Consider the following 55295-nt stretch of genomic DNA (forward strand, 5'->3'; position numbering starts at 1 on the left):
TGCGCCGCCGACAGCTCTTCGCGCAGCATGTCGGCCAGGGTGCGGCGCGGCTGCCCGTGTTCATCGGTGTCAGCGTGCAGGCCTTGCAGGTCGTAGCCGGCCACCGGGGGAAAGTCCGCCGGCAACTGGCTGCGGGCGGCGGCCAGCATGGCCAGGTCGGTCGGGGCGTGGGTGAGCAGGACGATCTGCGGACGGGCGGCTGAGGTCGCTGAAGTGGCGGATTCAGACATCGCTGCGCTCCGGTTCGGGATGGACGTCGCCGCTGCCCAGGCGATGGAAGACCAGGTCGCTGACTTCGCGTCCGCCTTCGAGGTGTTCCACCACCACGCGCTCGATGGCGCGGGCGTCTTCACAGCGATACCAGACGCCTTCGGGATAGACCACCACCACCGGCGCCTGGGCCTTGCAGGCCACCATGCAATGGGTGCGGGTGCGCTTGACGCGCAAGTCGGGACGGGCGTCGATCTGCTCGCCCAGGACGCCGAACATGGCTTCGGCCAGGACACCGTTCTCGGTGCAGCGCGGGCCCACGCACATGAGCACGTGGCGGTGATGAGTTCTCATTGCTTCACTTTCAGAGGCGCCGCGACGCTATCGGCGTTGGCCGGACAGCCAACGCCAGACGGTTCAACCGAACCGGCGGTAGAAGAAACCAGTCAGGCCGCCCAGGGCCAGCCAGAACACGGCATTGGCCATGGCAGTGGCGCGGATGAAGGCTTGCGCCAGCTCTTCCGGCGCGGCACTGCCATGCAGCTCGGGTTGCGGCGCGCCGACCAGGTGCGGCACCACCAGCAGCAGTACCGCCAGGACCTTCCACCACCAGCCACGGCCGAACACGAACAGCCCCAGGCTGGCAGCGGTCATGACCGCCGTCATCACCCACCACAACTGACGGGCGTGCAAGGGCGCGGCCAGGGTGCCCGGCACTTCCGGCGGCAGGCCCAGCGAGGGTGCGACGAAGAACACGCCATAGCCGGCCAGGCCCCACAGCAGGCCGCTGCGCCAGCCGACGCGGCGACCGCTGATGGCAAAGGCGGCCACCAGCATCAGGGCGAAGCCGACTGCCATGCTGACATTGGCCAGCATGGTATAGCCGGTGCGTTCGGCGCCGTCAGCCGGCTCCCAGGCGTTGGGGTCGTGCTCGTGTGCATCGCCGTGACTATGGGCCGGGGTACCGGCCGCGTGCTCATGCGCCGGGGCGGCGTCATGATCATGGTCATGGGTAGTGGCGGCGGCCGGAGCAGCCTCTTCGGCCGCTTTTTCATACTGCTCGGCCTGGAGGATGATCTTTTCCACCTGGAATTGCTGCACACCCGACAACAGCACGCCCGACAAGGCGCCTGCCACCACCACGGCCGACGCCATGCGCCGGAAGACGGTCCAGTTCATTGCAAGCTCCTCAATGGCAGGGGAAGCCGGCCGAATGGCGCCCGTCGTGGGCGGCATTGTGCAGCTCGACCTTGGAGGCGAAGCCGGCACCGTAGATCAGGGCCACGCCCAGCACAAAGGCCAGCAGCGACGGAGCGATGCGATCGCGCCAGACATGGCTGCCGGCGTGGGAGGATGAAGTGGTGCTGCTGGCATTGAGACCGGAGGTGGTGGACATGCACGTTCCTTGGCTGGATGGATGGATGGAACGGAGAAAGCCACACGTGAAGCACCCATGCACGATCCGGTCGTCCACGGACGACGCTGGCCAGGGCCTGCTCGGAAACATGATGGAAGCTGTCCGCATGATCGCCCTCCGCGAATCATTGAAGAATTTGCTACTGGCCGGTCTCCGGGCTGGCGGGATGAAGTCTCAAGGTCTGAGGCTTCGCGGACAGGCGCCTTCCCATGCTCAGGCACAGTGGCGTAGTGCGTGTCCTTCCTCGCTTACCGTTGCGGGGGCAGCGCCGGCATTGGCCGCACGTGGTCGCGTGGGCCGCACCGGCTTCCCGTTTGAATCCCTGGCGCGGCTGCGCGCGGGATACCAGAAGCAATGCTAGGGGCGAAGTATAAAGGCGGGGGGCCGGTTGGGCAACACGGCGCTCAGCGGGCCGGCTCGGTCGTGGCTGGCGGCGGGGTGGCCAGTTTGTAGTAGAGATGGAGGTCGCCGCCCATGCCGAACGGGATACGTCCCACGAAGACCGCACGGAGTTGCCTGCCGCCCCGTTCTCCGCGCAGTTCCATCAGGCAGAGGTAGCGCTGGCCCAGGTGGCTCAGCAGGGCGAAGGAGGCCTCCTGCGGCCGCTGCAGGGTGGACGGTACCTCAGCGCCGAGGGCGATAGCGCGGTCGATGTAGCCGCGATGGGAATTGACGAAGAGGTAATCACCGGCGCCGGGGTTGCCGCTGGCATAGCCGATGCGCCAGCGGGAGTTGTCGCCATCGGGCAGGTAGAGGCGGTAGGGCGACAGCGGGCCCTGCTCCAGCATCTGCACCCGGCCGGCGATAGGGTCGACGCCGACCCGGCCGTGGCCGATGCGGTCGACGCTCAGACAGGTATCCAGCACCACATCCGGCAAGGACGGGGCGGCCGGACTGGCCACCATGCAGATGAACAGCAGGGCCAGTGGTACCGAACGCCGCAGCGGCACGCACCAGCGACAGACAGCGTTAAGGCAGCAGGTGCAGCGGGTGCAGCAGGTCAAGAACTGGCTCCAAGATCGTGCAACAGGACGGCACTGGCACACCCAGCCCCGGATTCGCCGCCATCGTTGCAGATGTGAATTTTCTTTCATATCAGAAAATTCTGAATGAACATGAGGAAAGCCTGCCTGACCAGATGGATGCCACGCCTAACGCCCAGAACGCGGCTCCTGGATGATGCCCTCGAACAGTTTCAGGGCCACGAAATGCCATTGCGCCGACTCGACATCGTAGAGCGCGACCTGATTGACCGGCTGCCCTGGTCGCGCCGTGCCCGGGATGCGCCGGATGGCCTGCAGCGCCTGGCGGTGACGCTCGACGTCGCTGGCGGCCAGCATGCGGGCGTGCGATTCGGCATGGGCGAACAGACCAGCCTGCTCCCACAGGCGTTCATGGCATTCCAGCACAGGCAGCTCGATGCGCAGATGGATGGCATCGATCAGGGGCGATATCACTGCACTGTGCGCCGAGGACAGGCGCAACAGCCCGCCATCGCGACGCACCACCAACTGACCGTCGTGGGCGCCCCAAGCCACGTGCAGGCAGTAAGGCAAGCGTTCCGGCTGGTAGATCAGGAGTTCGTCAGGGGTGAAGGCGGAGGCTGCCATGACCTCGTAACGGTCGGGCGCCAGGGCATGCCAGGCGGCGTCGATACAGGCCTCGAAGGGAGAAAGGTAGACCACCATGGCGTTGGTGCCGGGGCCGTTGCCATTGTCGCGGGTGCGCTCGCACATCACCTGGCACAAGCCATCGGCACTGGCCAGGCCGGTGGCGCGGATCAGCACGTAAAGGGGTGTAAGGGTCTGAAGCAGGTGCCGGCGGTGACTGCGACGGCGGCCAGGGTGGCCCGGGTGACCGGGGGCAATGGGTAGCTGATAATCGTCGGACAAGGCCTGCACTCCTCTGTGAAAACGGGGGGTGGTCAGCCGGAAAACCGGGATGGATGCCTGTGGGAAGTGTTACCAGGGATGCTGCAAGCTGCCCTGCCCGATCCGTCCGTACCTGCTGCCAAAACGGCATGTTTTCACAGTTGTAAGGCACTTGACATGGGAATTGTCTGAATGACGCAAGGTTTCGATGCAAGCCGTTCGCGGTCACCGTGATTCAGAATTCACGCTGACCAGCTGCAGGCCCTTGCAGACGATTTTTTACTTCAGTTTTTACATTATCAAGCTGAATAGCCATGCGCAGTTCGGCCTCCGCGAGGTCCGTCTTCCTGCGCACTCTTCTGCCCGGAGGACGAAAAATGCAGGCGCGGCCGGATCCGGCGGCGCCTGCGGTGTACTCATGAGGCCAGCATGACGCTGACCAGCGCTACATCCCAGCCCTACATCCGTATCGGCTTGTCGGACGGACGCGGGTTCAGTGGCGGGTCTTCCACCGGGACCGGATCGTCGTCCGGCAGCTCCGGCGGGGGCAGATGCGGGTCGTGCGCGGGCGGGGTTTCCTGGGGCGTATGCAGGGCGATATTCAATGGGCCTCCTTGGACGATGTCGATGGCACGCTGCTCGGCGCAGCGCGAGCTCCTGGCGAAATCAGCGCTGTGCAGTGGGGTTCTGGTGAGGAATCGGGTCCTGCGGCGGCGTCGGGTCCAGTGGCGGGACTTCCACCGGGGGAGTGTCCTGGGGCTTGTGCATGTGATTCTCCTTGGGAACAACGGGGGATGGGTCGGCACCGGGTGCCGGCTGTTCGGGTAGCACGCCATCGTCGGCGTTGGACCATGGGTCCTCGGTGCCGTCGGGCTCTACCTGGCCAGGATGCGGCGCGGTCGAAGACAGCGCAGGATCTTCAGGCTTGACACCCGCCACGCTACCGGGCGGCCTGAGCAAGGCCGCTTCAGGCGCGGCCAACGGGCGGGAATGAGACTGTTCCATGCGATCCTCCTTGCCGGGCTGGAATGGAATAATGGAATGCCTCATCTTACGAAGCCCACGCCCCGCTCTCAGCCAGACATCGGCCGATTCCCCTGTAGGAAGGACGGAAAACATCCGACAACGGCAAATAAAAAACCGCCATCCCGGATGAGGATGGCGGCGCTGAGACGGCCTGAGGGTGCTGCGCCCGGACGATTCAATCCTCCTTGAGGGCGCGGCTGACGATTTCCTGGGCTTCGGCAAAGATCTTGTCCAGGTGGGTCTGGTCGCGGAAGCTCTCGCCGTAGATCTTGTAGATGTTCTCGGTGCCGGACGGACGGGCAGCAAACCAGCCGTTGTCGGTGACGATCTTCAGGCCACCGAAGGCCTTGCCGTTGGCCGGCGCCGTGGTCATGACTTCGCGGATCGGTTCGCCGGCCAGTTCGGTGGAACTGACATCGGCCGGCGACAGGCGCGACAGCCGCGCCTTCTGCTCGGGCGTGGCAGCGGCTTCCTTGCGGCCGTTCAGCGGCGCGCCCAGCTGGCGGGTCAGGTCGGCGTAGATCTGGCCCGGGTCGTTGCCGGTGCGGGCCGTCATCTCGGCGGCCAGCAAGGCGGCGGTGATACCGTCCTTGTCGGTGCTCCAGGGCTGGCCGTCGAAGCGCACGAAGGAGGCGCCGGCGCTTTCCTCACACCCGAAGGCCAGGCTGCCGTCATACAGCCCATCCACGAACCACTTGAAACCGACCGGCATTTCCAGCAGCTTGCGCCCCAGGTGATCGGCCACGCGATTGATCATCTGGCTGGACACCAGCGTCTTGCCGACGGCAGCATCGGCACGCCATGCCGGGCGATGACGGAACAGGTAGTACACCGCCACCGAGAGATAGTCATTGGCCGGCAGCAGGCCCCTGCTCTTGGCGACGATGCCATGACGGTCATGGTCGGTATCGCAGGCCATGGCCACATCGAAGCGATCCTTCAAGGCAATCAGTTCGCTCATGGCGTAGGGCGAGGACGGGTCCATGCGGATCTGCGCGTCCCAGTCCAGCGGCACGAAGCGGAAGCTGGCATCGACATCGGTATTGACCACTTCCAGGTTGAGCTTGTAGCGATCGGCAATGGCCGACCAGTAGTGCAGACCGGCGCCGCCCAGCGGATCGACGCCGATCTTGACGTTGGCACCGGCGATGGCGGCCAGGTCGATGATATTGGGCAGGTCGCCGACGTAGTTGTCGAGGTAGTCGTAGCGGCGTGTGGTATCAACCTTCAAGGCCTTTTCGAAACTGACGCGCTGCACGCCCTTGAGCTGCTGCTCCAGATAGGCATTGGCGCGCTTCTCGATCCAGCCGGTGACATCAGAGTCGGAGGGGCCGCCATTGGGCATGTTGTACTTGAAGCCGCCGTTATCGGGCGGATTGTGGGACGGCGTGACCACGATGCCGTCAGCCAGCTTGTCGCGGTGCACGCGGTTGTGCGTGAGGATGGCATGCGAGACGGCCGGGGTGGGCGCGTAGGGGCTGCCCTCGGCCAGCATGGTCACCACTTCGTTGGCCGCCAGCACCTCCAGCGCGCTGTGCCAGGCCGGTTCGGACAAGGCATGGGTATCGATGCCGAGGAATAGCGGCCCCTTGAAGCCCTGCTCCTTGCGGTAATCGCAGATGGCCTGGGTGATGGCCAGCACGTGCCACTCATTGAAGCTGTGGGCATTGGCGTTGCCGCGATGACCGGAAGTACCAAAGGCGACCCGGTGCGCCGGCACGGACACATCCGGACGCAGGCTGTAATAGTTCGACAGCAGCACCGGCAGGTTGACCAGGGCGGAAGGAGCGGCACGTTTGCCGGCGAGGGGATTGACGCTACTCATGGTGTCTTTTATGGATGAATGGATAGCAGGAGAAACCCGGAAAACCGGGGAACGCGAAGCAGCGCCAGACAACAGCGCGCGCCCGCGAAACTTATTCTTTTTTCAACATCAGAAATATTGTAACGCTTTGCTGCCGCATTGCAGCATTTCCGTGAAGGTCGACGTGACGATTTGGTAACGATGTGATCAATGGAGCGCTTGCAGCGACTTCCAGCGATTTGCGCCGCTTGCTACGGATCATCTCTGGATGATTCCCGCAAACAACGCAAAATGCGCCCGGGCATAGGCACGGACGCATTCGCTGACGGCGCTGAGGCCGGCAAGCTGAAGGCGGACGTCACATCCGCCCTGCCCGCCCACCCCGTCAGGCTCGCCGGAAGGCGCGTACGATCACCAGCAGCACGATCGCACCCAGGGTCGCGGTGATGATCGAGGCCAGGATACCCCCGCCCACGGCGATGCCCAGCAGACCTGCCAGCCAGCCGCCGATGACGGCACCGACGATACCGATCAGGATGTCGGCCAGCAGACCGAAGCCGCCGCCCTTGACCAGCACACCGGCCAGCCAGCCGGCCACAGCACCAATGATCAGCCATGCGATGAGTCCGTGTTCCATGATGTTCCCTTTCCTAGCGTTCTGTCTTTCTTGGGTTGGTCGCGGAGTGCGCCGGCCCGCAGGCCATTGGCAACGCTCCTTCCTCTTCTCTGCGGGCGCTCGGCACAACAGATGAGGTCATCTTAGGAACATCGCTTGCCGCCAGGTATCGGACAGCGGCCCATTTCCTTGTAGGACAAGCCCGCCCGTGGCCGCTCATCTTCATCGACCCGGAATTCCCGGGGTGAGCGGCCTCCTGTTTTCCTACACGGCAAAAGGCGGCACTCCTATAGAGAGGAAGCGCGAGTTTTTTTAAGCTTGCCTCGCAGTAGAGCAGTGCAGCAAAAGCAGTGCAACAAGTACCAGGCACCGCCAGCACCAGACTTCTACGCCTTACTTACGTTGAACAACGTCGATCAAGAGCCGCCATCATGCCGACCCACGAGCCCAGCGCCCAGCAGCCCACCGCCTTCGCCAATCCCTATGCGCTGAGCGCATTCGGCACGCCGCCGCAGCGTGATGCCGACTTTGCCGACCACTATGCGCGCTATGCCCGCGAATCGGCCCAGTTGATGCAGCAGATCTCGCTGAAGGCGCCGCAACTGGCGGCTGTGCTTGAGCAACTCAACGAGGGTAGTACCCAGCACTTGCAGCATCGCATCGAACTCGACGCCGTGCCGTCGCAAACGGGCCTGAGCCACACCAGCCGCCCCGGCGGCAGCCTGCTCGACACCACTGCCAGCCTGCTCAGTCATGCCTTTCCCGGTGTGGCGCCGTTTTTCCACGGCTGCCGTGCCTTCCTTCATCTGAAGATGATCAAAAACAATCGACAGGCTTGAAGCGCATCCGCGCCCAATAGCCTGCACCGCGTCTGAGGGTGCCACGTCCTCCAACCCATCTACCTGGACCTATCATGAAAAAAATCACCAAAGCCGTCTTCCCCGTCGCCGGTCTGGGCAGCCGCTTCCTGCCTGCCACCAAGGCACAGCCCAAGGAAATGCTGCCCATCGTCGATAAGCCACTGATCCAGTACGCCGTCGAGGAAGCGGTCGAAGCCGGTATCACCGAGATGATCTTCATCACCGGCCGCAACAAGCGCGCCATCGAAGACCACTTCGACAAGGCCTATGAACTGGAGACCGAGCTGGAAGCCGCCGGCAAGGTCAAGCTGCTGGAAACCATCCGCAACGTCATTCCCAAGCACATCAACTGCGTCTATGTGCGCCAGGCCGAACCGCTGGGCCTGGGCCATGCCGTTCTGCTGGCCAAGCCGCTGGTGGGCGACGAGCCCTTCGCCGTGCTGCTGGCCGACGATTTCATGGATGCCGCCCCGGGCCAGAAGAATGTGATGGCACAGATGACCGCCCTCTACGAGCGCGAAGGCAAGAGCCTGCTGGCCGTGCAGGACGTGCCGCGTCCGGAAACCCGCCAGTACGGCATCGTCAGCGGCAGCGCCCATGGCGAACGCACCGAACTGCTGACCGGCATCGTCGAAAAGCCGGCGCCGGAAGATGCGCCCTCCACCCTGGCAGTGGTCGGCCGCTATGTCCTGACCCCGGCCATCTTCGAGCGCCTGGAAAACATCGGCACCGGCGCCGGTGGTGAAATCCAGCTCACCGATGCCATCTCCGCCCTGCTGCAACAGGAACAGATCCTGGCCTATCGCTACGAAGGCCAGCGCTTCGATTGCGGCTCCAAGTTGGGTTACCTGAAGGCCGCCGTGGCCATGGGCTTCAAGCACAAGGAAGTGGGTAGCGGCTTTGCCCAGTACCTGCAGGAATTTGCCGCCCAGCACGATCTGGCGCAGGCGGCCCAGCCCAAGGGACCGGCCACCGTCACCCCATTGAAGCCGACAGCGGCCAGCCCATCAGCCCCCGCCCCGGCCAGTACCGAAAAGCAGCCAGCCGTAGCCCGTAGTGTCATGTAAGTCCCCGGTAGAGACCGTTGTTGATTGCAGTCCAGCCTCTGGCCGGACTGCTTTTTTTTCGTCCCTATGCTTCCCTACGCTTCGTATAAATTGTTTTGACCTTTGTCACAGAGTTTTAACCTGGACTTGTTAGCATCGCCGCCATGCATCTGCAGAAATTCATCTCGCCAGCAACGACATGAATTGCGGCATCCCCGGCCAGGCAGCGTATGCTGTGGCCTCCGCACACCACTTGTAAACGTTTGCAGGCTGATAATGCAGCATGAAATCGTTGCCAGGCGCCTGGAGCGATTGCGGCAAAGGCGCAAAAAATATATATTGTTTATATCAATTTATCACAGGAGCGTTCATGGCCACCCGAGTTCAAGCCGCAGCAGCATCGACCGAAAAGAAGAAACCTGTCGCCAAGGCGGCAGCCCCCAAGCCCCCAGTCAAGAAGCCCGCAGTGCGCCCGGCCGCGCGTCCCGCGCCCAAGGCAGCCGTTGTGGCCAAGCCGGCCCCGGAAGCGGTGAAGACTGAAAAGAAGGCAGAGAAGGTCGTCAAGCCGGTGAAGGTGGAGAAGGCCGAAAAGATCGAGAAGGTGGAGAAGGTCGCCAAGCCCAAGAAGGTCAAGCAGGTGCGTGACAGCTTCACCATGCCCGAGAACGAATACGCGGTCCTGGCCCAGGTCAAGAAGTCCTGCCTGAAGGCTGGCGTGGAGATCAAGAAGAGCGACCTGCTGCGCATCGGCGTGTCCCTGATCAAGAACCTCAAGATCGCCGAACTGAAGGACATCCTCAGCAGCCTGACCCCGCTGAAGGTTGGCCGCCCCAAGAAGTAAATCCTCCCGGGCAAGCCTGCCCTGCCGGCTTGCCCAGCGGTTCCCGCAAAAACAATGCCGCCCGGTTTCGATCGGGCGGCATTGTTTTTTGGTGTCAGGCGAGCCGGCTAATTCCTGTCCCCCATGCTGCGGATCACCCGCCAGCGGCCCTGATGGACCTGATACAGCGTAAACACCGGGTCCCGCAGGTTGCCCTCGGCATCGAAGGCGATCTGGCCGGTGATGCCCCGGTAGCGAATGCGGTGCAGTTCGGCCGTGACCTTGGCCGGCGCGACCGAATCGGCCTCGCGCATGGCGGCGGCGATCACCCGCACGGCATCGTAGGCGAAGGGTGCGTAGAGATAGATGTCATCCTTGTAGCGGGCTTTCCAGGCGCTTTCGAAATGGCTCCACTGCGGCCCTTTGTAGGACGGCAGGCCCGGTTCCACCACGCTGGTCTCCTCCCCGGCCGCGCCGGCCAGGCGCAGGAAGGTCGGCCCCACCAGGCCGCCGATGCCCACCAGGCGCGCGCGTATCTGCAGCCGACGCAGGTCCTGCACCAGTTGCGCGGCCTGCGCATCCAGGCCGGCGAAGAAGACCACGTCGGGGTCGCTGGCGCGGATGCTGCGCAGGATGCTGTTGAAGTCCGAGGTCTTGCTGCTGACCTGATAGCGGCCCGCCACCCGCCCCTGCTGGGCGGTCACGGCGTTGACGAATTCCTGGGCATAGGTGGCGCCAAAGAGCGTGCTGTCATCGATGACGGCGATGCTGCGCGCCTTCAGGTCGTGCATGACGTACTGGGCCGTGTGGCGTGCGCCGTCGCCATCATGCGGCACGATGCGAAAGGCCGAGGCGTAGCCCTGGCGGGTATAGTCGGGCGCGGTCACGGCGGGCGCCAAATGGGGAATCCCGGCAGCGGCATAGATGCGCGAGGCCGGTATGCCCACGCCGCTGTTCCAGTGCCCCACCACCGCCGCTACCCCGGTCTTGACGAAATACTGGGCCACCAGTTCGCCGGTCCGTGGATCGGCGCGGTCGTCCTGTGGCAGCAGCTTGAACAGCACCGGCTCGCCACCGATGACGGGCTTGCCATTGTTGATGTCTTCCACCGCCAGCTGCGCGGCCCGCTCCAGACTCATACCGGTACTGCCGGAGGGGCCCGACATGGGCGCCGCCAGGCCGATCAGCACGGTGCGCGGGGTGGCTGCTGCCGCGCCGGATTGCATCGCCCATCCAGCGCCCAGAAGGACGGCGGAGAGCAGAATTGTTCTACGCATTACCTTGTTCATCCTTGTTGCTTGCGTGTGTTTTGCGTATGTCTTGCGTGTGTTTTGCTTGTGCCTTGCCTGCCGCCATTGCTAGCAGGTTTCGCGCCACCTCAGAAATTGAACTCCCAGTGGCAGGCCTGCCCGACCTCGATGCTGCCGCCAATGCCACCGATGACGATGGCGTTCTGGCCGAAGGTGAGGCCGCCGTCCACGCGGGGATTGGCGCGGTAGGCTGCCAGCGTGTCCAGCGGCTCGTCGGGCCATTGCGCGTCGCGCAGGCCGGTGTGCTGGTCGATGCCGGGGATCGGGCAACGGGCGCAGGGCTTGACCAGCTTCAGTTGCACCGCCTGCTCGCCCTCGCCAAAGCGCAGGGTATCGATGAAATCTTCCTCGTAAGGCTCCAGCCCGCTGATCACCAGGTTCGGCCGGAAACGGTCCATCGGCAGGCTTGGCGCCCCCTTGGCGGCCAGCCTGGCATTGAGGTCGTCCAGCGAGGCCTGACCGATCACCAGCAGCGGATAGCCGTCCGAGAACTGCGTCGTGGCCTGGTGTGCGCCGGTCCAGCGCTGGCTGCAGGCGCGCGTGACAGCCGGGTCGAAGCGCACCAGGCGCACCTCCTCGCCGAGGTAATGGGAGCACCAGTGACGGGCCGGCTCGCCCTGATCCAGGGCATCCAGATGGCTGTTCCAGACCTGCACCGCCAGGGTGGCCCCGTCCTCGCCGGCAGCGGCCAGCCGCAAGGGTGGCATGCCGGGGGCACGCAGCACCAGTGCATCGCCCTCGAAGGCCGGCGTGATGCAGGCCATGCGCGGATGGCTGCGCTGGGTCAGAAAACGGCCCTGGCGGTCCACCAGCATCCAGTGGCGGTCCAGGGCCAGGCCCAGGGCGCCGATATCGGCACGCGTGACCGACAGGCCACCGCAGGATTTGACGGGATAGAAGCTGATGGCGCTGAGGGTGCTAATGGCGCTGATGGCGCTGGATGTCGACATGGTGATACTGGCCCAGGGAGCGGCGTCTGGCAGGCGCCGATAAAGAATGCAGATGAAGTTTCGGCAAGACATTACCACAAGCTCGGCATTGGCTTGTGGCGGGAGCAACACGTCCCCCCCGCTCATGCGACAATGCACGCCTATTCACGAAGCTTTTCCTCACGGGAGTGCCATGCTGGTTGCCAAATTCTTCCATCTGCTGGGACTGACCATCTGGGTCGGCGGCATGTTCTTCGCTCACATGGCGCTGCGCCCCGCGCTGGCGGTGCTGCACCCGGAGCAGCGACTGACGCTGATGTCGGCGGTGCTGGGCGGCTTCTTCATCTGGGTATGGGTGGCCATCGCGCTGGTGCTGGGCAGCGGGCTGCACATGATGGCGGTGATGGGTGGCGCTCACTTGCCGCCGTATGTCCATGCCATGAGCGGCATCGGCGCGGTGATGATGTTGATCTTCGCGCATATCTTCTTCGCCCCCTTCCGCCGCCTGAAACTGTCTGCCGCACAGCAGGACTGGGACCGCGCCTCGCGCGCGCTGCGCCAGATCCGCATGCTGGTGGGCATCAACCTGTGCCTGGGTCTGCTGACCATCGCCATCGGCGCACTGGGGCCGCTGGCTGCCTGACGCGGCGGGGTCCGCGCAAGATCACTATCCAAAAAGGGGGAGACACCCGTGCTGAACGAATCGCAACGCCAGCAAGCCGCTGATCTGCTGTGGGACTGCTGGGCGCACAACCGCCGCATCCCGCACCTGCCGACCGAACTGGAACCGGTTGATCGCCAGGAAGCCTACGATATCCAGCGCCGCCTGGAAGCCCGCAGCTTCGCGCCGCTGGCCGGCTGGAAGATCGCCGCCACCGGTCCGGGTGGCCAGCAACTGCTCCAGGTCGACGCACCGCTGGCGGGCCGTCTGCTGGCAGAGCGCCTGCATCGCAGCGGGGCGCGCATCACCCTGGGCGACAACCTGATGAGCGTGCTGGAAGTGGAAGTAGCCTTCCGTATGCGCGCGAGCCTGCCGCCGCGCGCCACGTCCTATACGCAGGAGGAAGTGCTGGATGCGGTGGGCTCCATTCACCCTGCCATCGAAATCCCCGATACCCGCTACGAACACTTCCGCCAGGTCGGCGCCGCGCAACTGATCGCCGACAACAGTTGCGCCGACCATTTCGTGCTGGGCGCACCGGCCGATGTGGACTGGCGCACCCTGGACCTGGCCGCCCTGGCCACCTCGGCCACCGTCGAAGGTGGTGGGCAACAGAGCAGCGGCAGCGGTGCCCAGGTGCTGGGCGATCCACGCATTGCGCTCACCTGGCTGGCCAATGAGCTGCGCGCGCATGGCCTGACGCTGGGCGCCGGTCACGTGGTGGCCAGCGGTTCCACCATCGTCCCCATGGCGGTGCGGGCCGGCCAGACGGTGCACGCCGAACTGGGCGTGCTGGGGACGGTGCTGGTGCATCTGGACTGAATCCGGGGATGAGCAATGCAAAAGGGATGAGCCCGGGCTCATCCCTTTTTTCATTCCGGCACGGCATCAAGCTGGCTTAGTTGGCTTGATTGGCTTAGTTGGCCTTCTCGACGCCCGGCTTGACTTCCTCGTAGCGGCGCGCCAGCTCCTGGCGCAGCGACTTGCGGATCACGGCGGCATCGAAGCGGCGCTTTTCTTCCTGCGAGAACGGGCGCAGCGGCGGGACCGGGATCGGCTTGCGCTGGTCGTCCACCGCCACCATCGTAAAGAAGCAGCTGTTGACGTGGCGGGTTTCCTGGGTGCGGATATTCTCGGCCACCACCTTGATGCCGATTTCCATGGAGGACTTGCCAGTGTGGTTGACGCTGGCCAGGAAGGTCACCAGTTCGCCCACGTGGATGGGCTGGCGGAACATCACCTGGTCCACCGACAGCGTCACCACATACTGGCCGGCGTAGCGGCTGCCGCAGGCATAGGCAACCTGGTCGAGCAGCTTGAGGATGGTTCCCCCGTGCACGTTGCCGGCGAAATTGGCCATGTCCGGGGTCATCAGGACCGTCATGGTGAGTTGGTGAGATGGCAGATCCATGGTGCGAGGCTCTCTCTGTAGTGGTGGCGATGGGTTGATCATGGGATGGCGCGGTGTCCCGCCACGGGCACTCCCCCGAGTGCACAGGCGACCGGCGCGGCCGGCTTTCGTGGAGGAAAGCCGACTGCGGCCGACATTATCGGCCAGCCAGCCCTGCCATGGCAAAAAAACTCGCGTCCACGGTCAGGGCCGCTCCCGCTCAGGCCCGGACTACAGGCTCGGCTGCGGCGAAATGCTCCTCGCAATTGCGCAGGAACTGGCGTACCGAGGCGCTGATGGCCTCCGGCGACCAGCCAGCCACGTGCGGCGTCAATACCACGTTGGGCAGGCCGATCAGGGCTGCCGGCGGTTTCGGTTCGCCTTCGTAGACGTCCAGGCCGGCACCGGCCACGCGGCCGGCGGCCAGCGCCGCGGCCAGGGCTTCGGTATCGACCACGCTGCCGCGACCGATATTGACCAGGTAACCGTGGGAGCCAAGTTCTTCCAGCACCCGCGCATTGATCAGGTGCCGGGTCTGGGCGCCGCCGGGGGCGGCCACGATCAGGCAGTCGGCCCAGCCTGCCAGTTGGGCGACATCGGGGAAGTAGTGGTAGTCGACATCATCGCGCTTCTTGCGGTTGCAATAGGCAATGTCGGCGTCGAAGGCGGCGGCGCGGCGGGCGATCTTCTTGCCGATATTGCCCATGCCGACGATGCCCACACGCTTGCCGGCCAGTTGCGGCTGCAGCGGGATGGTTTCGCGCCAGCCACCGTCGCGGGTGTAGCGGTCCAGTACCGGGATGTTGCGCACGACGGCCAGCAGCAGCCCCATGGCGTGATCGGCCACGCAATCCTCGTTGGTACCGGCACCGGAGGCAATCTCGATGCCATGGGCCTGGGCGTGGGCGGCGTCGATGTTCTCCACCCCGGCGCCCAGTGCGCAGACCAGTTGCAGGTGCGGCAAGGCGCGCATTTCATCGGCGGTCAGGCCGGTGGTGCCATTGGTGAGCACCACGGCGACCTTGCGGGCCGGGCCTGCAATCATCTCGTCACGGCGCTGGCGGTCCGGCGCGTAGAGGATGTCATAGTGGGCCGCGATGGTGGCGGTGCTTTCTTCGGAAAGATGGATCAGGACGAGTAAGGGCGGTTTCATGAAAGGCCTGGCGATGCGGATGAAGGAAAATGCAGTGCCCGCCATTCTATTGCGAATTGCGCAATCAGTCCGGCAGCGGTCAAACCGCCTTCATGCGAATTCCATGCCACCAGCGCAAACAGGCCCGGCGCGCCATGCGGCGCCCGGGCCTGTCGGGGACGCGGCGGCGCAGGGCCGGCGCGAGGTCTTGCTTAGTGCGACGTACTCAATGCCGCGCCTGTTCTTTTTCCAGCATCTCGTGCGCTACCTGGCGCGCGCCCTGCTCGGCCGCCTTCTCGTCGGCGAACGTCTGGTCAGGCAGCACGCGCTGGACCGGGAATACCGGATTGCGGTGCATGGGGTTGATGGAATGGCCGAAGATGGCGACCTGCGCCACCCATTCGTCGCCGCCGATCACGCGTACCCCTGCGTACTCGACTTCGTAGTCGCCCACTTGTTCGGTTGGCATGATGTGTCTCCTCTTGTCCGCTTGCGTCCGCTTCTGTCCGGCCCTCAGGCCGCACCGTCGCCGGCACGCTGGTCCAGATGGGTGATGGCATAGCCCTTTTCGCCGATCTGCATGAAGGCGTCCTCGGCCTCCAGAGTGAAATGCCGCTTGCCGTCGCGTTCAAAGTCCACGTTCTGCTCGTGGATCTGCCAATCGGTATTGGTGACTTCTTCCGGTAGGGCTTTTTCGTGCGGCAGGACGAGGTAGGAAAACAGACCTTCGCCGTCCGGGCGCTTGTAGACATCGACTTTCATCGGGGGGCCTCCTGGTCGGGTTGAACGAGGGCGCTGCACGGTGGGTTACCGGGTGCGCCTGCTTGGTGCGACTGGACGGCAGCACATTGGTTCGATGAATGGGCATGCCATAGCCACAAAGCGTGTTGCGCTGTCAGCCTGATCCCACAGGCCGGACCGCCCTGCAGAGGTGCTGCATCGTGATTCATTCAAGATAGCACCGCCCCTGTGACGATGCCAGGAAGAAATCGCGCCCCTGCCCGCTCAGTCGAGCTGGCGCCGCAACCACGCCAGCGCACCCGCAAGGCTGCGGAAATCAGCCAGGGAGCGGCACTGCAGTTGCGGATGACGCTCGCGCAGCATGCGTGAAAGCGCTGCACCCGGCCCCAGTTCCAGGGCCACGGTGACGCCACGTTCGACGCAGGCGTCCATGCATGCCGCCCACTGGATGGGCTCGGTCAGCTGACGCAGCAGCAGGTCCTGTGCCTGTCGGGCATCGGCGACAGCCTGCCCCGTGACGCCGGCCAGCAAGGTGGATTCAGGGTCGTGCCTGACCATGGCGGCCAGACTTGCTGCCAGCGGCGCCACCGCTGCCTGCATCAACGGCGTATGCGAGGCCAGCCCGACCGGCAGGGCCGAGCTGCGTGCTCCCATTGCGGCGAGCTCGACAGCAGCTGTCTGCAGCGCCGTGTCGCTCCCCCCGGCAATGAGCGTATCGTCGCCGGTAATGATGGCCACGTGCGCGCCATGCCGTTCCAGCGTGCTCTGCGCCGAAGCCAGCGCAATACCGCCCACTGCCATCAGGCCCTGTGCCGGTTGTGCGCTGGCAGCCTGCGTCATGCACGCGGCCCGCTGTGCCGCCAGCACGACCGTGGCCGAGGCCGGGATCACGCCGGCAATCGCCTGGGCCGATAGCTCGCCCACGCTGTAGCCGGCCACCACCGCCGGAGGCCCGGCCAATGCCGCCAGCGGTTCGCGCAAGGCTTGCCAGGCCGCCAGCTGGGCGGCGACGATCAGGGGCTGGGCATTGCGGTTGGCGTAGAGCTGGGCCGGGTCCGCCAGTACCTGTTGCAGCGGCGCCTGCAACAGGCCGGCGAGATCACATTGGGCCAGGAATAGCGCGGCCTGCGCATCCTCATTCAGCAGATCGAACATGGCGGGATGCTGCGCGCCCTGCCCCGGACAGAGAATCGCCAGCCGCATGCTCATCCGCGCTCACCGTCCAGCAGACCGACCTGATGCAGCAGACAGGCCGCCGCCAGCAGATCGGCCGCACCGCCCGGTGACAGGCGCTGCGCCACGAAGGCGTGGTGGCAATCCAGCGCTTGCTGCTGCCATCCCGCCCGGGCCGACCCGCCGGCGGCCAGGAAAGCGGCGCTGCGCGCACGCACCAGCGCCGCGCCGGCCGCACCGCCACGGTGATAGACGTTGGTATCGCTGAGCTGGGCCATCAGGGCGAACAGGGCATCGATGCTGGCGCAGGTCCAGTCGCGCCCCTGGGCCAGGGTGGCCTGCAACTGCGGCAAGGCCACCTCGAAGACCGCTGGAAAGCCCAGCGCACCCTCTTCCCGCGCACCGCCCACCGCATACTGTGCGGCGACCTGCTGGCCATGGCTGGACGGCGCGTGAGGCTGCTCGCCCGCGCCGGCGATACTATGGCGCGCCAGCGCGTCGCCCCACTGGATCAGCAGGGTGGCTCGAATGACTTGCGGCTGCAGCGGCATCCTCCTTGCCCGACAGCAGGCCGCGGCCGCGCACAGCATGCCCAGCGCGAAAATGGCACCGCGATGCGTGTTGATGCCGCCCGTGGCGCGCAGCATGCGTTGCTCGGCGCTGATGGCCAGCGTCTGCAGGCGCTGGAAAGGCGCGGCCTCCAGACCGGCAACGGCGATCTGGTAAAAGTAATGACGCAACGAGAACAGGCTGCGCAGGAAGGTCAGCGCATTCATGTCGGTGTGGCTGCCATTGTCCACCCGCGAGACCAGGCCGGGCTTGGGATAGAGCACCAGCTCGTGATGCAGGCTGCGCACTGCCAGCCGTGCCAGCACGCGGCAGAAGGCCAGGTTGTCGCGCTCGGTCCGGCGCTTTTGCAGATGATGGACGGCCGCATCCAGGGTGGCCGGATGTGCCATCAGGCGGCGCATGGCTGCACCTCCTGCGGCAGAGCGGCCATCAGGCTGCCGACCCGCTCCAGCGCGACGCGGTTGGCACGCTTGACCAGCACCTGGCCCAGGTCTCCCGCGCCCAGTACCGCCACCTGCCGCCACTCCTTCCACGACACCGCAGCGCCATCGGGGAAGACGATCTCGCCATCCAGCGGCAGGAACATCGCCTGCCAGGCCAGCAGGCGCACACCGCCCTCCAGCTGGCTGCGGCTGCGCGGGCAGAACAGCAGGTCGATATCGGAACTGGCGCGCAGGTAGGGCTCGGCCGTCACCGCCTGCCAGGCTAGCGAACCGAACACGGAAAGGGCGATGCCGGCGCGCTCCATGTGTTGCTGCAATTCGGCCAGCCCCGCCGGCCAGGACGAGGGCAGACCGCCCAGGCGGGCCGCCACGATGTCGCGCAGCAGGAACGGGGCGCGACTGGCCGCCACTTCCTGCGGCGTCACGCGCAGCGCAATGCGGGGCTTGTTGCCCTGCGCATCCGGCGGCAGCGCGATACCAACGCAGAGCTCATCGGCACGCGCATCGACATCGGTGCGGCGCACCACCACCGGCCAGCGCATGCGCTGCCAGTGCGCCAGGCTGGCGCGCTGGCGCTCGTCCACGCTGTCTTGCTGCAGGCGCTGCCAGGCGGCGTCGTGCAGCCAGAGCAGGTGGTGCCGCCCGGGATGTTGCGACGGTCTCATCCGTTCAACGGCACATCATTGGCCACGGCCTGGATGACGCGCTGCGCCCACTTGCGTCCGCCCCGCTCCAACCCCACGGCGGCACGGTTGTCGACGCTGTCATCATTCGCCAGCGCAGCGCTCAGGGCCTGTGCCAGGTCGTCGTGCCAGATGTCGGCCACGCCGCCCATGCGCAGATAGTTTTCCGGTCCGGGGGCAAACACCGGGTTGCTCCTGGCCAGTTCGGTCAGGCGCTCTTCCGGGACCTTGGTGATGCGCGCCATGGCCGGCAGGCCCATGACGCGGATGGTGGCATCGGGCAGCGCATAGCAGGCGTCGGCAATCAGGCCGCTGGTGATGAAGCCGCCCGACAGGGCCTGGTCATAGACCAGGCCGATCACGCGGTGGCCCTGGCGGCGCGCCAGTTCCACGCACTTGCCCAGATGCGCCATGTAGCTGTTGATGCCCAGCATTTCGTCGCGGTGACGCAGGCGCTGGCCCTGGGTATCGACCAGGATCACGATGGGCCGACCGGGATGCTCGCGCACCGTCTGCAGGATGACGCTGGCCTGGGCCAGTGCGATCTCGATGCCGATGGGCGTGTGAGCGGTGGTGCCGACCACGGTGACGGTGCGACCGTCGACCTGGGCGGTGCCGGAGAGGAAGTGGTCCTTCTCGCTGATCTGCTGGCCCTGCGGGAACAGGGTCTGTGCCAGCGCGCGCCAGTCGACCTGGCTCGGGGTGGGTGTTTGACTCATGGCTCTCTCTCAGGCTTTGAAGGGAATGCGCAGGCCCTGGGCCATGGCGGTGAAGGCAGCCGCTTCCAGCATCGGCACCGTCTCCGGACGTTCCACGCCCAGCTCGGCCCAGATATCCATCGGGTCCTCGGCATGGCCGAAGGTGGCGATGCGACGACGCAGCATTTCCTGTTCGGCTTCCAGCGCGGCCAATGTCAGCTCGGGCGCGCCGGACTGGGCCAGCGCAGTCAGGGCATCCATGGCGGCCTGGCGGAAGGCGTCGGTGTCATCGCTCACCAATTGCTGGCAATCGCCGATCAGGTAGCGATGCTTGCCGCCGGTGGTGCGCCAGACCAGGGCGCGATCGCGCGAGTCGAATTCCTCCACGCCGTTGGCGGTTTCGATCACTTCCGGCCCGGACATGGCCAGCCTTCCCTCCTCGGACATGATGACCGTGTTGGCGCAGCGGGCGACGATGCCCATGCCACCGAAGCAGCCATTGGCACCGCCCACCAGCACGATCACGGGGATGCCGGCGGCGCGGGCTTCCAGCACGGCGCGCATCACCTCGGAGACGGCGATCAGGCCGGCATTGGCTTCGTGCAGGCGCACGCCACCGGTCTCCAGCAACAGCACCACGCCAGTGGCCTGCTTGCGGATGGCGCGCTTGATCAGGCCGACCAGCTTGGCGCCGTGCACCTCGCCCACCGCCCCGCCCATGAAGCCGCCTTCCTGCGCGGCAGCCATCACCGGGCGTCCGCCCAGCAGGCCTTCGCCGATGATGACGCCGTCGTCGAAGGACACCGGCGCATCCAGTTGCCCCAGGTGCGGGCTCACCACCCGCTGCGCGGGCGGTAACAGTTCATTGAAACTGCCGGCATCGAGCAAGGCCAGGATGCGTTCCCGGGCCGTGGCTTCCAGATAGCTCGCGCTCATGCGCCCTCCTCGACCATGGCTTCCACCGCCTGATCCAGGCGCAGGCTGACCACCGCCGGCGTGGCGCCCATGTCGTTGATGGAGATGCGGGCATCGGCCAGTTGCCAGCGCTGCTGGAAGTCGCCCACCACCGCCTCCCAGATGGCGCCGAAACCACGGGCAGCGGTCTTGATCTCGATCGCGCAGGCGCCCTTGAGATCGACATTCTCGATCAGCACTTCCAGGTTGCCGGAGCTGACCACGCCCACCAGTTCGGGCGCAGCCTTCAGGCGGCGGCGTCCTTGTTCAAAGCGAAAATTCAGAGTTTCCATCGTCTTGTTCCGATTGCTTGCCAGTGACTTGTCTTTGCTTACCAGTTCCGGAAGCGCTTGGGCGGGTTGTACAGTCCGCCGGAGGCGCGCACCAGGTCTTTCATGTTCTTGGCGGCCAGCAGGTCGCGGGTGGCCAGGCGCTTGTCCACGCCCAGGTCTTCGGCGCGCCGGATGATGCCACGGTCGCGCAGGTTTTCCACCATCCGCTTGTCGCGGCCCATGCCCACGGCGGTATAGCCGGCCACGCCACGGATGGCCTGTTCGCGCTCTTCGTCGGTGCGGCATAGCAGGAGGTTGGCGATGCCCTCTTCGGTGAGGATGTGGGTGACGTCGTCACCGTAGATCATCACCGGCGGGATGGGCATCCTGGCCTGCTCGCCCAGTTGCCAGGCATCGAGTTTTTCGACGAAGGCCGGCTGCATGTGTTCGCGGAAGGTTTCCACCGTCTGCACCACCAGTTTCTGGCCACGCGGGATGGTATTGCGCCCGGCACGGGCCTGCTGGCCGGCCTTGAGCCAGGCCTCGCTGGCGTGGCGCCGGCCACGTGCATCGGCACCCATGTTGGGTGCGCCGCCGAAGCCGGCAATGCGCCCGAGGGTGGCCGTGGAGGAATTGCCCTGCAAGTCGATCTGCAGGGTGGAGCCGATGAACATGTCGCAGCCGTAATGCCCGGCCGTCTGCGAGAAGGCGCGGTTGCTGCGCATGGAGCCGTCGGGGCCGACGAAGAACACATCGGGTCGGGCGCGGATGTAGTCTTCCATACCCAGTTCGGAACCGAAGGAATGGATCGATTCCACAAACCCGGCTTCGATGGCGGGGATCAGCGCCGGGTGCGGGTTCAGCGCCCAGTGCTTGCAGATCTTGCCGCGCAGGCCCAGCGATTCGGCATAGGTCGGCAGGATCAGTTCGATGGCGGCGGTATCGAAACCGATGCCGTGGTTCAGGCGCTGCACGCCGTATTCGGCATAGATGCCCTTGATGGCCATCATCGCCATCAGGACCTGGATTTCCGAAATCTGCGCCGGGTCGCGGGTGAACAGCGGTTCAATGTAATGCGGCGTGGGCGCCTGGATGGCGAAACCGACCCAGTCGGCCGGGATGTCCACGCGGGGCAGCACATCAACGATCTCGTTGACCTGGGCGATGACGATGCCGCTGGAAAAGGCCGTGGCCTCCGCGATGGCCGGTGTGTCCTCGGTATTGGGACCGGTATAGAGATTGCCGTGGCGGTCGGCCGCCTGCGCGGCCACCAGCGCCACGCGCGGCGTCAAGTCGGTGAAATAGCGGCCGAACAGTTCCAGGTAGGTATGGATGGCGCCGATGTTGAGCTTGCCGGCCGAGGCCAGCTTGGCCAGGCGGCCGGCCTGCGGGCCGGAGAAGGAAAAGTCCAGGCGGTCGGCGATGCCCCTTTCGAACACGTCCAGGTGCTCCGGCAAGGCCAGCACCGAGAACAGCATGTGCAAGCCGTTCACCCGCGCCGGGTCGAGTGCAGCCAGACCCTTGGCGAGGAAATCCGCCTGTTTCTGGTTGTTGCCCTCGACACAGACACGGTCACCGTTTTCCAGCACCGCATACAGCAGGTCGGCCAGTTTTTCCGCAGGGGCGATCTTGCCCTGCAACTGGCTTCCCAATGCGGCGGTGGCGCGTGCCAGCCGCTGTTCACGGTTCTTCTGGCGCGCATTCCACACGCGTTCGCTACTACTCATTTACTTGGCTCCCATCAACAGATCAGGCAATAAGGTCGCGATGCCCGGGAACATGCACAAGAGCAGGACCGCAAGGAACATCAGCGCCAGGAAAGGAATCGTACCCTTGATCACATCGCCCAAGGCGATGTCGGGTGCGATGTTCTTGATCACGAACAGATTCAGCCCCACCGGCGGGTGGATCAGGCCCATCTCCATGACCACGGTCATGACGATGCCGAACCAGATCAGGTCGAAGCCAGCGGCCTTCAGCGGCGGCAGGATGATGGGGGCGGTCATCAGGATGATCGACACCGGCGGCAGGAAGAAGCCCAGCACGATCACCATCCCCAGGATCACCGCCAGCAACAGCCACTTGGACAGGTGCAGATCCACGACCCACTGCGCCGCCGACTGGCTGATGTGCAGGTAGCTCATCACGTAGGAATACAGCAGCGACATGCCGATGATCAACAACAGCATGCCCGATTCCTTGATGGTGGAACTGAGGAAGGGTGCAATCTCGCGCGGCTTGTAGATGCGATAGACGATGGCGATCAGCACCAGCGCCAGCAGCGCACCCAGGCCGGCGGTTTCGGAGGGTGTGGCCAGGCCGCCATAGAGCGCCACCATCACACCGATCAGCAGGATCAGGAAAGGCAGCACGCGGGGCAGCATCTCCACCTTCTGCGCCAGCGTGAAATGCTCGTCATCCAGGTAGGCCGACTTGCTGCCACCGGCCGTATAGACCGCATGGGCCAGCTTGTACTCCTTGCGCGCCCGATAGACGGCATAACCGGCAAACAGGAACACCAGCAGCACGCCCGGGCCGATACCGGCCAGGAACAGCCGTCCCAGCGACTGCTCGGCCGCCACTGCGTACAGGATCATGGTGATCGAGGGCGGCAGCAGGATGCCCAGCGTACCGCCGGCGGCAATGATGCCGGCCGCAAACCCGGGCGAATAACCACGGCGACGCATCTCCGGGATACCGGCCGAGCCGATGGCCGAGCAGGTCGCCGGCGAGGAACCGGCCATGGCCGCAAACAGCGCGCAGGCAAAGACGTTGGCGATGCCCAGGCCACCCGGCACCTTGTTCAACCACGCATGGATGGCCGAATACAGGTCCTTGCCCGCCGGGGATTTGCCAATGGCCGCCCCCTTCAGGATGAACAACGGAATGGACAGCAAGGTGATGGAAGCGATTTCCTCATAGACGTTCTGCGTGATGGTATCGAGCGAGGATGCCGGCATGAAGAAATACATGAAACCGGTCGCCACCACGCCCAGCGCGAAAGCGATCGGCATGCCCGAGCACATCACCAGGATGGTGACCACGCCATAGAGCACACCCAGGGTCAGCGGACTCATTGCACACCTCCGGCCTGCGGGGCGGGAACGGTACCGGTAATGCGCACCAGCACCTGCACCAGCAGTTGCAGGGTCAGCATGCTCATGCCCAGTGCCATGAGCGAATACGGAATCCACAGCGGCGGAGCAAAGGTGGATGAGGTGGTCTGCCCTTCCACCCAGGCTTCATGGAACAGCGCCCACGACTTCCAGGTGAAGAAGGCGCAGAAGGCCAGCGACACCAGGTCGACGATGAACATGCGCACCTTGTTGGCCAGCGGCGAGAGCATGCCGGCCAGGGCCTCAATGCCGATATGCCCGCGCAGCGACTGCACATAGGCCGAGCACAGGAAGATCACCCCCACCAGCATGAACACCGATGCCTCGTCCTGCCAGTCGGTGGGCTGGTGGAAGAAATAGCGCACCACCACCGAATAGGTGAGGATGCACGACGTCACCAGCAGCGCAATCATGCCCAGGAACACGGCCACCCGGTGGTAGCCCTGCAGGAAGGCCGCCAGCCAGGCCACCGGGGCGCTGGCGGGGACGGCCGGGCGCGCGGCAGCCGCGCCGGGCATCTCGAAACCGTGGCTCATACGGTCTTCTCCGCCAGGGCCAGCAGCTTGGCGCAGCTGGCATTACGGCCGGCGAAGTCCTTCCAGGCGGTATTGCGGGCGATGTCCTGCCACTTCTTGACGACCTCGGCATTCAGATCGACCACCTTGGCGCCCGCCTTCTGGTACACCTGGGCCACGGCGATATCGTCAGCCTGCGCGGCCTTGGTGGCGAACTGTTCCATCTCCGCACCCACGGTCATGATGACCGCCTGCTGGTCCTTGGGCAGCTTGTCGAAGACGGCCTTGGACATCATCAGCGGTTCAAACATGTACCAGTAGGCTTTGTCACGGCCGGTGGTGAGGGCCTTGGCGACCTCTTCCAGGCGGAACGACATGAAGGACGTCGACGAGGTCATCGCCGCATCCATGGCCCCGGTCTGCATGGCGGCATAGATTTCGTTGGAAGGCAGCGTGACCACGGCCGCACCGGCTTCCTTCAGGATCAGGTCCATCTCGCGGGAGCCGCCGCGCACCTTCATGCCCTTGGCATCGGCCGGATCGACGATGGGCTTGCCGCGCGAGGCCACGCCCCCGGCCTGCCAGATCCAGCTGACGATGACCACGCCCTTCTCGCCCAGCACCCGGGCCAGCTCCTTGCCGACTTCGGCATTCTTCCAGGAGGCCCCCTGCTGATAGGAGGTCACCAGGCCGGGCATCAGGCCGATATTGGTTTCCGGGACTTCGCCACCGGCATAGTTCAGCGGCACCAGCGACATGTCCAGCGCGCCCTTGCGCATGGCCGAGAACTGCGCGTTGGTCTTCATCAGCGACGAACCGGGATAGATCTCGAATTTCAGCGCGCCCTTGGTGCTCTCGCTGACCTGCTGGGCAAACATGCGCACCAGACGATCGCGGAAATCGCCCTCGGTGATGGTGCCACCGGGAAACTGGTGTGAAATCTTCAGGCTGGCCGATTGCGCCCAGGCGGACGGGATGGTGCTGGCAAGCGGTGCGGCGGCGAGTGCGCCAAGGAATTGGCGGCGGGTGAATGCGCTCATGCGGGTGTCTCCTCCAGGATTGATGGAACTACGTGTGTTTTTATGCTCTCATCGTGTATACAATTTCGTTTCAAACGCATACATTGTCAAGCATTAATCCTGTGGATCGCATTCCCTTTACAATGCTTGCTTTAAAGGCAACTTGATCATGGACACCCCCAAGACCCGCTCCGAAACCCTGCGCGAATCGATAGAAGAGATGATTGCCGTGGGCAAGCTGGCACCTGGCCAGCATCTCGATGAAACCTCGCTGGCCGAGGAATTCGGGGTCTCGCGCACGCCCATCCGCGAGGCGCTGATCCAGCTGGCCTCGATGGGCATCGTCGAGATGCGTCCGCGCCGGGGCGCCATCGTGGCCGAGATCGGCCCACAGCAATTGATCGAGATGTTCGAGGTGATGGCCGAATTCGAGGCCATGTGCGGCCGCCTGGCGGCGCGCCGGATGACGCCGGCCGAACATGCCGAGCTGCTGGCGGCACACCAGGCCTGCCAGGCTGCCCGCGACGCCAGCGATCCGGACGCCTACTTCTACCTCAACGAGGCCTTCCACGACCACATCTACGCCGGCAGCCACAATGGTTTCCTGGCCGACCAGGCGCGCGCCCTGCACCGCCGCCTGCGGCCCTATCGTCGCCTGCAGCTGCGGGTGCGGGACCGCCTGAAGATGTCCTTCGACGAACACCAGGCCGCGGTCGATGCCATCATCGCCGGCGATGCCGAGAAGACGGTGGAGGTCCTGCGCCACCACATCATGATCCAGGGACAACGCTTTGCCGATCTGGTGGCGTCGCTGCACCAGCTGAAGTCGGCGGCCTGACTGCTTTCCTGCTTTCCTGAGATGACAAACGGCGCCCGTGGGCGTAATGCCGTTCAGTTAAGAAAAAATCGCCGCGCCAGATGACTTTGGCGCAGCGATTTTGCTTGGTTCTCTTCAAACCATTTGAAACCGTTCGGACTGAGTAGGCCCTCTAGGGCCGTATCGAAGGCGCTGCTCAGCTTGTGGCGCGCCTTCGATACGCGGCTGCGCCGCTACTCAGGACGAACGGTCAAGGGTGGCGCGAGCAAAGTCTGAGCAAACTTTCGGGCTCGTAACAAGCTTAACTGAACGGCATTACGCCCGTGGGCGCCGTTTTTTGCTCATGTTGCCAACAGCCTGGCAAGCGCTTTACTTCACTTCTTCACCTTGTCCTGTGCAATATCCATGATGAGTCGAGAGGACAGGTACAGGCGCGGCACGATGGTATCGAGCAGCACGTATTCGGCATCATTGGAGTGGGCGCCAAAGCCGCTCAAACCCATGCCCTCGATCACCGCGCCCTTGCTCTTCAAGGCGGCGAATGCCGCGTCGGTGCCGCCACCGGTGGCCACCTCCGCCACCTTCAGCGGCATGTCGATTTCCTGGTAGATGGTGCGGGCGTAATTGGCCAGCTGACGCGACGCCGGCGTGGCTTCCAGCGGCGGGCGACGCAGTTCGAACTTGACGCTCACCTTGGCTTCCGGAATCAACTGCTTTTTCACCCCTTCGGCCAGGGCCTGCTGCAACTGCTCGAAGTCACTCACCTTCAGCGCCCGCGCATCGGCCTGGGCGCTGGCCTGGGCCGGGATCACGTTGCGGTTGCTACCGGCCTGGGCGACGGTCCAGTTCAGTTTCAGGCCACGCTCGGGCTGGGAAAGCTGATTCAACTGCAGCAACTGGTGCGAAAGTTCATATAAGGCGTTGACACCCTTCTCAGGCGCTGCACCGGCGTGCGAGGACTTGCCCTTCACCTCCAGGTAGGCCGCGCCGATACCGCTGGTGGCCAGGCGCAACTGGCCGTCGGCACCGCCGCCCTCGTACGACAACACCACGTCCTGCTCCGCGCCCAGCCGGGTATGCAGGGAGCGTCCGCCGGGCGAACTGATTTCCTCGTCACCGTTGATCAGCACGGTCAGGGTGTCGTAGTCCTTGAAACCGGCCTTCTGCAGGATGGCCACCGTATGCAGGATGGTGGCGATGCCCTGCTTGTCATCGGCAATGCCCAGGCCGTAGGCCTTGTTGCCATCGACGCGGAAGGGCTGGTCCTTGAGCATGCCGCGCAGGTAGACCGTATCCATGTGGGCGATCAGCATGATCTTGCGCTTGCCGTTGCCCTTGAATTCGGCATGGACGATCTGGCCCAGCTTCTCGGGCGTATCGTCCATGCGATAGACCTCGGGCGCGTCCAGCAACTGCACCTTGCCGCCCAGCGCCTCCAGCTTCTGCTTGATCAGGCCAGCCAGTTGCGCCAGGCCTTCCAGGTCCTTGCTGCCGGATTCGATGCTCACCAGTTCGCGCAGGGTGTCCAGCAGGCCGGCCTGTTCCTGGCGGGCCATACCGTAGACCGGCTCCACGGGAGCGGCCTGTACCAGCACGGGCAGGCAGAGGGCTGCGACCAGGGCCGTGCAACGCAGTTGGGTGAAAGCTTTCATGCGGGGATTCTCCTTGGGTGGATGGGCGGGATTGTGATCATCCCTGTTGGTGAGCCTGGTTGTTGGTAGGCCGGTTGTGGGTGAGGCTGATTCACAGACTGCGTTCGCTGGTGAAGTGGCGTTCACTGCCATCGAGTGGATCGATGAAGAAAAGGGAGCGGGCCAGCAGCTTCAGGGGGCGGTCGAGGTCATCGGCCACGCCCACCGGCACCGCGTGCGGGTAGAACAGGTCGTTGACGATGGGGATGCCCAAGGAGGCCATGTGCACCCGCAACTGATGGCGCCGGCCGGTGACCGGTTCCAGCCGGTACAGACCCAGCTCCCCGCGCTGCTCGATCAGGGAAATATGGGTTTCCGAATTGGGCGGGCCCTCGGCTTCATGCATCTTGAAGAACTGCTCCGGGATTTCCTCCACCCGGCTACGATGCACGCGCGGCAGCTTCAGGTCGGCCCGCAAGGGGGCAATGGCTTCGTAGACCTTGAACATGGCGCGTTGCTGGAACATCGACTGGTACTTGCCCCGGCTGGCCGGCTGGTGCGAAAAGACGATCACGCCTGCGGTCTCGCGGTCCAGCCGGTGGATGGGGACCAGGTCCTGCAGACCGGTAGCTTGCTTGAGCCGGACCAGCAGCGTCTCCTGCACGAAGCGCCCGGTCGGAATCACCGGCAGGAAATGCGGCTTGTCGGCCACCAGCAGGTGCTCGTCGAGGTGCAGGATCTTTTCCTCGACCGGGATACGCGGCTCGTCCTGCGGCAGTTCACGGTAGTAGAAAATGCAGTCGCCGCTGCGATAGGCTGACTCCGGACGCAGCGCTTCGCCGTGCTGGTTGCGCACCTCGCCGCGTAACAGGCGCTCGCGCCAGAGCGCGGCCGGCACGGCCGGAAAGCGTTCGGCCAGGAAGGACAGCATGTCGCGCCACGGGCCCGGCTGCAGCCACAGGTAGCTGGGCGAGAGGCCGTTGCGCATGGGCAGGGTCGGGGTAGGCCTCATGCACCCTCCGCGCCGGACGCGCTCTTCTTGCGGGCGGCGCGACGCCGCCAGGCGACGACGCTGGCATTGGCCTCCAGATGGGCCAGCAACCTGGCGCGCTGGGCCTCGGTCAAGGGCAGGCTGTCGATCAGGGCGGGCCAGTGCGTCATGGCGCGGTCCACCGTCTCCACCAGCACCGCCTGCAACCTGGCTTCCGGCAGGCGCCACACGTTGGCCAGCTGGCGCAGGATGGCGGGGGTGAGCAATTGCTTGCCCTTCTGCCCCGGCAGGAAGGCCAGTGCATGCCCATCGCCGCCGACATAGGCGGCATAGGCCACGATGTCATAGGCCGGCGACAGGGAGGCTGCCTGGGGCGTGTGGTAGAGCAGGCTGAAGTTCTTCAGGTGGGCGTCGAAGTTGCCCAGCAGTTCGTTGACCTTGATCCGTCGCAGCAACTCGTAGACATCCTCCACCCCGCGCGTGCTGCGCTCGGCCAGCACCACGCCGAGTGCGGCATAGGTCCCGACGTACTTGGCGCCCGGTGCGGTGCCGGTGATCTGGGCGAAATCCTCCATGTGCAGGCGCCCGGTGGGAGTGGGCGCATCGCGGTCGAAGCGCTGTACCAGCAGGAAACGGCTGGCATCGTTGCGCAGCCCGAAGGGCAGGTGATCGGCGATGGCCGACAGGGGCTCCAGGCTGAAACTGCACGTATTCACGCCCGCAGCGGCGGCCAGCGTCAGGGACGAGAATTCCACCTGCGGCATGTTGGGATAGTCGGTGGCCGGGAGCTTGGCGATGAAATGGCTGCCGTGGCTGTCTTTGGAGCGCATCACGTAGCGCCCGCCCGCCTCCTTCACCAGGGCCAGCTTGGGCTGCACGCCGGAGAGCGATTCCCCGCCCGGCACCGGCAACTGGCCGGAACTCATTTCGTAGCTGTCATGCCCCTGCCCCAAGAGCCTGCCCATTCCCCGCTCGTCCAGTTCTTCGGCCAGGGCCGAGACGTCGCCGGGCAAGTCCCGACCGCAATAGGCCAGCAGGCCGAATTCGTCATCCGGCGCCAGACCGGCGCGCTGGATCAGGTGCTTGCGCAACTGGCCTTCGGGCAAGAGGTTCTGGAAGAACGGCGGCAATCCGCCGCGTCCGTCGCCCCGATTCACGGCCAGGGTGGGGTCGAGCAACTGAGCCAGGGTACGTTCCTCGGTGGAGGCCAGGTAGAGCTGGGAGAGTACCGGCCGCTGCGGTCCCAGCAGGGCGTAGGCGTCGTCAAAGCGGAAATAGCAGCGACCGTCATCCAGCGCGAACAGCGAGCCCACCTCAGTCTGGCCCAGGCGGATGCGCAGCGAACGCAACATGCTCATGCCTCGCCTCCCCTGCCCATGAGCGCCTGCAGGCGCTGGCCCAGTTCGGTCTGGCTGCCTGCACCCTGGCTCTCGGCCGCCCGCTGGCTGGCCGTCTGACGGGGCAGGAGCAACAGGTCCAGATCCAGTTCGTCGCACAGGGCCAGCAACTTGACCAGCTCGATGTTGCCGCGCCCGGTTTCCAGCGCCAGCAAGGTGTTGCGATGCATGCCGGTACGCGCCGCCAGTTCAATGGCCGTCAGCCCCTGCTCCTTGCGGGCGGTGCGGATGCGCTGGCCGATGTCTTGCAGGTTGGTCATCTTTTGATCCAATGAAATGGGCTTTTCCCATGAAGTCCATTATATTGGTCATTCTGCGATTGACAAGTCCATTTAACTGGGCTTTTTAGTAATTGCCTAATTTATTGTTATTTTTTGATGATATGAAGTTCCCTTCCGGGCTGACCACTCCGAACGGGCTTGCAGCTTGGAAGGCGTAGCGCCGCACCTAACTCAGGTGAAGCATCCGGCAATCAGGCAAAAAAAATCGCAGTCCGGAGACTGCGATTTTAAAAGTCTGTGCAAGCACTCAGGCGGTCGTATTGACGTTGCGGCCAATATTGGGATTGGCTGGCAACTGCGGCAATGCCTGAAGCATACCGACAGCCGCAGCGGCCTGGCTATCCAGCGCCTTCTTCAGGACCAGCATGTTGACTGAGTCCGAAGTCTGCGCCGAGGCCAGGCTGGTGGCGACCGATGCGATTTGGTTGATATCCATGGATCTCTCCTTTTGGGGGAAACCGAACCAGAAAATCCCCGGCCCGATGCTTCAATTACGGCATTGAATCGCGTTTCTTTACGTCAATCAAGAAATTTTTCGAGGAGTTGTCATCCCTGCCACGCAGCCTACGCCCCCACTTGAGAGTAAAACATCTTGTGTCCGAAATAAATAAACAAGTTTCGGACACTCCCTTGCTTTATGTCCGAAAAATGCATATAAATACCGGACAGGAGGAAGAATGTCTGCACTGAAATCCCGGGTAGAAGCCGAGTTGGGCACCGCAGAACCCGGACAAGTTTGGGTACCTACCGACTTTGCCCATCTCGCTAGTCGCGATGCCATCGATAAAACGCTGCAGCGCATGGTGCAGGCGGGAGAATTGCGTCGCATCGATAGGGGGCTCTATGACCGGCCCTCGCTCAACAGCCTGACCAAGCATCCCACCACACCGGACTATCGTGCTGTCATACAGGCCATTGCGCGCAGGGATAACCTGCGCCTGCTAGTTGATGGCATGACCGCCGCCAATGACCTTGGCCTGACCGATGCCGTGCCCGCGCGCGTCACTATCCACACCGATGCGCGCCGCCGGTCAATCCAGTTGGACAATCTGGTCATCACATTCAAGCAAACCGCCCCCAGTCGCCTCTACTGGGCTGGGCGACCAGCCATGCGCATCGTACAGGCGCTGTACTGGCTGAAGGAGACTCTCCATTCCGACCGGTCCCTTGTTCTGAACAAACTGACCAAGGTTCTGGCTGATCCGGTTCACGGCCCGGCACTCCGATGGGACCTGCTTGCAGGTTTCAAGGTATTGCCGGCATGGATGCAGAGTCTGCTCCGGGAACTTCCCGGATGTGATCCGCTACCCGCCTCTGCAGCAACAACCCCATCGCTGATCGGCGAAACGCCACCGGACAGGCGACGCCGCTCGGTCAAACACGAGGAGGCCCCTTGAATCCTGCATTCAACGCTGTCATCACCGCCAGCGATGCCGAACGGCGAGACCTCTTTCTCGCAGCCTCAGCTCGCCTCGGGACAGCCATCCAACACATCGAGAAGGATTTCTGGGTCTGCTGGACACTGGATGTACTGTTTAACGGTCTGGAAGCGGGAGGCCCCCGACTGTTGTTCAAAGGGGGCACTTCGCTCTCCAAGGCCTTCGATCTCATCGCCCGCTTTTCCGAAGACATCGACATCACCGTGTTTCGCGATGATCTGGGCCAAGGCGCCGAGATTGCCGAGCTGGATGCGTTGAGCGGCAAGAAACGGCGTGCGCGTCTGGACGCCATACGCGATGCATGCCGGGATTACATTGCGGGGACACTGAGCGTGCAGTTCACCCAAAAGGCGGCCTCTGTCATAGCCCGAGAGCGCTTTCGACTGGAGCCTGATCCCACCGACAAGGATGGGCAGACCTTGCTGTTCTGGTATCCCTCCGTCACGGCGGCAGCCGGCGACTACATCCGCTCAGCCGTCAAGATAGAGGCCGGAGCCAAGTCGGCACTCGATCCACATGTTGCGGCCTCCGTCACCCCTTACGTCTCACAAGACCTCCCAGATATGGACTTGACGGTGCCGAACGTGGTCACGGTGAAGCCCGAGCGTACCTTCTGGGACAAGATCGTGATTTTGCATGGACTACGGCAATGGCATGATCGGCGCGGCGAGCTGCGACACGGCGGGCAACGTGTCTCACGCCATTACTACGATGTGCATCAATTGATGCAAGCCCCTTCTGCCGCCAGCTGGCAACGCGATCATGCGCTGGCGTTCGACTGTGCGCGTCATGCAAGCCTGTTTTTCGGTAGCACCGATCTGGGGCTGGGTATTGCTGCACCCGGCAGCTTCACGCTGACACCCGGCCGCGCGATGCGAGAGGCCCTTGAAAAAGACTATGAAGCCATGGCCGGAATGGTCTTCGGGGACATCCCTCCATTCGATGCCGTGCTGCGCAGTGCAGAACACTTCGAACAGCTCGCCAATGAGGCGGTGAAGGGCGCACTCCTCGCTAGCCGTCGGTAGCGAACAAAAACGGCCACACGTCAAGATGAAAAAAATCGCACCCCGAAGGGTGCGATCAAGTGCTGCCATTCACTGAGCGCCATCCTGCGCGCCCTGTCTGCCTAGACGATGGTATTGATGATGCGGCCGATATTGATATTGGCCGGTAGGCGCGCCACGGTCGTGGCTGCACCGATCACATCATCCACCGCCGTCTTGGCGACCTTGCCCAGATCAATGCCGACGGACTGCGCCGCCTTGTCGGCCAGCCAGGCCGTTGCTGCGCCGCTGGCGAGCGTTGCTAGCTCCATATGAAACTCCTTGTGTGAACTGCAACGGGGCCATGACGCGGCCTGCCCGTCCGTGTTTCCAGATTCCCCCCAGCACGGCGGTACAAGCTTTACGTCATGGGTGAATGTGTTAGCGGCAGCCAGGCAGCGTCCCTTGACGGTGATTACCCCTTCCTTACCCGCTTTTGCACTTGTAAACCGGGTAGCGAAGCCATTCAGTTGGGCGCAGCCGGGGTCGGGGCGGGAGCGGTCACCACGGGGGCCAGTTGCTCATAGACCGAACTGGCAATGCGCGAGAGTTCCGGGCGGGCGAGACTGCCGGAGAGGGCGTAGCCGAACTGGCCGTCGATCCAGTAGAAGACGTTGACGCGGCCTTCCTGGGCGAAACGGAAGCCCGTCTCGTGGTTCTGCACCTGGTCGTGCGAGACATACAGGGTGAGCCGCTGACCGGCCGCATCCTGGTACATGAACTGTGCCACCGGCCCGCTCTGGCCGGGCAGCAGGCGACCGCCGATCAGGTCATAGCCCAGCGGGGCCAGCTTGGGCGCGCGCACATTGGCGCCCAGCCGGCGCGACAGCCAGGTCACCAGGGCCTGCTCCTGGTCGGCGCCAACTTCCACCGGGCGCCGCAGGTCGGCGCTGAAGACGGTATGGGCCACTGCAGCCTGGCGTGCCAGCATCACCGGGGCGGAGGCCACGAGAGTGCGCGCATTGCCGCCGGCGCTCAGGTCACGCAGGTACCAGCCGCCCAGGCCACCGGCCAGGGTCAACAGCAGCATGGCGGCGTAGCGCCACCAGAGCGCGCTATTGGCGGCATTAGCGGCATTGGCGGCTGCGCCCTGATCACGGCGGCGATATTCTTCGCCGCCTGCCAGCACCGCAGCAGCCAGGCGGGGGGGAGTGCTTCTTCCAGCACCGGGTCGTAGTGCGCATGCAAGGCGCGATTCTGGGCGCGCCAGGCGCGCACCTGCTGCAACTCCGCGGCGTGCGCGGGGTCCTGCTCCAGCCAGGCGGCGATTTCACCGGCACGCGATGCCGGCAACTGGCCGTCGGCATAGGCATGCAGCTCTTCTTCGGAAATTGCCGGGGTCTTCATTTCACCACCTTCAGGGTCGAACCGGCGCTACCCAGACCACCCAGGCCACCCGCTCCATCCATCGCGTGGCGCAGGCGCTCGCGGGCGCGTGACAGGCGCGACATGACGGTACCGGTCGGTATGCCCAGGGTCACTGCGACATCCTCGTAACGCATTTCTTCCAGCACCACCAGCAACAGGACTTCACGCTGTTCAGCCGGCAGCGCCTGCAGGGCCGCTTCCAGGTCCAGCGCCAGCCCCTGGTCGGTAGCCGGCGCGGGGGCCGCGATGGTCTCCGCCTGCTCCGGTTCCAGTTCCACCGTATTGAGCACCGGCTTGCGGCGCTGGTCGGCGTGCAGGTTATGCATGATGGCGAACAGCCAGGGACGCATGTCGGTGCCGCGCTTCCAGCTATCGCGCTTTTGCCAGGCGCGTTCCAGCGTGTCCTGCACCAGATCGTCGGCGCCCTCGCGTTCACCGGTCAGGGCCCGGGCGTAGCGGCGCAGGCGCGGCAGGCAGGCGAGCATGGCTTGCTCGTCGGCCTGTCGTTCGCGCTGTTGCCGTTCCAGCCTGGCCTTGCGTCCGAACATGGGGCGCTCCCGGTGCCTGGCGGCTCAGCTCAGGGCTTGACCACGTGCCAGATGTCCTTGAAGTTGTCGCCGGTGCGCTCACCGGGCTTCTTGTCGGCTTCATACAGGTACAGCGGCTTGCCCTGATAGGCCAGCTGGGCGCTGCCGTCGTCGCGGGTCACGGTGGAATACGGCGCGGCGGGCATGCCCATGGGCGCCACCGGCGGCCACAGCTTGGCGCAAGGGCCATTGCAGACGCTCTTGCCGCTGTTGGCGGTGTCCTTGTCGAAGGTATAGACGGTCATGCCCTTGGCATCGACCAGGATGCCGTCCATGGTCTTGACGCCAGCACTCTGGGCGGAGGCGATCAGGGATGCCGAGGCACAGGCCAGGGCCAGCAGGGAGCTTGCGAGCAGTCTCATGTCATTTCCTTTTCTTGGTGGGCTTACAGGTTACGGGTTACGCGTTATGCCATACCCATGCCGACGTATACGCGGCCGGCCCCTGCATTATTCCCGTCCCTGCAAAAATATTTTTACCTGAGCCGTGCCGCGCCGCACCATCAGCGGCTGACGGTCTCGCGTTGCATCGGTGCCAGCAGGGCCAGCAGCCGGTTCTGGGTGTGCGAGGGGATGCCGTTGGCGTCCATGGCCAGTTGCAGGTCTTCCACCAGGGCATTGAAGTCGGCGTTGCTGAGCTTGAGACCCTGGTGCACTTCGCGCATGGGGTCACCCGTGTAGATGCAGCCGCCGCCGCTCAACTGGCAGAACTGTTCCACCAGCTTTTGCTTGACGCGCTCGATATTGGACTCCGCAAACGTATGCTTGATGCGCCGATCGGCCAGCATGCTGGCCATGAAGTCATCCACTACTTTCTGCAGCACCGGCAAGCCGCCCAGGGCGCGGTAGAGGCTGTCATCCGGCGTCGTCTGCGCCTGAGTCTGAGCCGCGCCGAGTGTACCGGCCAGGGCCAGAGCGGCGGCGACGCGCGCTATCTGCTGTCTCATCATGGCTGCTCCTCGCGCTCAGAATCCGGCCTGCAGCGACAGATAGACGCCGCGCTGCCGCTTGGGGTTGTAGACGGTGATGTCGCCCAGCGCCACGTAGGCCAGGGTCATCGACAGGTTCTTGCTGGGGAACCAGGCCAGGAAGGCATCGTAGTAGTCCTTCTCATGGTCGGCTGCGAGGTTGCGCGGCTTCATGCGGTATTCCACGCCCAGCGCCAGCTTGCGGTTGATCAGGTAGGCCGCCGAAAACTCGCCCATGGCCTGGTAGCGATCACGCTGGTCGCCGCCGAAGCCGAGCAGGCCCATCTGGTTGGCCTTGGTCAGGCGCAGCGTGCCGTTGAGCAGCAGGCTTTCCTGTAGCAGGAGCTTGGTGGCGGCGAGGTAATAGTCGATGCCGGCGTCGCTGGCTGCGCCCAGTTGCTTGACGCTGGTAACCGCCCCCAGGCCGCCGATGCCATTGTTGTGCTTGAACATGATCCCGGCGGCAACCTGCGGCAGCCAGCGGTCCTGGTCGTAGACCGCGTCACCGGCCAGCTTGAGCTTGATGCCGACGATGTCCTGGCTGATCTTGAGGTCGGCCAGCGGCGCCAGGCTGCCGTAGAGCTCCTGCTTGTTCAGCGAGAGTTCGACACGGTCTAGGATGCCCACGGCCACGCCGTAGGACTTCAAGGTGTAATCCTGGGTCGACAGATAGGTGTAGTGCGCATTGGCACCATAGCTGTCGCGAGTCCCGTAGCCGGTGATCAGGGCCCAGGGCGTGAGACCACCGCCACCGGCGCCTTCTACCTGGGTCACGCCACCGGTGGCGGTGAGCTTGCCCAGGTCGGGCATCCAGCGGCGATCGTCGGGTGCTGTGGACGCGGTGGCCTCGCCGGTCGTCGTGGGCGTAGAGGGCGTAGAGGGTGTAGAGGGCGCCGCTGCGGCGGCCGCGCCGGCGCCCATGGCCCGGGCTGCCTTCTGCTGCTGGGCCAGCGCCCAGGCATCGCGTTCGGCATCGCTCATCTGCGCCAGCACAGGTGCGGAGAGCGTTGTCAACAGCGCCAGAGCGCCGCCCTTGATGGTGTTCTTCATCCCACTCCCCCTGCCCCACTTGTCTGATCCGTCATTGATGCTGGCGCCCCCTCGGCGCCACTCATACCGCCACGTTTTCGGACTGGTCCAGCGCCTCCGGCGCGCGCCATTGCTGCAGCCATTCCAGGAAACGCTCAACCGGCATGGGCTTGCCCATGAAATAGCCTTGCCCCTGATCGCAGCCCATCTGCCGCAGCAGGAACCAGACCTCTTCGCTCTCCACCCCTTCGGCCACCACCCGCAAGCCCAGGTTGTGGCCCAGGTCGATGGTGGAGCGCACGATCTTGGCGTCGTCCTGGTCCTGTGCCATCTTCATGACAAAGGACTTGTCGATCTTCAGCTCCCGCACCGGCAGGCGCTTCAGGTAGGCCAGCGAGGAATAACCGGTGCCGAAATCGTCGATGCTCAAGGCGAAACCCATGGCCGCCAGCCGGTCCAGCGTGTTCTGGGCACGCGCCGGGTCGTCCATGATGGCGCTCTCGGTGATCTCCAGGCAGAGCGCGGCGGGCGTGAGTCCGTGGCGCTCGACGATGGCGGCGAAGACGCCCGGCAACTCCTGGTCCAGCAGGTCGCGTGTCGAGAGGTTGACCGAGAATTTCAGGGCAATGCCATTGCGACGCAGCTCGGCCGACAGGCTGGCGACCTTTTCCATCATCCAGACGGTCAGCATGCGAATGAAACCGGTGGTCTCGGCGAAGGGAATGAAATTGTCCGGGCCGATGAAGCCCTTTTCCGGATGCAGCCAGCGCACCAGCGCTTCGGCCCCGAACACTTCGCCGGAGGCCAGGTCCAGCTTGGGCTGCAGATAGAGCATGAATTCGTCGCGCTCCAGTGCGCGGCGCAGCTCGGAAAGGAGCGACAGGCTTTCCTGGCTGCTGCGGTCGATGGCAGGGTCGTAGACCACCACCCCGCTGCCCTTGCGCTTGGCGGTGTACATCGCCACCTCGACGCGGCTGAGCAGGACATCACTGCTGCGCCCATGAGCCGGATAGCCGGCGATGCCGATGCCGGCGCCCAGGTCCACCGTCTGTTCCTGCAGGGACAAGGGTTGCTCCAGCGCCCGCAGGATATGTGCCGCCTGCGCCAACGCGCCTTCCAGGTTCACACCGGGCAGCAGGATGGCAAATTCGTCGCCGCCCAGTCGCGCCACCTTGGCCCCCGGATACAGCAGCTGGGCCGTCAGGCGCGACGCCACCTGGCGCAGCAGGTCGTCGCCGAAGCGGTGACCCAGCACATCGTTGACCTGCTGGAAGCGGTCCAGGTCCATCATCAGGATGTGGCAGGTACCGCCCACCGATTCCCCGCCGTCGATGATGGCGTCCCGTAGCAGATCGGCGAACTGCACCCGGTTGGGCAGGCCGGTCAACTGGTCCTGGTAGGCCAGCCGGCTGATTTTCAGTTCACGTTTGGCGATCTCGCCACGCATGGTTTCGAAGGCTGCGCCCAAGCGGCCGATCTCGTCCTGGCGCCGGATGTACAGGCCTTCGCTGTAGTCACCCGCGCCCAGGCGCTTGGCAACGCTGGCCAGGTCGCGCAGGGGACTGGTGATGCGCCGTGCCATCACGGCACTGGCCACCGCCGCACCCAGCACGCCCAATACCGTAATGCTCAGCAGGATCACTTGCAGCCGCTGGTAGGGTGCCACCGCTTCGCTGACCGAACGCTGCAACACCGCCACCGCCTGCTGGCCGTTGCTGGCCTGCGCCAGCGGCAGGATGCGGGCGCGATACTGGTTGCCGTCGATCTGCAGGTCGGCCGGGCCGGCGGCGCGCACATCGCCCACTTCGTGCAGCAGCATCTGCGCCTCCGGCTTGGCCAGGGTCGATACATCCGACACCCAGTCAGCGCGCCCGCGCTGGCGGACCAGGATGGACACCTGCAGCTGCGACAGGGCGCGCATGTCATTGACCAGATCGCGATCCACCGGGAAGCCCATGACCACCCAGGCGATGGTGACCGGCGCCTTGATCGGCACGGCCACGATCTGGAACAGGTTCTCCCCCACCACCACACTCTCGGCGGCACCGTTGGCATTGTCCTTGTCGGCCTTGCGCACCAGCTCCAGGCTGCTGCGCTGGAGGTCGGTGTCGGGGTACTCCATGGTCGAGGCGCGAATCGTGCCGTCGGTGGCGATCAGCATGCCCATGGAAGCGCCGATGCGCGCCCCGTGGTTGGCCAGCACCGAGCCGATGGTGTCATGGTCGTCGGTGCCAATGGCCTGGCGGAAGCCGAAGTCGGACGCCAGCAGCCTTGCGCCCTGGGTCAGTTTCTGGGCGTTCTGGTCCAGCAGGCGCGTGAAGACGCGCTCACCGATCACCAGTTCGTCGCTGATGGCGCTGCGCGCGTTGCGGTCGATGGCGGTACGGATCGCCACGAAGCCGGCCAGTTGCACCACCACGATGAGGATGATGAACAGCGCAACGATCTTGCTTTCCAGACGGTAGAGACGCACCCTAGCCCCGTTTCCCTTATTTGCCATGCACGGCGCCGCCCTACAGCGGGACCGCCTTGACGTTGAGTTTGATGGCGGCCTTGCCGTCGCCCTGGACCTCCAGCGCCTGTTGCACGGCGGCCTGGTTCGGGCCCATGGTGAAATACCAGGCCTTGAGCGTGTAGCGGCCATTGCCCAGGCCTTCCAGCCGGACCGTGCCGCTGCGATCGGTCACGCCGAAATACGGCGTATTGACCACCTGCACGTAGGCCACCATCTCGTCATGGATATTGCAGCCCAGGACCACGGTTCCCGCCTTGTCGAAGACTACCGGGCTGCCGGGCACGCCGGAATAAAGCTTCAGTTCGAAGGTCTTGGCCGGCGAGAACGAATAGACGTGGTGCCGGATATTGTCGTGATTGGGAAACAGGATGGACGTGCCGGTCTGCACCACCGTCACCAGCGGGATGAAGGTCTTGTTCTTCTGCTCGATCTCGACCTGTCGCGGCGGCTTGGCGGGTGCGGCGGCGCCTCCCGCCGGTTCGGCATAGACCACGGCATTGGGAACCACCTGACCGGCGCTATCGAGGACCTGCACCGAGACCGCTGCCTGCGCTGCGCAGGCAGTAGCGGCGGCCCAGATACATGCCATGACCTTGACGAGCTGCCCTGCCCTGCGGCGCATGTTCTTGTTCTGCATATCGCTTGATGGAAAATGGGTAACGGCGGGGGCCACCCGGCGCGCCACCTCCATGGCGCATCCGACAAGCCTTTCCCTTCACCCTGCACTATACGGAAGCCCTTAGCGCTGCATATAGGGGAGTTTCTGAGTTGCCCGACAGCAATCCGACAACCCAACACCCCTTATGATCGCCCTGCTGGTGATCAGTCCCCTCATGAACCTACACCAAGCTTCACGATTATGCCTGCGAATCTTCCCTTGGAGCAGTCAGATAGCCGATCACTGCCGGCAGAATTTCCGGACGCACGCTCCCTGCGGACAGCCCTCCCGGACCGGTCAGGACCACGGCATTGATCAGCGCCTTCAACATGCGCTGCAGGACGAAGGTCGCCACATCCAGGTCAGGCGTGGTGATGCTGCTGCGGTGCTTTTCCAGCACGCGGCGGATGGCCTCGAAGAAACGCTGGCGGATCTCGCTGGACACCGGCAGGTTGTAGGCCGGGAATTCCTCTTCCAGGATGCGGTTCAGTTCCGGCTCCAGCAGATGGGCCGCCACCAGGGCGCCGATCAGCTTGTCGAAGTCTTCGCGCAGGGAGCCAGCGGCATCGATATGCGCCACCACATCCTCGAACAGCCCCAGCATGCGCGAGACATGGCGCTCGCGCAGGGCAAAGATCAAGGCGTCCTTGTTGGGGAAATACTGGTACAGCGAGCCCACGCTGATACCGGCCGATTCGGCCACGAGATTGGTGTTGGTCTTGGCATAGCCGCGCTCGACGAGCACGCGTGACATGGCATCAAGGATGGTATCGACCATCGCCCGCGAACGCGCCTGGCGTGGTTCTTTTCTGGGTTGCAGTTTCATTGGCAGCTTTGGTAAGGAATTCGCCCGCCCCCGACGCGAATTCACAACATGAGTGATTGTTCGTATATCCAAGTATAATACGGAAAATGAGTTTTTACTCGCCCCGCCCCCGGATGGTACTCGTAAATCCAGGTGAGCGCTTGGCGCCGGATCGAACCGGCGCCGCCGGCATGCCATGCGTGTGGCCTGCTGGGCAGGCATCAGCGGGTCGCAAAACTCACAAAAGAACTCGTATCGCCAAATACCTCTTCGTGGAGAATTCTATGAAACGCATCACGTCGCCCGGGCTGCGGCCACGGGCGATCGCCACTCGTGTCGTGGCGACCGCCTTGCTGGGCGCGCTCGGTTTGTCAGGTTGTGCCAGCTTCGAGGGCATCGGCAGTGACAAGCAGCTCGCCCAGGCCCACGATTTCGCGACCCAGCGCAGTCTGTCGGATCCCAATCCCGGCGCACCCGACGGCCAGTGGCCGGGAAGCGACTGGGTGCGCCAGTTCGGCGACGCCCAGTTGAACGCCCTGATCGAAGAAGCCCTGGCCGCCAGCCCCAGCCTGCAGCAGGCGCGTGCCCGCATCGGTGCAGCCACCGCCCTGGCCGAATCGCGCGGCGCGCCGCTGCTGCCCAACGTGGATGCGCAGGCCTCGTTCACGCGCAACCAGTTCTCCAGCACCTCGATCTACCCGCCGCCGTATGGCGGCAACTGGTACAACGAAAAAAAGGCCGGCCTCAACGTCGGCTATGAGCTCGACCTGTGGAACAAGAACCAGGCCGCCCTGGAACAGGCCATCTCCAGCGAGAAAGCCGCCCAGGCCAGCGAACAGGAAGCGCGCCTGGCCCTGACCGCCTCCATCGTCTCGGTCTACAGCCAGCTGGCGGCACAGTATGCGTTGCACGATATCCTGCAGCGCACGGTCGATCAGCGTACTTCCCTGGAAAAGATCACCGCCGATCGCGTGCGTACCGGCCTGGATAGCCAGATCGAGCGCAACCAGTCGCGCAGCAGCAGCGCCGAGGCACGCGCCCAGCTGGAGCAGAGCGAAGGCCAGATCATCCTGCTGCGCCAGCAACTGGGCGCCCTGAGCGGCAAGGGGCCGGATCGCGGCCTGCAACTGGCGCCGCCCTCCCTGCAGAACCTGGCCACGCCCGGCCTGCCGGCGGATCTGCCGCTGAACCTCATGGGTCGCCGTCCTGACATCGTGGCTGCACGCTGGCAGGTGGAAGCCGCCAGCCAGGGCATCACCGTGGCCAAGGCGCGCTTCTACCCGGATATCAACCTCTCGGCCATGATCGGCTTCGACAGCCTGATCGACAGCAACCCCTTCACGGCCGCCAGCAAGAGCATCGCCTTTGGACCGGCCATCTCGCTGCCGATCTTCGAGGGCGGCGCGCTACGGGCCGGACTCAAGGGCGAATACGCCAACTACGAGCTGGCCGTGGCGACCTACAACAAGGCGCTCAACGATGCCTATGCCGACGTGGCACGCCAGATCGCGGCGATCCACTCGACCGAGCGCCAACTGCCGATTCGCGACGAGGCCCTGCAAGCAGCCGAACGCGCCTACCAGCTGGCACGCGAGCGTTATCGCCTGGGCCTGGTCTCGCAACTGACGCTGCTGTCGGCCGAGACCGCCGTGCTGGGTCAACGCCAGTCCATGGTGGCGCTGCAGGCACAGCGCCGCGAACAGCAGGTGGCGCTGTACAAGGCGCTGGGTGGCGGTTTCGACGCCCAGCAGGCCGGGCTGGCCTACGGTCAGCCGCAACAGCAGCCGCAGCAGCGACGCTGAAGCAGGCCCGCCTCAGATCTGCATGACATCCCGACATTGAATCCAGCCTGGTGGCCGGTCTCTCCACTGATCCGCCGACCACCGGGACGGCGTGCCGCAACAGCGACGCGCCGATTGACCGCCTACAAAAAGATAGAACGGAGTCCTCCATGAGTGACAGCACCACCCAAAACAATGCGCCAGCCAACGGAAATGGAAATGGAAACGGCAATGGCAATGGCAAGCGCAAACGCCAGCTGATCTTGCTGACCCTGCTGCTGCTGGTGATCGCGGTCGCCTGCTTCCTGTACTGGTTCCTGCACGCACGCTTCTTCGAAGAAACCGACGACGCCTATGTCGGCGGCAATGTGGTGCAGATTTCCGCCCAGGTGGGCGGCACCGTAGTGGCCGTGAAGGCCGACGACACCCAGATCGTCAAGGCCGGCCAGCCGCTGGTGGCGCTGGACGCCGCCGACACCAGGCTGGCCCTGGACCAGGCCCAGGCCGCACTGGCCCAGGCGGTGCGCCAGACGCGCCAGCTGTTCCTGAACAACGATACCCTGGCCGCCAACGTCGCCGCCGCCGACTCCAACCTGGCCCGCGCTCGCGAAGACCTGCAACGCCGCCAGGCCGGCCTGGCCTCGGGTGCGGTCTCGCAGGAAGACGTCTCGCACGCCCGTGACGCCGTCAAGAGTGCCAGCGCCGCCCTGGACCAGGCACGCGCCGCCGCCGCCGCCAACCGTGCCCTGACCGACCACACCAGCGTCACCGAGCACCCCAACGTGCTGCAAGCCGCCACCGCCGTGCGCAATGCCTACCTGAACTACGCCCGCGTCAATATCGTGGCGCCGGTCTCGGGCTTTGTCTCCAAGCGTTCGGTGCAGGTCGGCCAGCGCATCGCCGCCGGCAACCCGCTGATGGCCATCGTGCCGCTCGAACAGATCTGGATCGACGCCAACTTCAAGGAAAGCCAGCTGCAGCACATCCGCATCGGCCAGCCGGTGGAGGTGATCGCCGACGTCTATGGCTCCAGCGTCAAGTACAAGGGCACCGTGATCGGCTTCTCGGCCGGCACCGGCGGCGCCTTCTCGCTGCTGCCTGCGCAGAACGCCACCGGCAACTGGATCAAGGTGGTGCAGCGCGTGCCGGTGCGCATCGCGCTGGACCCGGAACAGGTGCGCGCCCATCCGCTGCGCATCGGCCTGTCCACCACGGCCACCGTCGATATCCATGGCGACGGCCGCGCGCTGGAAGCGGTGCCGACCAATTACCAGACCGACGTCTATGACGACCTGGGCAAGCAGGCCGACAGCATCGTCGAGCGCATCATCAGCGACAACGCCAGTGGTTTGCCGCAAGCCCGCAAGAGCAAGGCCGCGGCCACGCCGGCTGCCGTCCCGCATACCTGAGACCATGCCGCTGCAATCACTGGACAATGACGGAGCCCCATGGCCAACAGCCCTACTCCCCCAAAACCCTACACGCCACCGCCACCGCTGACCGGCGCCAACCTGGTGCTGGGCACCCTGTCGGTGTCGCTGGCGGTGTTCATGAACGTGCTGGACTCGTCCATCGCCAACGTCGCCATTCCGACCATCTCGGGCAACCTGGGCGTGTCGGTCGATGAAGGCACCTGGGTCATCACCTCCTTCGCGGCCGCCAACGCCATCTCGATCCCGTTGACCGGCTGGCTCACCCAGCGGCTGGGCGCGGTGCGCCTGTTCGTCACCTCGGTGCTGCTGTTCGTGGTGGCGTCCTGGCTGTGCGGACTGGCGCCCACGCTGCCCATCCTGCTGGCCGCCCGCGTGCTGCAAGGCCTGGTGGCCGGCCCCATGGTGCCGCTGTCGCAATCGCTGCTGCTGGGGGCCTACCCCAAGTCGCGGGCCTCGTTCGCCCTGGCGCTATGGGGCATGACCGCCGTGGTGGCGCCGGTGGCAGGGCCGGCGCTGGGCGGCTGGATCACCGACAGCTATACCTGGCCCTGGATCTTCTACATCAACATCCCGGTGGGCCTGATCGCAGCCGGCATCACGCTGGCCATCTACCGTTCGCGCGAAACGCCCATCCACAAGCTGCCCATCGACAAGATCGGGCTGGCACTGCTGGTGACCTGGGTGGCCGCCTTCCAGATCATGCTGGACAAGGGCAAGGATCTGGACTGGTTCGCCTCGCCCACCATCGTCACGCTGGGCATCATTGCCCTGGTGGCCTTTGCCTACTTCGTGGTGTGGGAGCTCAACAATGACCACCCGGTGGTGGACCTGCGCCTGTTCGGCCGGCGCAATTTCGCCGGCGGCACCATTGCCATTTCGATCGGCTATGGCGTGTTCTTCGGCAACCTGGTGATCCTGCCGCAGTGGCTGCAGCAATACCTGGGATACCGCTCCATCGATTCGGGCCTGTCGACTGCGCCGATCGGGATTTTCGCGGTGATCCTGATGCCGCTGATCGGACGTTTCCTGCCGCTGGTGGATGCGCGCAAGGTGGCCACGGCGTCCTTCATCGGCTTTGCCATCGTGTTCTGGCTGCGCTCGCGCTACAACCTGCAGGTGGACCAGATGACGGTGATCCTGCCCACGCTGCTGCAGGGCATCCCGACGGCCATGTTCTTCGTGCCGCTGACGGTGCTGCTGCTGTCGGGCCTGCCGCCCGAACGCATTCCCGCGGCCGCCGGCCTGTCGTCCTTCGTGCGGGTGTTCTGTGGTGCGGTCGGCACCTCGATCTCCACCACCGCCTGGAACAACCGCACCATCATGCACCACGCGCAGCTGACCGAGCATGCCACGCCCTACAGCCCCTGGCTGCAGGAAACGCTCAACAACATCAGCAGCACCCTGGGCCTGAATGCCGAGCAGAGCGCCGCCATGCTGGAGCGGACCATCACCTTCCAGGCCGCCATGCTGGGCATCAACGACATCTTCTTTGTGTCGGCAGTGATCTTCCTGGTGATCATCCCGCTGATCTGGATCATCAAGCCCTCCAAGGGCGGTGCCGGCGCGGCCGAAGCTTCGGCGGCGCACTAGGCGACAGCACCTGTCCCGGCTAGCGCAGCCGGGACAGTCCATGCTGCAGGCGGATGATGTCGATCAGCTTGCGCAAGGCCGGATGGGCATGGCGCCGGCTGCTGTAGTACATGTGGAAGGGTTCGCTGGGTGCAGCCCATTCAGGCAGCAGCACTTCCAGCGCCCCCTCTTCGATGTCCTTCCTGATCCGGGCCTCCAGCAGATAGGCAATACCGACCCCGGCGCGGGCGGCGGCGATGGTGGCCGCCGTATTGTTGATCGTCACCAGGCCCGGCACGCGGATGCGCTGCTGGTGCTTGCCACGGCCGAACTCCCACTTGTAGCTGGAATTGTCCCCCAGCAGCAGTTGCAGGCAGTTGTGCTGCGCCAGGTCCTCCAGCGTCTGCGGACGGCCGCAGCGCTGCAGATAGTCCGGCGAGGCGGCCGCCACCCAGCGGTGGGCGCGCGTCAAGGGCGCGGTCACCATGCCTTCCGGCACGTAGTGTCCGTAGCGGATGCCGGCGTCATAACCTTCGCTGACGATGTCGATGGGCCGGTCATCCACCACCACGGTGAGCTTGACCTTGGGGCATTGCCGGACGAACTCGGGGATGGCCGGCTCGATCAGCAGATGCGCGGCATCGGCAAAGACATTGATGCGCAACTCCCCCAGGCTGCCCGCCGCTGCGCTTTCCAGCACACCCAGCGCAGCACCGATCTTCTCGAAACCCTCCTCCAGGCGCAGCGCCAGTTCGCTGCCGGCCGCCGTCGGCGAGACCGCCCGGCTGGAACGGTACAGCAGGCGGGTGGACAGCCGCTCCTCCAGCCGCTTCATGGCATGGCTGGTGGCCGAGGGGGTCAGGCCCAGCTGGATGGCAGCGGCCTTGAAGCTGCCGGTCCGCAAGATCGTGACAAATACCCGCAAATCCGAAAAATCCACATGATCCAGCAAGGACATGAATGAACTCCATTCACTTCATGAATTAATGATGTGCATGTTAAACCATCCTCCCGCTGCCGTGACGCAGGGTATAAATACGGTTTCACCGCCCGCAGGCGCCCGCACGGGCCCGCCCGGGCCAGACAACACCCATGCAAAGGATGAGCACCATGAAATCAAGAACGTTTGGCCGCACCGGTGCGGAAGTATCGGAGATCGGATTCGGCGCCTGGGCCATCGGGGGCTCCTGGGGCGACGTCTCCAGCCAGGACGCCAAGGCGGCCCTGCATGCGGCGCTGGACAGCGGCGTCACGTTCATCGATACCGCCGACGTCTATGGCGATGGCCGCTCCGAGCAACTGATCGCCCAGGTCCTCAAGGAACGCGGTGGCCAGCGCCCCTTCGTCGCCACCAAGGCCGGCCGCCGCCTCTCGCCCCATGTCGCCAGCGGCTACACGCGCGAGAACCTGGGCGCCTTCGTCGAACGCTCGCTGCGCAACCTGGAGGTGGAATGCCTGGACCTGGTGCAGCTGCACTGCCCGCCGCCGGAGGTCTATTACCAGCAGGAAGTCTTCGGCTATCTGGATGACCTGGTCAGTGCCGGCAAGATCGCCCACTACGGCGTTTCGGTGGAGAAGGTGGAAGAAGGCCTGAAGGCCATCGAATACCCGAACGTGAAATCGATCCAGATCATCTTCAACATCTTCCGCCAGCGTCCGCTGTCGCTGTTCCTGGATGAGGCGCAACGCCGCGACATCGCCGTCATCGCCCGGGTGCCGCTGGCCTCGGGCCTCTTGACCGGCAAGATGTCGGCGCAGACCACCTTTGCCGCCGATGACCACCGCCACTTCAATCGCCATGGCGAAGCCTTCGATGTCGGCGAGACCTTCTCCGGCGTGCCGTACGAGGTCGCCCTGGCGGCCGTCGAGAAGATTCGCGCGCTGGTGCCGGAAGGCGTATCGATGGCGCAGTTCGCGCTGCGCTGGATTCTCATGGAAAGCGGCATCAGCACCGTCATCCCCGGCGCGCGCAACGTACAGCAGGCGCAATCCAACAGCGCCGCCAGCGGACTGCCGCCGATCCCGGCTGACGTGATGCAGGCGCTGTGGCAGCTTTATCTGGATGACATCGCGCCCTACGTGCATCAACGCTGGTAAGCTTTGGCCCCTGCCCGTCACCCCTACAAGAACATAAGGACAACATGACACCCATCAAACTCGCCATCGCCGGCGTCGGCAAGATCGTCTATGACCAGCACGCTCCGGCCATCGCCGGCAACCCGGATTTCCAGCTGGTCGCCACGGCCAGCCGCAACCACAGCATCGACGGCGTGACCGCCTTCAAGACCATGGCCGAGATGCTGGATTCCGGCACGCAGATCGATGCCATCTCGCTGTGCATGCCACCGCAGTATCGCTATGAAGCGGCCCGCCAGGCGCTACTCGCCGGCAAGCACGTGTTCCTGGAAAAGCCGCCCGGCGCCACACTGTCGGAAGTCGAATCGCTCAAGGCGCTGGCGGCCGAACAGGGTGTGACGCTCTTCGCCAGCTGGCACTCGCGCCATGCACCGGCGGTGCAGGTAGTCAAGCGCCACCTACGGCAGCATGCACCGCGCCGGGTCGAAGTGATCTGGCGCGAAGACGTCCGCCACTGGCACCCCGACCAGGAATGGATCTGGCAACCGGGCGGCCTGGGCGTGTTCGATCCGGGCATCAATGCCTTGTCCATCGTCACCGAGATCCTGCCGCAGGCCATGTTCCTCAAGCAGGCCACGCTGGAAGTACCGGCCAACCGCCAGACCCCGATCGCCGCGCGACTGGCCTTCACCGATGCCCTGGGTACGGATGTGCAAGCCGACTTCGACTGGCGCCAGACTGGCGAGCAGACCTGGGATATCGTGATCGATACCGCGAGCACGCATCTGCATCTCAAGAAGGGTGGGCATGAATTGTGGATCGACCAGGCGCCGTGCGAGCTGCCGGTGGAAGGTGAATATCCTTCGCTGTACGCCCACTTCTGCCAACTGATCCGGAACAAGTCCTCGGATGTGGACGTGGCACCGCTGCGCCATGTGGCCGATGCCTTCATGCTGGGGGAGCATGTGGTGACGGATGCGTTTGTGTAGGGCCTGTTCACGCTCACCGGACAACGCACTGGTCCGGTGAGCGTGGCGGACCGACGGCCTAGGCCGTCAGGATGCGATGATGGAAGCGCAGATGATCTTCCACAAAGCTCTGGATGAAGTAATACCCGTGGTCGTAACCCTCATGCCGGCGCAGCGTCAACGGTTGTGAAGCCTCGCGGCAGGCGGCCTCGAAGCGTTCCGGTAGCAGTTGCTCCAGCAGGAATTTGTCGGCCAGGCCCTGGTCGATCAGGATGCCCTGCGGGAAGGGAGCGTAGAGCTTGCGCATCAGTTCGCTGGCGTCATGCTGCTGCCAGCTTTCCTGATCCGGGCCGAGGTAGTTGCCAAAGGCCTTCTGGCCCCAAGGGCAGTGCAGCGGCGCCGCAATCGGCGCAAAGGCCGAGACTGAACGGTAGAGCTCGCGATGACGCAAGGCCAGCGTGAGCGCGCCATGCCCGCCCATGGAATGGCCGAAGATGCCCATGCGCTGCGGGTCGGCCGGGAAATTCTCCAGCACGGCCTGGCGCAGGTCGTCCACCACATAGCTCTCCATACGGTAATGGCGGTCCCACGGTGCCTGGGTGGCGTCGAGGTAGAAACCCGCCCCTACGCCGAAATCCCAGCTGTCGCTTTCACCCGCAACGCCTGCTCCGCGCGGGCTGGTGTCCGAGCTCACCAGGATCACACCCAGCTCGGCCGCGACGCGTTGCGCACCAGCCTTGATCATGAAGGTTTCTTCGGTACAGGTCAGTCCGGCCAGGTAGAACAGCACCGGCAGCTTGCCGCCGGTACGGGCCTGCGGTGGCACGAAGACCGAGAACCGCATGTCCAGGCCGATGGCCGGCGAGGCATGGCGGTAATAGCCCTGCACGCCGCCGAAACAGCCGTGCTCGGAGAGTTTCTCCAGCATCGCGCGCTCCTCAGAACTCGACCACGGAGCGGATCGATTCACCGCTCTTCATCAGGTCGAAGCCTTCGTTGATGCGCTCCAGGGGCAGCTTGTGCGTGATCAGGTCGTCGATGTTGAGCTTGCCTTCCATGTACCAGTCGACGATCTTGGGCACGTCGGTACGACCGCGCGCGCCGCCGAAGGCCGAGCCCTTCCAGACACGGCCGGTCACCAGCTGGAACGGACGGGTGGAGATTTCCTGGCCGGCTGCTGCCACGCCGATGATGATGGACTGACCCCAGCCCTTGTGGCAGCACTCCAGCGACTGGCGCATGGTGGTGGTGTTGCCGATGCACTCGAAGCTGTAGTCGGCGCCGCCGTCGGTGAGACCAATAATGGCATCGACCACGTTGGGGACGTCCTTGGGATTGATGAAGTCGGTCATGCCGAACTTGCGGGCCATGGCTTCACGCGCCGGGTTCAGGTCCACGCCGATGATCTTGTTGGCACCGACCATCTTGGCTGCCTGGATCACGTTCAAGCCAATACCGCCCAGGCCGAACACCACCACGTTGGCACCCGCCTCCACCTTGGCGGTGAACAGCACGGCGCCCACACCGGTGGTGACGCCACAGCCGATGTAGCAGACCTTGTCGAAGGGGGCATCGGAACGGATCTTGGCCAGGGCGATTTCCGGGACCACGATGTAGTTGGAGAAGGTCGAGGTGCCCATGTAGTGGAACAGGGGCTTGCCGTCCAGCGAGAAGCGGCTGGTGGCGTCGGGCATCAGGCCGCGGCCCTGGGTGGCGCGGATGGCCTGGCACAGGTTGGTCTTCTGCGAGAGGCAGAACTTGCACTCGCGGCATTCGGGGGTGTACAGGGGGATAACGTGGTCGTCCTTCTTGAGCGACTTCACGCCCGGGCCGACGTCGACCACCACGCCCGCGCCTTCATGGCCGAGGATGGCGGGGAAGATGCCCTCCGGGTCGGCGCCGGAGAGTGTGTAGTAGTCGGTATGGCAGATGCCGGTGGCCTTGATCTCGACCAGGACTTCGCCGGCCTTGGGGCCGCCGAGTTCGACTTCCTCGATGGTCAAGGGCTTGCCTGCCTGCCATGCTACCGCTGCTCTTGTCTTCATAGGGATGGGTCCTTTATCTGGTAATGGGGAATACGTGGAGGTAACCTGGGATGGGTGCATCCTGCTCAGCCTCAACTGCGGCGGCGATCAGGGCTGCGCTCAGCGACTGAGGTACTGGTGTACTGAGATGCTGTGATCCTGGACGCAGTATTATCGCATTGCAAACGAAAATGCAGTTGCCGCATTGCGCAAGTGAGTTTTTACGGGTCATCTTGATGTCAGAACAAGTGAAAATTTCCGTCTGACATGAAAAACCTGCTACCGCGTTGCGGCATCGCCGCCACGATAATGACAAAGCCCTTGGCTTGGGGTAAGGTTGCTACAAAACAAACGATAGCCGGGGACGGCCAGCGCGCTGCAGCGCCTCAAGCACGACAGGGCAAGGCAGGGACAAAGCAAGGACAAGGCGAGAGCAGGGCCGGAGCAATCACGACATCCAGGGTAGCGAGCGCAGATGGCCCTGTTCCAACCATGCGTATCTGCCGACCATCATCTGGTTGTACGCAATACGACAAGACGCATCAAGCGCAGCATCAGACGGGATGGCATACTGTCATCCTTCGTATCAGCAAGTGGGGGCATCCACGTAATTTTGGCGTAAGCAACGGTCACTATGGTGACCGCCTGCGGCGATGTGTTGTGCCAGCGGCTTGGCACAGGACGTCAACGGCAGGAAAAATGCGCCTTGCGTGAGAGAGCTGTCGAACGGTCATCCGGCAGGCGTCGGACGAATGGATGAGCAGCACCAAGCTGCCTAACGACAGGTGATGTGATAGTTGGTCACATGGGAAAACAGAACAAATCACCGGGACGCACGGGTTATACCCTGAAGACCTTGCTGCTGTTCGTCGGCTTCGTCGGGTCGTTCATCGTGGTACAGACATGGTGGGAAATCCGCCAGGACCGGCAGTTGACCATCGATTCCGAACGCGCCAGTTCGATGGCCGCCGTGCGCAGCGTGCAAGAGCATGCCGAGCGCGTCTTCGGCGACCTCGACAAGATGCTGTGGAATACCGCCGAGCACATCCAGGGTGCCGGCCCCGACCTGCTGGACGACGACCAGGCCCTGTACCACCTGCTCTCGGAGATGCAGCAGCGCCTGCCTACGGTGATGGTGCTGCGTTATGTGGATCGCAACGGCAATACCCGCGCCAGTTCGCTGCGCGCCTTCGATACCACCAGCATTCCCGAGGATCGCAAGCTGACCTTTGTCGACGGCAATCCGGCGCGCCCTACCCTGTTCGTCGGCCAGCTCATGCGCAGCCGCTACAACCGCGAACTGGTGTTGCCGGTGGCGATGAACCTGTTCGATCGCAGCGCACGGCCGATCGGCTTGCTGGTGGCCGAATTGCGGGCGGCGACCTTCTTCGATTTCTACAAGCGCATCACCAACTTCGAGGCCATCGTCTCGCTGCGCTCGGAGAGTGGCTCGATGATGCTGCGCTCGCCCTATGAGGAACGCTGGCTGAACGTGAGCCTGGCCGACGCCAAGAGCATGGGGCGCATCCGGGCCGGCGCCGAGGAAGGCGCCTTCGAGGAAATCTCGCACCTGACCGGCGAATCGCTGCTGTTCTCCTACAAGCGGCTGGAAAAATGGTCGCTGGTGGCGGTCTACGCGCGCCGCATGGAAGACGTACTGGCGCCCTGGCGCAGCCGCACCGAGAACCGCATCCTGCTGACCACGGGGATACTCGGTTTCATCCTGATCGCGCTGATTTCCTTCCTGGTCTACTACCGCTACCAGCGGCGCCTGGACAACGCGTTGTCGGCCAGTGAATATCGCTATCGCAAGCTCTATGAGGAGGGCAGCGATCCCATCGTGCTGATTTCGTCGGAGCTGCGCTATCTGGACTGCAATGCCGCCGCACTGCGCTTTTTCGGCGTGCCGGACAAGGAGCGCATCATCGGCCGCAAGGTCGGCCTGTTCTCGCGCCAAAAGGCCAGGACGGCAGAGCAGCCGGATATCGATGAGCTGGTCGGCCGCGTGCTCTCCGGCCAGCCACAGCAGTTCGAGTGGGTGACCGTACGACGCAACAAGATCATCCACACCGACGTCACGCTGAACCGGGCCGAATTCGAGCGGGGCTATGCGATCTTCGCCATCCTGCGTGACATCAGTGCCCGCAAGCGCGCCGAACTGCTGCAAAGCGAGCAGAACCGGGTGCTGCACATGGTCATGGCCGATGAAGACCTGGATGGCATCCTCAACGAAATCGTCGGCTTTGCCGATGCCCAGATTCCCTACGGCGCCAGTTGCGTGATGCTGGTCAACGAGCAGGCTTCGCATTTCACCACCGTCTTGAGCCGGCGTTATCCGCCCCGCCTGTTGCGGGCGCTGCAGGGCATGCCGATCCGGCACGGTTGCGGCGTCGGCGCGGAGGCGGCGCTGCGACGCGGGCCCTGCATCGTCACCGATATCGCGCGTGATCCGGTGACTGAACACCTGCGGGTGCTGATCGATGTGGAGGTCTATCCCTCCTGCGGCGCCTGGCCCATCATCGGCAAGGAAGGGCAATTGCTGGGCGTGTTTGCCGCCCTGCTCAAGGAAAACCAGGCCCCCAGCAATGAATACCTGCAACTGGCCAATATCGCGGCCGACCTGGCCAGCGTGGCCATCGAAAGCCGTCGCGCCGACGAACGCATCCGCCACCTGGCGCACTACGATGAACTGACGGGCCTGCCCAACCGCTTCCTGTGCACCCAGCACGTCTCCAATGCCATCACCCACGCCGAACACCGCAATGGCATGGTGGCGGTGCTGCTGATGGACCTGGACCGCTTCAAGAACATCAACGATACCTTCGGCCACGAAGCTGGCGAGGCAGTGCTGCAGGAAATCGCCCAGCGCTTCCGCAACAGCCTGCGCGAACTGGACATCCTGGCCCGGGTGGGCGGGGACGAGTTCATCGTGCTGGTGGATGACTTCGACGATCCGCTGCAACTGGGCGAGATCGCGCAGAAGCTGCTCTCCGAGGCACGCAAGCCCTTCATCATCGATGGTCAGGAAGCGATGCTGTCGGCCAGTATCGGCATCGCCACCTATCCCGGCGATGGCGACAATGCGCAGACCCTGATCAAGAACGCCGATATCGCCATGTACCGTGCCAAGCACCATGGCAAGGACGACTATCGCTTCTTCTCCGACGAGGTCAACACCAATACGGTGGAGCGCATCGCCCTGGAAGCCGAGCTGCGCCGCGCCATCGAGCGCGCCGAATTCGTGGTGCACTACCAGCCCAAGATCAACCTGGCCAGCGGCAGCATCGTCGGCGCCGAGGCGCTGGTGCGCTGGCAGCACCCGGTACGCGGTCTGTTGCCCCCGGGCGAATTCATCCCGCTGGCAGAGGAGACGCGCCTGATCGACCAGATCGGACTGGAGGTGCTGGACGTGGCCTGCCGCGACATCGGCCTGATGCTGGAGCGCAACCTGGAATGCGGACGCATCTCCATCAACCTCACCGGCAGCCAGTTCGGTGACGAACACCTGCTCGACGACATCAAGTCGGTGGTGGCGCGCCACGGCACACCACCGGCCTGCCTGGAATTCGAGATCACCGAAAGCATGGTGATGCACAATCGTGACCAGGCCATTGCCATCATGGATGGCATCCGCGCCGAGGGCTTCACCATCTCCATCGACGACTTCGGCACCGGCTACTCGTCACTGGCTTACCTGAAGCGCTTCCCGGTCAATACCCTGAAGATCGACAAGTCCTTCATCAACGACATCCCCGATGACGCCAACAGCAGCGCCATCGTGCAGGCCATCATCGCCATGAGCCATGCCTTGAACCTGAAGGTGGTGACTGAAGGCGTGGAGACCGAAAAGCAGTTGCAGGCTCTGCGCGAATTCGGTTCGGACGAATACCAGGGCTATTACTTCAGCAAGCCGGTTCCCTATGTGCAGTTCCTGCAGATGCTGCTGATGCAGCAGCAGGCGCTGCGGCAGGCGGCGCAGGCCCTGGTCATCGAAGGCAGCCCGCCCTGAGCGCTGCCCCTGCCCTCCCCCCCGGCTCTTGCCTCTGCCCTCACTGCGAAGATCGCGAACTGAGCCGGTCGACCTGGTACAGCGAGGGGAACAGGCGAATCCACAACAGCACGATGACCACCGTGCCGATGCCCCCGATCAGCACCGCCGGCACCGCACCGAACCAGGCCGCGGTCAGCCCCGACTCGAACTCCCCCAACTGGTTGGAGGTGCCGATGAAGACTGAATTGACGGCCGACACCCGGCCGCGCATGGCGTCTGGCGTCTCCAGCTGGACGAAGGACGAGCGCACCACCACGCTGATCATGTCGGCCGCCCCCAGCACCGCCAGCGCGGCCAGCGAGAGCGGGAACCAGTGTGAGAGGCCAAAGACGATGGTCGCCATCCCGAACACCGCGACGGCAATGAACATGGTGCGGCCCACGCGACCGCCCAGGGGCCGGCGCGCCAGCCACAGGGCCACCACCAGCGCACCGGCCGCAGGTGCCGAGCGCAGCAGGCCCAGGCCGGCGGCACCGGTATGCAGGATGTCATTGGCATAGACCGGCAGCAAGGCAGTGGCGCCGCCCAGCAGTACGGCAAACATGTCCAGCGAAATGGCGCCGAAGATGGCCGGCTTGCTGCGAATGAA

The 55295-nt window shown here is 64.4% G+C and carries 59 protein-coding genes and 1 riboswitch (1 of these 60 running past the window's edge); of the genes, 14 read left to right on the plus strand and 45 right to left on the minus strand.

Translation table 11 applies throughout. The features are described from left to right. From HFRIS_RS13510 to HFRIS_RS13550, 10 genes are all read right to left on the minus strand, one after another. Window positions 1-230: hypothetical protein (locus HFRIS_RS13510; protein WP_006463933.1), on the minus strand; the 230-nt coding region annotated here is incomplete at its 3' end. Then, window positions 223-564 (minus strand): (2Fe-2S) ferredoxin domain-containing protein, encoded by a 342-nt coding sequence (locus HFRIS_RS13515; RefSeq protein WP_039875706.1) that lies wholly within the window; start codon window positions 562-564, stop codon window positions 223-225. The genes HFRIS_RS13515 and HFRIS_RS13510, both read right to left, overlap by 8 nt. A gap of 63 nt (window positions 565-627) precedes the next feature. Continuing rightward, window positions 628-1389 carry a CbtA family protein gene (locus HFRIS_RS13520; RefSeq protein WP_006463937.1) on the minus strand — a complete coding sequence of 254 codons (762 nt, stop codon included), beginning with the start codon at window positions 1387-1389 and terminating at the stop codon, window positions 628-630. A gap of 10 nt (window positions 1390-1399) precedes the next feature. Continuing rightward, on the minus strand, window positions 1400-1606 hold the full coding sequence (locus tag HFRIS_RS13525) for a CbtB domain-containing protein (protein ID WP_006463938.1): 207 nt from the start codon (window positions 1604-1606) through the stop codon (window positions 1400-1402). A 148-nt stretch (window positions 1607-1754) separates the two neighbouring features. Next, window positions 1755-1992, minus strand: a riboswitch (cobalamin riboswitch). A gap of 39 nt (window positions 1993-2031) precedes the next feature. Next, window positions 2032-2631 carry a hypothetical protein gene (locus tag HFRIS_RS13535; protein WP_244436292.1) on the minus strand — a complete coding sequence of 200 codons (600 nt, stop codon included), beginning with the start codon at window positions 2629-2631 and terminating at the stop codon, window positions 2032-2034. 147 nt (window positions 2632-2778) lie between these two features. Then, window positions 2779-3519: a hypothetical protein gene (locus tag HFRIS_RS13540; RefSeq protein ID WP_244436293.1), complete on the minus strand. Its 741-nt coding sequence runs from the start codon at window positions 3517-3519 to the stop codon at window positions 2779-2781. A 437-nt stretch (window positions 3520-3956) separates the two neighbouring features. After that, a complete protein-coding gene (locus tag HFRIS_RS25565) occupies window positions 3957-4103 on the minus strand; it encodes a hypothetical protein (RefSeq protein WP_006463942.1) in 147 nt (48 codons plus the stop codon). A 61-nt stretch (window positions 4104-4164) separates the two neighbouring features. After that, the gene (locus HFRIS_RS24820) at window positions 4165-4503 is read right to left on the minus strand and encodes a hypothetical protein (RefSeq protein ID WP_006463943.1); all 339 of its coding nucleotides are present in this window, start codon (window positions 4501-4503) and stop codon (window positions 4165-4167) included. Window positions 4504-4699: 196 nt separating this feature from the next. Continuing rightward, on the minus strand, window positions 4700-6349 hold the full coding sequence (pgm, locus tag HFRIS_RS13545) for a phosphoglucomutase (alpha-D-glucose-1,6-bisphosphate-dependent) (protein WP_006463944.1): 1650 nt from the start codon (window positions 6347-6349) through the stop codon (window positions 4700-4702). A 364-nt stretch (window positions 6350-6713) separates the two neighbouring features. Further along, window positions 6714-6965, minus strand: coding sequence for a GlsB/YeaQ/YmgE family stress response membrane protein (locus HFRIS_RS13550; RefSeq protein WP_006463945.1), 252 nt, complete (start codon window positions 6963-6965; stop codon window positions 6714-6716). 410 nt (window positions 6966-7375) lie between these two features. Between HFRIS_RS13550 and HFRIS_RS25690 the strand changes: the two genes are divergently transcribed. The 3 genes from HFRIS_RS25690 (at window position 7376) to HFRIS_RS13565 (ending at window position 9691) form a co-directional block, all read left to right on the plus strand. After that, on the plus strand, window positions 7376-7783 hold the full coding sequence (locus HFRIS_RS25690) for a hypothetical protein (RefSeq protein ID WP_006463946.1): 408 nt from the start codon (window positions 7376-7378) through the stop codon (window positions 7781-7783). A 74-nt stretch (window positions 7784-7857) separates the two neighbouring features. Continuing rightward, entirely contained in the window at window positions 7858-8871 is a 1014-nt protein-coding gene (gene galU, locus HFRIS_RS13560) for a UTP--glucose-1-phosphate uridylyltransferase GalU (RefSeq protein ID WP_006463947.1), read from the plus strand. A gap of 349 nt (window positions 8872-9220) precedes the next feature. Continuing rightward, entirely contained in the window at window positions 9221-9691 is a 471-nt protein-coding gene (locus HFRIS_RS13565; protein ID WP_039875710.1) for a hypothetical protein, read from the plus strand. Between the two features lie 107 nt (window positions 9692-9798). Here HFRIS_RS13565 and HFRIS_RS13570 read toward each other — a convergent pair whose 3' ends face one another. Continuing rightward, window positions 9799-10947: a branched-chain amino acid ABC transporter substrate-binding protein gene (locus HFRIS_RS13570; protein WP_039875713.1), complete on the minus strand. Its 1149-nt coding sequence runs from the start codon at window positions 10945-10947 to the stop codon at window positions 9799-9801. A 101-nt stretch (window positions 10948-11048) separates the two neighbouring features. Then, the gene (locus HFRIS_RS13575; protein WP_006463950.1) at window positions 11049-11930 is read right to left on the minus strand and encodes an MOSC domain-containing protein; all 882 of its coding nucleotides are present in this window, start codon (window positions 11928-11930) and stop codon (window positions 11049-11051) included. Window positions 11931-12102: 172 nt separating this feature from the next. Here HFRIS_RS13575 and HFRIS_RS13580 point away from each other — a divergent pair, with 172 nt between their 5' ends. Continuing rightward, on the plus strand, window positions 12103-12552 hold the full coding sequence (locus HFRIS_RS13580; protein WP_006463951.1) for a CopD family protein: 450 nt from the start codon (window positions 12103-12105) through the stop codon (window positions 12550-12552). A 48-nt stretch (window positions 12553-12600) separates the two neighbouring features. Next, entirely contained in the window at window positions 12601-13392 is a 792-nt protein-coding gene (locus tag HFRIS_RS13585) for a 2-keto-4-pentenoate hydratase (RefSeq protein WP_006463952.1), read from the plus strand. A 94-nt stretch (window positions 13393-13486) separates the two neighbouring features. Here the strand turns inward: HFRIS_RS13585 and HFRIS_RS13590 are convergent, their stop codons facing one another. The 14 genes from HFRIS_RS13590 to dctP form a co-directional block, all read right to left on the minus strand. Further along, on the minus strand, window positions 13487-13981 hold the full coding sequence (locus HFRIS_RS13590) for an acyl-CoA thioesterase (RefSeq protein ID WP_006463953.1): 495 nt from the start codon (window positions 13979-13981) through the stop codon (window positions 13487-13489). Between the two features lie 199 nt (window positions 13982-14180). Beyond that, entirely contained in the window at window positions 14181-15113 is a 933-nt protein-coding gene (locus HFRIS_RS13595) for a 2-hydroxyacid dehydrogenase (RefSeq protein WP_039875765.1), read from the minus strand. Between the two features lie 205 nt (window positions 15114-15318). Further along, the gene (locus HFRIS_RS13600; RefSeq protein ID WP_006463955.1) at window positions 15319-15561 is read right to left on the minus strand and encodes a hypothetical protein; all 243 of its coding nucleotides are present in this window, start codon (window positions 15559-15561) and stop codon (window positions 15319-15321) included. A gap of 44 nt (window positions 15562-15605) precedes the next feature. Further along, window positions 15606-15854 carry a DUF6139 family protein gene (locus tag HFRIS_RS13605; protein WP_006463956.1) on the minus strand — a complete coding sequence of 83 codons (249 nt, stop codon included), beginning with the start codon at window positions 15852-15854 and terminating at the stop codon, window positions 15606-15608. A gap of 243 nt (window positions 15855-16097) precedes the next feature. Continuing rightward, window positions 16098-17042: an ACP S-malonyltransferase gene (locus tag HFRIS_RS13610; protein ID WP_006463957.1), complete on the minus strand. Its 945-nt coding sequence runs from the start codon at window positions 17040-17042 to the stop codon at window positions 16098-16100. Further along, window positions 17039-17977 (minus strand): triphosphoribosyl-dephospho-CoA synthase MdcB, encoded by a 939-nt coding sequence (gene mdcB / locus HFRIS_RS13615; protein WP_006463958.1) that lies wholly within the window; start codon window positions 17975-17977, stop codon window positions 17039-17041. Before mdcB ends, HFRIS_RS13610 begins: the two co-directional genes overlap by 4 nt. Beyond that, window positions 17965-18684 (minus strand): malonate decarboxylase holo-[acyl-carrier-protein] synthase, encoded by a 720-nt coding sequence (mdcG, locus tag HFRIS_RS13620; protein WP_006463959.1) that lies wholly within the window; start codon window positions 18682-18684, stop codon window positions 17965-17967. Before mdcG ends, mdcB begins: the two co-directional genes overlap by 13 nt. Further along, complete coding sequence (gene mdcE / locus HFRIS_RS13625; protein ID WP_006463960.1) at window positions 18681-19421, minus strand: biotin-independent malonate decarboxylase subunit gamma; 741 nt, start codon at window positions 19419-19421, stop codon at window positions 18681-18683. The genes mdcG and mdcE overlap by 4 nt, the downstream gene beginning before the upstream one ends. A 9-nt stretch (window positions 19422-19430) precedes the next feature. Then, the gene (locus HFRIS_RS13630) at window positions 19431-20336 is read right to left on the minus strand and encodes a biotin-independent malonate decarboxylase subunit beta (RefSeq protein WP_006463961.1); all 906 of its coding nucleotides are present in this window, start codon (window positions 20334-20336) and stop codon (window positions 19431-19433) included. After that, window positions 20333-20647 carry a malonate decarboxylase acyl carrier protein gene (gene mdcC, locus HFRIS_RS13635; RefSeq protein WP_006463962.1) on the minus strand — a complete coding sequence of 105 codons (315 nt, stop codon included), beginning with the start codon at window positions 20645-20647 and terminating at the stop codon, window positions 20333-20335. Before mdcC ends, HFRIS_RS13630 begins: the two co-directional genes overlap by 4 nt. A gap of 38 nt (window positions 20648-20685) precedes the next feature. Beyond that, the gene (mdcA, locus tag HFRIS_RS13640; protein WP_006463963.1) at window positions 20686-22353 is read right to left on the minus strand and encodes a malonate decarboxylase subunit alpha; all 1668 of its coding nucleotides are present in this window, start codon (window positions 22351-22353) and stop codon (window positions 20686-20688) included. After that, on the minus strand, window positions 22354-23703 hold the full coding sequence (locus HFRIS_RS13645) for a TRAP transporter large permease (RefSeq protein ID WP_006463964.1): 1350 nt from the start codon (window positions 23701-23703) through the stop codon (window positions 22354-22356). Continuing rightward, the gene (locus HFRIS_RS13650; protein ID WP_006463965.1) at window positions 23700-24278 is read right to left on the minus strand and encodes a TRAP transporter small permease; all 579 of its coding nucleotides are present in this window, start codon (window positions 24276-24278) and stop codon (window positions 23700-23702) included. Before HFRIS_RS13650 ends, HFRIS_RS13645 begins: the two co-directional genes overlap by 4 nt. Continuing rightward, window positions 24275-25297, minus strand: coding sequence for a TRAP transporter substrate-binding protein DctP (dctP, locus tag HFRIS_RS13655; protein WP_006463966.1), 1023 nt, complete (start codon window positions 25295-25297; stop codon window positions 24275-24277). Before dctP ends, HFRIS_RS13650 begins: the two co-directional genes overlap by 4 nt. A gap of 148 nt (window positions 25298-25445) precedes the next feature. Between dctP and HFRIS_RS13660 the strand changes: the two genes are divergently transcribed. Continuing rightward, window positions 25446-26114 carry a GntR family transcriptional regulator gene (locus HFRIS_RS13660; protein ID WP_006463967.1) on the plus strand — a complete coding sequence of 223 codons (669 nt, stop codon included), beginning with the start codon at window positions 25446-25448 and terminating at the stop codon, window positions 26112-26114. A gap of 353 nt (window positions 26115-26467) precedes the next feature. Here HFRIS_RS13660 and HFRIS_RS13665 read toward each other — a convergent pair whose 3' ends face one another. From HFRIS_RS13665 to HFRIS_RS13685, 5 genes are all read right to left on the minus strand, one after another. Next, window positions 26468-27745: a M20/M25/M40 family metallo-hydrolase gene (locus HFRIS_RS13665; protein ID WP_006463968.1), complete on the minus strand. Its 1278-nt coding sequence runs from the start codon at window positions 27743-27745 to the stop codon at window positions 26468-26470. A gap of 91 nt (window positions 27746-27836) precedes the next feature. Beyond that, window positions 27837-28736 (minus strand): pseudouridine synthase, encoded by a 900-nt coding sequence (locus HFRIS_RS13670; protein WP_039875720.1) that lies wholly within the window; start codon window positions 28734-28736, stop codon window positions 27837-27839. Next, window positions 28733-30073, minus strand: coding sequence for a type II toxin-antitoxin system HipA family toxin (locus tag HFRIS_RS13675; protein ID WP_006463970.1), 1341 nt, complete (start codon window positions 30071-30073; stop codon window positions 28733-28735). Before HFRIS_RS13675 ends, HFRIS_RS13670 begins: the two co-directional genes overlap by 4 nt. Next, window positions 30070-30372 (minus strand): helix-turn-helix domain-containing protein, encoded by a 303-nt coding sequence (locus HFRIS_RS13680; protein WP_006463971.1) that lies wholly within the window; start codon window positions 30370-30372, stop codon window positions 30070-30072. The genes HFRIS_RS13675 and HFRIS_RS13680 overlap by 4 nt, the downstream gene beginning before the upstream one ends. A gap of 268 nt (window positions 30373-30640) precedes the next feature. Continuing rightward, window positions 30641-30829: a YjfB family protein gene (locus HFRIS_RS13685; protein ID WP_006463972.1), complete on the minus strand. Its 189-nt coding sequence runs from the start codon at window positions 30827-30829 to the stop codon at window positions 30641-30643. A gap of 241 nt (window positions 30830-31070) precedes the next feature. On the opposite strand from HFRIS_RS13685, the gene HFRIS_RS13690 reads away from it, so the two are divergent. Both HFRIS_RS13690 and HFRIS_RS13695 read left to right on the plus strand, forming a co-directional pair. Then, entirely contained in the window at window positions 31071-31790 is a 720-nt protein-coding gene (locus tag HFRIS_RS13690) for a DUF6088 family protein (RefSeq protein ID WP_006463973.1), read from the plus strand. Then, on the plus strand, window positions 31787-32857 hold the full coding sequence (locus tag HFRIS_RS13695; protein WP_006463974.1) for a nucleotidyl transferase AbiEii/AbiGii toxin family protein: 1071 nt from the start codon (window positions 31787-31789) through the stop codon (window positions 32855-32857). Before HFRIS_RS13690 ends, HFRIS_RS13695 begins: the two co-directional genes overlap by 4 nt. A 101-nt stretch (window positions 32858-32958) precedes the next feature. On the opposite strand, the gene HFRIS_RS13700 is transcribed toward HFRIS_RS13695, so the two are convergent. The 10 genes from HFRIS_RS13700 to HFRIS_RS13740 form a co-directional block, all read right to left on the minus strand. After that, window positions 32959-33147, minus strand: a complete 189-nt coding sequence (locus HFRIS_RS13700; RefSeq protein WP_006463975.1) for a hypothetical protein — start codon at window positions 33145-33147, stop codon at window positions 32959-32961. 194 nt (window positions 33148-33341) lie between these two features. Beyond that, complete coding sequence (locus HFRIS_RS26015) at window positions 33342-33905, minus strand: anti-sigma factor family protein (protein WP_006463976.1); 564 nt, start codon at window positions 33903-33905, stop codon at window positions 33342-33344. Next, window positions 33893-34222: an anti-sigma factor family protein gene (locus HFRIS_RS26020; protein WP_006463977.1), complete on the minus strand. Its 330-nt coding sequence runs from the start codon at window positions 34220-34222 to the stop codon at window positions 33893-33895. The genes HFRIS_RS26015 and HFRIS_RS26020 overlap by 13 nt, the downstream gene beginning before the upstream one ends. Then, window positions 34219-34791 (minus strand): RNA polymerase sigma factor, encoded by a 573-nt coding sequence (locus HFRIS_RS13710; protein WP_006463978.1) that lies wholly within the window; start codon window positions 34789-34791, stop codon window positions 34219-34221. Before HFRIS_RS13710 ends, HFRIS_RS26020 begins: the two co-directional genes overlap by 4 nt. A gap of 29 nt (window positions 34792-34820) precedes the next feature. Next, entirely contained in the window at window positions 34821-35192 is a 372-nt protein-coding gene (locus HFRIS_RS13715; protein ID WP_006463979.1) for a COG4315 family predicted lipoprotein, read from the minus strand. A 140-nt stretch (window positions 35193-35332) separates the two neighbouring features. Beyond that, window positions 35333-35776, minus strand: coding sequence for a group I truncated hemoglobin (locus tag HFRIS_RS13720; RefSeq protein WP_006463980.1), 444 nt, complete (start codon window positions 35774-35776; stop codon window positions 35333-35335). Between the two features lie 18 nt (window positions 35777-35794). Beyond that, entirely contained in the window at window positions 35795-36847 is a 1053-nt protein-coding gene (locus HFRIS_RS13725; protein ID WP_006463981.1) for a DUF3034 family protein, read from the minus strand. Between the two features lie 61 nt (window positions 36848-36908). Beyond that, entirely contained in the window at window positions 36909-39326 is a 2418-nt protein-coding gene (locus tag HFRIS_RS13730; RefSeq protein WP_244436294.1) for a putative bifunctional diguanylate cyclase/phosphodiesterase, read from the minus strand. 13 nt (window positions 39327-39339) lie between these two features. Further along, window positions 39340-39930: a methylamine utilization protein gene (locus tag HFRIS_RS13735; RefSeq protein WP_174616856.1), complete on the minus strand. Its 591-nt coding sequence runs from the start codon at window positions 39928-39930 to the stop codon at window positions 39340-39342. Window positions 39931-40198: 268 nt separating this feature from the next. Beyond that, window positions 40199-40825 carry a TetR/AcrR family transcriptional regulator gene (locus HFRIS_RS13740; RefSeq protein WP_039875728.1) on the minus strand — a complete coding sequence of 209 codons (627 nt, stop codon included), beginning with the start codon at window positions 40823-40825 and terminating at the stop codon, window positions 40199-40201. 263 nt (window positions 40826-41088) lie between these two features. Between HFRIS_RS13740 and HFRIS_RS13745 the strand changes: the two genes are divergently transcribed. The 3 genes from HFRIS_RS13745 (at window position 41089) to HFRIS_RS13755 (ending at window position 45608) form a co-directional block, all read left to right on the plus strand. Further along, window positions 41089-42606: an efflux transporter outer membrane subunit gene (locus tag HFRIS_RS13745; protein WP_006463985.1), complete on the plus strand. Its 1518-nt coding sequence runs from the start codon at window positions 41089-41091 to the stop codon at window positions 42604-42606. Between the two features lie 149 nt (window positions 42607-42755). Further along, complete coding sequence (locus tag HFRIS_RS13750) at window positions 42756-43994, plus strand: HlyD/EmrA/EmrK family protein (RefSeq protein WP_006463986.1); 1239 nt, start codon at window positions 42756-42758, stop codon at window positions 43992-43994. A gap of 39 nt (window positions 43995-44033) precedes the next feature. Beyond that, the gene (locus tag HFRIS_RS13755; protein WP_006463987.1) at window positions 44034-45608 is read left to right on the plus strand and encodes a DHA2 family efflux MFS transporter permease subunit; all 1575 of its coding nucleotides are present in this window, start codon (window positions 44034-44036) and stop codon (window positions 45606-45608) included. A gap of 19 nt (window positions 45609-45627) precedes the next feature. Here HFRIS_RS13755 and HFRIS_RS13760 read toward each other — a convergent pair whose 3' ends face one another. After that, window positions 45628-46545: a LysR family transcriptional regulator gene (locus HFRIS_RS13760; RefSeq protein ID WP_006463988.1), complete on the minus strand. Its 918-nt coding sequence runs from the start codon at window positions 46543-46545 to the stop codon at window positions 45628-45630. 152 nt (window positions 46546-46697) lie between these two features. On the opposite strand from HFRIS_RS13760, the gene HFRIS_RS13765 reads away from it, so the two are divergent. Both HFRIS_RS13765 and HFRIS_RS13770 read left to right on the plus strand, forming a co-directional pair. Then, on the plus strand, window positions 46698-47684 hold the full coding sequence (locus HFRIS_RS13765; RefSeq protein WP_006463989.1) for an aldo/keto reductase: 987 nt from the start codon (window positions 46698-46700) through the stop codon (window positions 47682-47684). Between the two features lie 44 nt (window positions 47685-47728). After that, window positions 47729-48652, plus strand: a complete 924-nt coding sequence (locus HFRIS_RS13770) for a Gfo/Idh/MocA family protein (RefSeq protein WP_006463990.1) — start codon at window positions 47729-47731, stop codon at window positions 48650-48652. Window positions 48653-48710: 58 nt separating this feature from the next. Here the strand turns inward: HFRIS_RS13770 and fghA are convergent, their stop codons facing one another. Together fghA and HFRIS_RS13780 are read right to left on the minus strand one after the other, a co-directional pair. Further along, entirely contained in the window at window positions 48711-49559 is an 849-nt protein-coding gene (gene fghA, locus HFRIS_RS13775) for an S-formylglutathione hydrolase (protein ID WP_006463991.1), read from the minus strand. A 10-nt stretch (window positions 49560-49569) separates the two neighbouring features. Beyond that, entirely contained in the window at window positions 49570-50676 is a 1107-nt protein-coding gene (locus HFRIS_RS13780; RefSeq protein ID WP_006463992.1) for an S-(hydroxymethyl)glutathione dehydrogenase/class III alcohol dehydrogenase, read from the minus strand. 784 nt (window positions 50677-51460) lie between these two features. Between HFRIS_RS13780 and HFRIS_RS13785 the strand changes: the two genes are divergently transcribed. After that, entirely contained in the window at window positions 51461-54664 is a 3204-nt protein-coding gene (locus tag HFRIS_RS13785) for an EAL domain-containing protein (RefSeq protein WP_006463993.1), read from the plus strand. 40 nt (window positions 54665-54704) lie between these two features. On the opposite strand, the gene HFRIS_RS13790 is transcribed toward HFRIS_RS13785, so the two are convergent. Then, window positions 54705-55295 carry the 3' portion of an MFS transporter gene (locus HFRIS_RS13790; protein ID WP_006463994.1) on the minus strand. The gene runs 693 nt beyond the window's last position, so the window shows 591 of its 1284 coding nt (coding positions 694-1284); its start codon lies beyond the right edge, outside the window; the stop codon is at window positions 54705-54707.

Source organism: Herbaspirillum frisingense GSF30 (genome assembly GCF_000300975.2).
Taxonomy (GTDB): domain Bacteria; phylum Pseudomonadota; class Gammaproteobacteria; order Burkholderiales; family Burkholderiaceae_D; genus Herbaspirillum; species Herbaspirillum frisingense.

Coding starts and splice junctions, on each gene's coding strand:
- HFRIS_RS25690 (WP_006463946.1), top strand. CDS start 7,376: ATGCCGACCCACGAGCCCAGCGCCCAGCAGCCCACCGCCTTCGCCAAT.
- HFRIS_RS13675 (WP_006463970.1), bottom strand. CDS start 30,073: ATGAGCATGTTGCGTTCGCTGCGCATCCGCCTGGGCCAGACTGAGGTG.
- HFRIS_RS13670 (WP_039875720.1), bottom strand. CDS start 28,736: ATGAGGCCTACCCCGACCCTGCCCATGCGCAACGGCCTCTCGCCCAGC.
- HFRIS_RS13525 (WP_006463938.1), bottom strand. CDS start 1,606: ATGTCCACCACCTCCGGTCTCAATGCCAGCAGCACCACTTCATCCTCC.
- fghA (WP_006463991.1), bottom strand. CDS start 49,559: ATGCTGGAGAAACTCTCCGAGCACGGCTGTTTCGGCGGCGTGCAGGGC.
- HFRIS_RS13580 (WP_006463951.1), top strand. CDS start 12,103: ATGCTGGTTGCCAAATTCTTCCATCTGCTGGGACTGACCATCTGGGTC.
- HFRIS_RS13765 (WP_006463989.1), top strand. CDS start 46,698: ATGAAATCAAGAACGTTTGGCCGCACCGGTGCGGAAGTATCGGAGATC.
- HFRIS_RS13715 (WP_006463979.1), bottom strand. CDS start 35,192: ATGAGACTGCTCGCAAGCTCCCTGCTGGCCCTGGCCTGTGCCTCGGCA.
- HFRIS_RS13725 (WP_006463981.1), bottom strand. CDS start 36,847: ATGAAGAACACCATCAAGGGCGGCGCTCTGGCGCTGTTGACAACGCTC.
- HFRIS_RS13700 (WP_006463975.1), bottom strand. CDS start 33,147: ATGGAGCTAGCAACGCTCGCCAGCGGCGCAGCAACGGCCTGGCTGGCC.
- HFRIS_RS26015 (WP_006463976.1), bottom strand. CDS start 33,905: ATGCTGCTGTTGACCCTGGCCGGTGGCCTGGGCGGCTGGTACCTGCGT.
- HFRIS_RS13575 (WP_006463950.1), bottom strand. CDS start 11,930: ATGTCGACATCCAGCGCCATCAGCGCCATTAGCACCCTCAGCGCCATC.
- HFRIS_RS13730 (WP_244436294.1), bottom strand. CDS start 39,326: ATGGCAAATAAGGGAAACGGGGCTAGGGTGCGTCTCTACCGTCTGGAA.
- pgm (WP_006463944.1), bottom strand. CDS start 6,349: ATGAGTAGCGTCAATCCCCTCGCCGGCAAACGTGCCGCTCCTTCCGCC.
- HFRIS_RS13610 (WP_006463957.1), bottom strand. CDS start 17,042: ATGAGCATGCGGCTGGCGATTCTCTGTCCGGGGCAGGGCGCGCAGCAT.
- HFRIS_RS13605 (WP_006463956.1), bottom strand. CDS start 15,854: ATGAAAGTCGATGTCTACAAGCGCCCGGACGGCGAAGGTCTGTTTTCC.
- HFRIS_RS13740 (WP_039875728.1), bottom strand. CDS start 40,825: ATGAAACTGCAACCCAGAAAAGAACCACGCCAGGCGCGTTCGCGGGCG.
- HFRIS_RS13785 (WP_006463993.1), top strand. CDS start 51,461: ATGGGAAAACAGAACAAATCACCGGGACGCACGGGTTATACCCTGAAG.
- HFRIS_RS13550 (WP_006463945.1), bottom strand. CDS start 6,965: ATGGAACACGGACTCATCGCATGGCTGATCATTGGTGCTGTGGCCGGC.
- HFRIS_RS13645 (WP_006463964.1), bottom strand. CDS start 23,703: ATGAGTCCGCTGACCCTGGGTGTGCTCTATGGCGTGGTCACCATCCTG.
- HFRIS_RS13690 (WP_006463973.1), top strand. CDS start 31,071: ATGTCTGCACTGAAATCCCGGGTAGAAGCCGAGTTGGGCACCGCAGAA.
- HFRIS_RS13590 (WP_006463953.1), bottom strand. CDS start 13,981: ATGGATCTGCCATCTCACCAACTCACCATGACGGTCCTGATGACCCCG.
- HFRIS_RS13745 (WP_006463985.1), top strand. CDS start 41,089: ATGAAACGCATCACGTCGCCCGGGCTGCGGCCACGGGCGATCGCCACT.
- HFRIS_RS13515 (WP_039875706.1), bottom strand. CDS start 564: ATGAGAACTCATCACCGCCACGTGCTCATGTGCGTGGGCCCGCGCTGC.
- HFRIS_RS13755 (WP_006463987.1), top strand. CDS start 44,034: ATGGCCAACAGCCCTACTCCCCCAAAACCCTACACGCCACCGCCACCG.
- mdcG (WP_006463959.1), bottom strand. CDS start 18,684: ATGAGACCGTCGCAACATCCCGGGCGGCACCACCTGCTCTGGCTGCAC.
- HFRIS_RS13665 (WP_006463968.1), bottom strand. CDS start 27,745: ATGAAAGCTTTCACCCAACTGCGTTGCACGGCCCTGGTCGCAGCCCTC.
- HFRIS_RS13565 (WP_039875710.1), top strand. CDS start 9,221: ATGGCCACCCGAGTTCAAGCCGCAGCAGCATCGACCGAAAAGAAGAAA.
- HFRIS_RS13710 (WP_006463978.1), bottom strand. CDS start 34,791: ATGTTCGGACGCAAGGCCAGGCTGGAACGGCAACAGCGCGAACGACAG.
- HFRIS_RS13520 (WP_006463937.1), bottom strand. CDS start 1,389: ATGAACTGGACCGTCTTCCGGCGCATGGCGTCGGCCGTGGTGGTGGCA.
- dctP (WP_006463966.1), bottom strand. CDS start 25,297: ATGAGCGCATTCACCCGCCGCCAATTCCTTGGCGCACTCGCCGCCGCA.
- HFRIS_RS13685 (WP_006463972.1), bottom strand. CDS start 30,829: ATGGATATCAACCAAATCGCATCGGTCGCCACCAGCCTGGCCTCGGCG.
- HFRIS_RS13750 (WP_006463986.1), top strand. CDS start 42,756: ATGAGTGACAGCACCACCCAAAACAATGCGCCAGCCAACGGAAATGGA.
- galU (WP_006463947.1), top strand. CDS start 7,858: ATGAAAAAAATCACCAAAGCCGTCTTCCCCGTCGCCGGTCTGGGCAGC.
- mdcC (WP_006463962.1), bottom strand. CDS start 20,647: ATGGAAACTCTGAATTTTCGCTTTGAACAAGGACGCCGCCGCCTGAAG.
- mdcE (WP_006463960.1), bottom strand. CDS start 19,421: ATGAGTCAAACACCCACCCCGAGCCAGGTCGACTGGCGCGCGCTGGCA.
- HFRIS_RS13630 (WP_006463961.1), bottom strand. CDS start 20,336: ATGAGCGCGAGCTATCTGGAAGCCACGGCCCGGGAACGCATCCTGGCC.
- HFRIS_RS13720 (WP_006463980.1), bottom strand. CDS start 35,776: ATGAGACAGCAGATAGCGCGCGTCGCCGCCGCTCTGGCCCTGGCCGGT.
- HFRIS_RS13570 (WP_039875713.1), bottom strand. CDS start 10,947: ATGCGTAGAACAATTCTGCTCTCCGCCGTCCTTCTGGGCGCTGGATGG.
- HFRIS_RS13770 (WP_006463990.1), top strand. CDS start 47,729: ATGACACCCATCAAACTCGCCATCGCCGGCGTCGGCAAGATCGTCTAT.
- HFRIS_RS13735 (WP_174616856.1), bottom strand. CDS start 39,930: ATGGCATGTATCTGGGCCGCCGCTACTGCCTGCGCAGCGCAGGCAGCG.
- HFRIS_RS13760 (WP_006463988.1), bottom strand. CDS start 46,545: ATGTCCTTGCTGGATCATGTGGATTTTTCGGATTTGCGGGTATTTGTC.
- HFRIS_RS26020 (WP_006463977.1), bottom strand. CDS start 34,222: ATGAAGACCCCGGCAATTTCCGAAGAAGAGCTGCATGCCTATGCCGAC.
- mdcA (WP_006463963.1), bottom strand. CDS start 22,353: ATGAGTAGTAGCGAACGCGTGTGGAATGCGCGCCAGAAGAACCGTGAA.
- HFRIS_RS13680 (WP_006463971.1), bottom strand. CDS start 30,372: ATGACCAACCTGCAAGACATCGGCCAGCGCATCCGCACCGCCCGCAAG.
- HFRIS_RS13595 (WP_039875765.1), bottom strand. CDS start 15,113: ATGAAACCGCCCTTACTCGTCCTGATCCATCTTTCCGAAGAAAGCACC.
- HFRIS_RS13650 (WP_006463965.1), bottom strand. CDS start 24,278: ATGAGCCACGGTTTCGAGATGCCCGGCGCGGCTGCCGCGCGCCCGGCC.
- HFRIS_RS13780 (WP_006463992.1), bottom strand. CDS start 50,676: ATGAAGACAAGAGCAGCGGTAGCATGGCAGGCAGGCAAGCCCTTGACC.
- HFRIS_RS13600 (WP_006463955.1), bottom strand. CDS start 15,561: ATGCCAACCGAACAAGTGGGCGACTACGAAGTCGAGTACGCAGGGGTA.
- HFRIS_RS13660 (WP_006463967.1), top strand. CDS start 25,446: ATGGACACCCCCAAGACCCGCTCCGAAACCCTGCGCGAATCGATAGAA.
- HFRIS_RS24820 (WP_006463943.1), bottom strand. CDS start 4,503: ATGGAACAGTCTCATTCCCGCCCGTTGGCCGCGCCTGAAGCGGCCTTG.
- mdcB (WP_006463958.1), bottom strand. CDS start 17,977: ATGCGCCGCCTGATGGCACATCCGGCCACCCTGGATGCGGCCGTCCAT.